Origin of the sequence: Kribbella antiqua, assembly GCF_004345665.1 — a bacterium.
In the GTDB taxonomy this organism is placed as follows: domain Bacteria; phylum Actinomycetota; class Actinomycetes; order Propionibacteriales; family Kribbellaceae; genus Kribbella; species Kribbella antiqua.
In genome coordinates this window covers 332,418-387,633 of record NZ_SLWR01000004.1, presented here as the reverse complement: position 1 = coordinate 387,633, position 55,216 = coordinate 332,418, and the positions used below count along the sequence as shown (strand labels likewise).

Annotated in this window: 60 protein-coding genes (2 of these 60 only partly in view); 40 read left to right on the top strand and 20 right to left on the bottom strand. The window is 68.3% G+C overall.

Annotated features, from left to right (window positions below; all coding sequences use genetic code 11):
* Positions 1 to 181: the beginning of a hotdog family protein gene (locus EV646_RS14465; RefSeq protein WP_132148572.1), read on the bottom strand. 548 nt of this gene lie to the left of the window's left edge; 181 of the gene's 729 nt are visible here — the first part of the coding sequence; the start codon lies at positions 179 to 181; the stop codon falls past the left edge of the window.
* A gap of 282 nt (positions 182 to 463) precedes the next feature.
* On the opposite strand from EV646_RS14465, the gene EV646_RS14460 reads away from it, so the two are divergent.
* The 6 genes from EV646_RS14460 (at position 464) to EV646_RS14435 (ending at position 6,315) form a co-directional block, all read left to right on the top strand.
* Positions 464 to 1,087, top strand: coding sequence for a TetR family transcriptional regulator (locus EV646_RS14460; RefSeq protein WP_132148570.1), 624 nt, complete (start codon positions 464 to 466; stop codon positions 1,085 to 1,087).
* Between the two features lie 144 nt (positions 1,088 to 1,231).
* Positions 1,232 to 2,185, top strand: a complete 954-nt coding sequence (locus EV646_RS14455; protein WP_241995947.1) for an ROK family protein — start codon at positions 1,232 to 1,234, stop codon at positions 2,183 to 2,185.
* Positions 2,182 to 3,312, top strand: a complete 1,131-nt coding sequence (nagA, locus tag EV646_RS14450) for an N-acetylglucosamine-6-phosphate deacetylase (protein WP_132148568.1) — start codon at positions 2,182 to 2,184, stop codon at positions 3,310 to 3,312. The genes EV646_RS14455 and nagA overlap by 4 nt, the downstream gene beginning before the upstream one ends.
* Positions 3,300 to 4,214, top strand: a complete 915-nt coding sequence (locus EV646_RS14445) for a 1-phosphofructokinase family hexose kinase (protein WP_132148566.1) — start codon at positions 3,300 to 3,302, stop codon at positions 4,212 to 4,214. The genes nagA and EV646_RS14445 overlap by 13 nt, the downstream gene beginning before the upstream one ends.
* A gap of 11 nt (positions 4,215 to 4,225) precedes the next feature.
* Positions 4,226 to 5,062: a class II fructose-bisphosphate aldolase gene (locus EV646_RS14440; protein WP_132148564.1), complete on the top strand. Its 837-nt coding sequence runs from the start codon at positions 4,226 to 4,228 to the stop codon at positions 5,060 to 5,062.
* A complete protein-coding gene (locus EV646_RS14435) occupies positions 5,062 to 6,315 on the top strand; it encodes an APC family permease (protein WP_132148562.1) in 1,254 nt (417 codons plus the stop codon). Before EV646_RS14440 ends, EV646_RS14435 begins: the two co-directional genes overlap by 1 nt.
* Here the strand turns inward: EV646_RS14435 and EV646_RS14430 are convergent.
* Genes EV646_RS14430 through EV646_RS39310 form a run of 5 tightly spaced genes read right to left on the bottom strand, consistent with a single transcriptional unit; the run spans position 6,281 to position 9,299 of the window.
* Complete coding sequence (locus EV646_RS14430) at positions 6,281 to 7,339, bottom strand: ABC transporter permease (RefSeq protein ID WP_132148560.1); 1,059 nt, start codon at positions 7,337 to 7,339, stop codon at positions 6,281 to 6,283. The genes EV646_RS14435 and EV646_RS14430 overlap by 35 nt on opposite strands.
* The gene (locus EV646_RS14425) at positions 7,336 to 8,214 is read right to left on the bottom strand and encodes an ABC transporter ATP-binding protein (RefSeq protein WP_132148558.1); all 879 of its coding nucleotides are present in this window, start codon (positions 8,212 to 8,214) and stop codon (positions 7,336 to 7,338) included. The genes EV646_RS14430 and EV646_RS14425 overlap by 4 nt, the downstream gene beginning before the upstream one ends.
* On the bottom strand, positions 8,211 to 8,618 hold the full coding sequence (locus EV646_RS14420; protein ID WP_132148556.1) for a GntR family transcriptional regulator: 408 nt from the start codon (positions 8,616 to 8,618) through the stop codon (positions 8,211 to 8,213). Before EV646_RS14420 ends, EV646_RS14425 begins: the two co-directional genes overlap by 4 nt.
* 44 nt (positions 8,619 to 8,662) lie before the next feature.
* Entirely contained in the window at positions 8,663 to 8,788 is a 126-nt protein-coding gene (locus EV646_RS40955) for a hypothetical protein (protein ID WP_422386714.1), read from the bottom strand.
* Positions 8,789 to 8,831: 43 nt separating this feature from the next.
* A complete protein-coding gene (locus tag EV646_RS39310) occupies positions 8,832 to 9,299 on the bottom strand; it encodes an FAD-binding domain-containing protein (protein ID WP_199236974.1) in 468 nt (155 codons plus the stop codon).
* A 69-nt stretch (positions 9,300 to 9,368) separates the two neighbouring features.
* On the opposite strand from EV646_RS39310, the gene EV646_RS14410 reads away from it, so the two are divergent.
* The 10 genes from EV646_RS14410 to EV646_RS14365 all read left to right on the top strand — a co-directional run bounded on the left by EV646_RS14410 (position 9,369) and on the right by EV646_RS14365 (position 17,221).
* Positions 9,369 to 10,082 carry an iron-dependent transcriptional repressor DtxR gene (locus EV646_RS14410; protein WP_132148554.1) on the top strand — a complete coding sequence of 238 codons (714 nt, stop codon included), beginning with the start codon at positions 9,369 to 9,371 and terminating at the stop codon, positions 10,080 to 10,082.
* A gap of 83 nt (positions 10,083 to 10,165) precedes the next feature.
* Positions 10,166 to 10,945: a class I SAM-dependent methyltransferase gene (locus EV646_RS14405; RefSeq protein WP_132148552.1), complete on the top strand. Its 780-nt coding sequence runs from the start codon at positions 10,166 to 10,168 to the stop codon at positions 10,943 to 10,945.
* Positions 10,946 to 10,966: 21 nt separating this feature from the next.
* A complete protein-coding gene (gene pabB / locus EV646_RS14400) occupies positions 10,967 to 12,334 on the top strand; it encodes an aminodeoxychorismate synthase component I (protein WP_132148550.1) in 1,368 nt (455 codons plus the stop codon).
* A 30-nt stretch (positions 12,335 to 12,364) separates the two neighbouring features.
* Positions 12,365 to 13,057 (top strand): aminotransferase class IV, encoded by a 693-nt coding sequence (locus EV646_RS14395; RefSeq protein ID WP_132148548.1) that lies wholly within the window; start codon positions 12,365 to 12,367, stop codon positions 13,055 to 13,057.
* Between the two features lie 187 nt (positions 13,058 to 13,244).
* Entirely contained in the window at positions 13,245 to 14,153 is a 909-nt protein-coding gene (locus EV646_RS14390) for an SPFH domain-containing protein (protein ID WP_132148546.1), read from the top strand.
* Positions 14,154 to 14,162: 9 nt separating this feature from the next.
* Positions 14,163 to 14,372, top strand: a complete 210-nt coding sequence (locus EV646_RS14385; protein WP_132148544.1) for a type II toxin-antitoxin system antitoxin — start codon at positions 14,163 to 14,165, stop codon at positions 14,370 to 14,372.
* Positions 14,365 to 15,072, top strand: coding sequence for a GOLPH3/VPS74 family protein (locus tag EV646_RS14380; RefSeq protein ID WP_158290959.1), 708 nt, complete (start codon positions 14,365 to 14,367; stop codon positions 15,070 to 15,072). The genes EV646_RS14385 and EV646_RS14380 overlap by 8 nt, the downstream gene beginning before the upstream one ends.
* Positions 15,073 to 15,124: 52 nt before the next feature.
* Positions 15,125 to 15,487, top strand: coding sequence for a GntR family transcriptional regulator (locus tag EV646_RS14375; RefSeq protein WP_241995943.1), 363 nt, complete (start codon positions 15,125 to 15,127; stop codon positions 15,485 to 15,487).
* Complete coding sequence (locus EV646_RS14370) at positions 15,487 to 16,392, top strand: ATP-binding cassette domain-containing protein (RefSeq protein ID WP_132148540.1); 906 nt, start codon at positions 15,487 to 15,489, stop codon at positions 16,390 to 16,392. The genes EV646_RS14375 and EV646_RS14370 overlap by 1 nt, the downstream gene beginning before the upstream one ends.
* A gap of 76 nt (positions 16,393 to 16,468) precedes the next feature.
* The gene (locus EV646_RS14365; protein WP_132148538.1) at positions 16,469 to 17,221 is read left to right on the top strand and encodes a hypothetical protein; all 753 of its coding nucleotides are present in this window, start codon (positions 16,469 to 16,471) and stop codon (positions 17,219 to 17,221) included.
* Between the two features lie 454 nt (positions 17,222 to 17,675).
* Here EV646_RS14365 and EV646_RS14360 read toward each other — a convergent pair whose 3' ends face one another.
* The 4 genes from EV646_RS14360 to EV646_RS14345 form a co-directional block, all read right to left on the bottom strand.
* The gene (locus tag EV646_RS14360; protein ID WP_132148536.1) at positions 17,676 to 20,312 is read right to left on the bottom strand and encodes a glucosidase family protein; all 2,637 of its coding nucleotides are present in this window, start codon (positions 20,310 to 20,312) and stop codon (positions 17,676 to 17,678) included.
* A 38-nt stretch (positions 20,313 to 20,350) separates the two neighbouring features.
* On the bottom strand, positions 20,351 to 21,355 hold the full coding sequence (locus EV646_RS14355; RefSeq protein ID WP_132148534.1) for a LacI family DNA-binding transcriptional regulator: 1,005 nt from the start codon (positions 21,353 to 21,355) through the stop codon (positions 20,351 to 20,353).
* An 85-nt stretch (positions 21,356 to 21,440) separates the two neighbouring features.
* Positions 21,441 to 22,235: an LLM class flavin-dependent oxidoreductase gene (locus tag EV646_RS14350; protein ID WP_132148532.1), complete on the bottom strand. Its 795-nt coding sequence runs from the start codon at positions 22,233 to 22,235 to the stop codon at positions 21,441 to 21,443.
* Positions 22,236 to 22,268: 33 nt separating this feature from the next.
* On the bottom strand, positions 22,269 to 23,009 hold the full coding sequence (locus tag EV646_RS14345) for an SDR family oxidoreductase (protein WP_132148530.1): 741 nt from the start codon (positions 23,007 to 23,009) through the stop codon (positions 22,269 to 22,271).
* Positions 23,010 to 23,122: 113 nt separating this feature from the next.
* On the opposite strand from EV646_RS14345, the gene EV646_RS14340 reads away from it, so the two are divergent.
* Genes EV646_RS14340 through EV646_RS14325 form a run of 4 tightly spaced genes read left to right on the top strand, consistent with a single transcriptional unit; the run spans position 23,123 to position 26,269 of the window.
* On the top strand, positions 23,123 to 24,619 hold the full coding sequence (locus EV646_RS14340) for an AlkA N-terminal domain-containing protein (RefSeq protein ID WP_277875112.1): 1,497 nt from the start codon (positions 23,123 to 23,125) through the stop codon (positions 24,617 to 24,619).
* A gap of 2 nt (positions 24,620 to 24,621) precedes the next feature.
* Positions 24,622 to 25,176, top strand: a complete 555-nt coding sequence (locus EV646_RS14335; protein ID WP_132148529.1) for a GNAT family N-acetyltransferase — start codon at positions 24,622 to 24,624, stop codon at positions 25,174 to 25,176.
* The gene (locus tag EV646_RS14330; RefSeq protein WP_277875111.1) at positions 25,173 to 25,655 is read left to right on the top strand and encodes a methylated-DNA--[protein]-cysteine S-methyltransferase; all 483 of its coding nucleotides are present in this window, start codon (positions 25,173 to 25,175) and stop codon (positions 25,653 to 25,655) included. Before EV646_RS14335 ends, EV646_RS14330 begins: the two co-directional genes overlap by 4 nt.
* A gap of 47 nt (positions 25,656 to 25,702) precedes the next feature.
* A complete protein-coding gene (locus tag EV646_RS14325; RefSeq protein WP_132148527.1) occupies positions 25,703 to 26,269 on the top strand; it encodes a YdeI/OmpD-associated family protein in 567 nt (188 codons plus the stop codon).
* A gap of 31 nt (positions 26,270 to 26,300) precedes the next feature.
* Here EV646_RS14325 and EV646_RS14320 read toward each other — a convergent pair whose 3' ends face one another.
* Positions 26,301 to 27,560 carry a cation:proton antiporter gene (locus EV646_RS14320; RefSeq protein ID WP_132148525.1) on the bottom strand — a complete coding sequence of 420 codons (1,260 nt, stop codon included), beginning with the start codon at positions 27,558 to 27,560 and terminating at the stop codon, positions 26,301 to 26,303.
* 1 nt (position 27,561) lies between these two features.
* Positions 27,562 to 28,047: a cation:proton antiporter regulatory subunit gene (locus tag EV646_RS14315; protein WP_132148523.1), complete on the bottom strand. Its 486-nt coding sequence runs from the start codon at positions 28,045 to 28,047 to the stop codon at positions 27,562 to 27,564.
* 132 nt (positions 28,048 to 28,179) lie between these two features.
* Between EV646_RS14315 and EV646_RS14310 the strand changes: the two genes are divergently transcribed.
* The 3 genes from EV646_RS14310 to EV646_RS14300 all read left to right on the top strand — a co-directional run bounded on the left by EV646_RS14310 (position 28,180) and on the right by EV646_RS14300 (position 31,295).
* A complete protein-coding gene (locus EV646_RS14310) occupies positions 28,180 to 28,722 on the top strand; it encodes a PadR family transcriptional regulator (RefSeq protein WP_132148521.1) in 543 nt (180 codons plus the stop codon).
* Positions 28,719 to 30,740 carry an NADPH-dependent 2,4-dienoyl-CoA reductase gene (locus tag EV646_RS14305; RefSeq protein WP_132148519.1) on the top strand — a complete coding sequence of 674 codons (2,022 nt, stop codon included), beginning with the start codon at positions 28,719 to 28,721 and terminating at the stop codon, positions 30,738 to 30,740. The genes EV646_RS14310 and EV646_RS14305 overlap by 4 nt, the downstream gene beginning before the upstream one ends.
* Positions 30,741 to 30,815: 75 nt before the next feature.
* A complete protein-coding gene (locus tag EV646_RS14300; RefSeq protein ID WP_132148517.1) occupies positions 30,816 to 31,295 on the top strand; it encodes a VOC family protein in 480 nt (159 codons plus the stop codon).
* Positions 31,296 to 31,333: 38 nt separating this feature from the next.
* On the opposite strand, the gene EV646_RS14295 is transcribed toward EV646_RS14300, so the two are convergent.
* Complete coding sequence (locus EV646_RS14295; protein ID WP_132148515.1) at positions 31,334 to 31,918, bottom strand: HhH-GPD-type base excision DNA repair protein; 585 nt, start codon at positions 31,916 to 31,918, stop codon at positions 31,334 to 31,336.
* A 170-nt stretch (positions 31,919 to 32,088) separates the two neighbouring features.
* Here EV646_RS14295 and EV646_RS14290 point away from each other — a divergent pair, with 170 nt between their 5' ends.
* Entirely contained in the window at positions 32,089 to 32,679 is a 591-nt protein-coding gene (locus EV646_RS14290) for a TIGR03086 family metal-binding protein (protein ID WP_132148513.1), read from the top strand.
* Here EV646_RS14290 and EV646_RS14285 read toward each other — a convergent pair.
* Positions 32,629 to 33,864: an FAD-dependent monooxygenase gene (locus EV646_RS14285; protein WP_132148511.1), complete on the bottom strand. Its 1,236-nt coding sequence runs from the start codon at positions 33,862 to 33,864 to the stop codon at positions 32,629 to 32,631. The genes EV646_RS14290 and EV646_RS14285 overlap by 51 nt on opposite strands.
* Before the next feature lie 111 nt (positions 33,865 to 33,975).
* Between EV646_RS14285 and EV646_RS14280 the strand changes: the two genes are divergently transcribed.
* Entirely contained in the window at positions 33,976 to 34,890 is a 915-nt protein-coding gene (locus EV646_RS14280) for a GntR family transcriptional regulator (protein WP_132148509.1), read from the top strand.
* A gap of 34 nt (positions 34,891 to 34,924) precedes the next feature.
* Positions 34,925 to 35,800, top strand: coding sequence for a hypothetical protein (locus EV646_RS14275; RefSeq protein ID WP_241995983.1), 876 nt, complete (start codon positions 34,925 to 34,927; stop codon positions 35,798 to 35,800).
* Here EV646_RS14275 and EV646_RS14270 read toward each other — a convergent pair.
* Positions 35,783 to 36,730 (bottom strand): NAD-dependent epimerase/dehydratase family protein, encoded by a 948-nt coding sequence (locus EV646_RS14270; RefSeq protein WP_132148506.1) that lies wholly within the window; start codon positions 36,728 to 36,730, stop codon positions 35,783 to 35,785. The genes EV646_RS14275 and EV646_RS14270 overlap by 18 nt on opposite strands.
* 57 nt (positions 36,731 to 36,787) lie before the next feature.
* Here EV646_RS14270 and EV646_RS14265 point away from each other — a divergent pair, with 57 nt between their 5' ends.
* The 6 genes from EV646_RS14265 to EV646_RS14240 all read left to right on the top strand — a co-directional run bounded on the left by EV646_RS14265 (position 36,788) and on the right by EV646_RS14240 (position 42,652).
* Entirely contained in the window at positions 36,788 to 37,462 is a 675-nt protein-coding gene (locus tag EV646_RS14265) for an SDR family NAD(P)-dependent oxidoreductase (protein ID WP_132148504.1), read from the top strand.
* Between the two features lie 87 nt (positions 37,463 to 37,549).
* Complete coding sequence (locus EV646_RS14260; protein ID WP_132148502.1) at positions 37,550 to 39,085, top strand: LCP family protein; 1,536 nt, start codon at positions 37,550 to 37,552, stop codon at positions 39,083 to 39,085.
* Between the two features lie 101 nt (positions 39,086 to 39,186).
* A complete protein-coding gene (locus EV646_RS14255) occupies positions 39,187 to 39,567 on the top strand; it encodes a YciI family protein (protein ID WP_241995941.1) in 381 nt (126 codons plus the stop codon).
* A gap of 171 nt (positions 39,568 to 39,738) precedes the next feature.
* Entirely contained in the window at positions 39,739 to 40,995 is a 1,257-nt protein-coding gene (locus EV646_RS14250) for an RNA polymerase sigma factor (RefSeq protein ID WP_132148500.1), read from the top strand.
* Positions 40,996 to 41,087: 92 nt separating this feature from the next.
* Positions 41,088 to 41,861, top strand: coding sequence for an alpha/beta fold hydrolase (locus EV646_RS14245; protein ID WP_132148498.1), 774 nt, complete (start codon positions 41,088 to 41,090; stop codon positions 41,859 to 41,861).
* Positions 41,858 to 42,652 carry an alpha/beta fold hydrolase gene (locus EV646_RS14240; protein ID WP_132148496.1) on the top strand — a complete coding sequence of 265 codons (795 nt, stop codon included), beginning with the start codon at positions 41,858 to 41,860 and terminating at the stop codon, positions 42,650 to 42,652. Before EV646_RS14245 ends, EV646_RS14240 begins: the two co-directional genes overlap by 4 nt.
* Before the next feature lie 106 nt (positions 42,653 to 42,758).
* Here the strand turns inward: EV646_RS14240 and EV646_RS14235 are convergent, their stop codons facing one another.
* The 4 genes from EV646_RS14235 to EV646_RS14220 form a co-directional block, all read right to left on the bottom strand.
* The gene (locus EV646_RS14235; protein WP_199236973.1) at positions 42,759 to 43,385 is read right to left on the bottom strand and encodes a superoxide dismutase; all 627 of its coding nucleotides are present in this window, start codon (positions 43,383 to 43,385) and stop codon (positions 42,759 to 42,761) included.
* Positions 43,386 to 43,604: 219 nt separating this feature from the next.
* Positions 43,605 to 44,417, bottom strand: coding sequence for an alpha/beta fold hydrolase (locus tag EV646_RS14230; protein ID WP_132148492.1), 813 nt, complete (start codon positions 44,415 to 44,417; stop codon positions 43,605 to 43,607).
* Between the two features lie 51 nt (positions 44,418 to 44,468).
* Positions 44,469 to 45,440: a methyltransferase gene (locus tag EV646_RS14225; protein ID WP_132148490.1), complete on the bottom strand. Its 972-nt coding sequence runs from the start codon at positions 45,438 to 45,440 to the stop codon at positions 44,469 to 44,471.
* 117 nt (positions 45,441 to 45,557) lie between these two features.
* Positions 45,558 to 46,460 (bottom strand): TIGR03564 family F420-dependent LLM class oxidoreductase, encoded by a 903-nt coding sequence (locus tag EV646_RS14220; RefSeq protein ID WP_132148488.1) that lies wholly within the window; start codon positions 46,458 to 46,460, stop codon positions 45,558 to 45,560.
* A gap of 88 nt (positions 46,461 to 46,548) precedes the next feature.
* Here EV646_RS14220 and EV646_RS14215 point away from each other — a divergent pair, with 88 nt between their 5' ends.
* Together EV646_RS14215 and EV646_RS14210 are read left to right on the top strand one after the other, a co-directional pair.
* A complete protein-coding gene (locus EV646_RS14215) occupies positions 46,549 to 47,085 on the top strand; it encodes a TetR/AcrR family transcriptional regulator (protein ID WP_132148486.1) in 537 nt (178 codons plus the stop codon).
* Between the two features lie 53 nt (positions 47,086 to 47,138).
* The gene (locus EV646_RS14210; protein WP_199236985.1) at positions 47,139 to 50,126 is read left to right on the top strand and encodes a glycine--tRNA ligase; all 2,988 of its coding nucleotides are present in this window, start codon (positions 47,139 to 47,141) and stop codon (positions 50,124 to 50,126) included.
* Positions 50,127 to 50,473: 347 nt separating this feature from the next.
* Here EV646_RS14210 and EV646_RS14200 read toward each other — a convergent pair whose 3' ends face one another.
* Complete coding sequence (locus EV646_RS14200) at positions 50,474 to 51,463, bottom strand: GDSL-type esterase/lipase family protein (RefSeq protein ID WP_241995939.1); 990 nt, start codon at positions 51,461 to 51,463, stop codon at positions 50,474 to 50,476.
* Between the two features lie 63 nt (positions 51,464 to 51,526).
* On the opposite strand from EV646_RS14200, the gene EV646_RS14195 reads away from it, so the two are divergent.
* The 6 genes from EV646_RS14195 to EV646_RS40640 form a co-directional block, all read left to right on the top strand.
* The gene (locus EV646_RS14195) at positions 51,527 to 52,102 is read left to right on the top strand and encodes a Chromate resistance protein ChrB (protein ID WP_132148482.1); all 576 of its coding nucleotides are present in this window, start codon (positions 51,527 to 51,529) and stop codon (positions 52,100 to 52,102) included.
* A complete protein-coding gene (locus tag EV646_RS14190; RefSeq protein ID WP_132148480.1) occupies positions 52,099 to 53,067 on the top strand; it encodes a pyridoxal-phosphate dependent enzyme in 969 nt (322 codons plus the stop codon). The genes EV646_RS14195 and EV646_RS14190 overlap by 4 nt, the downstream gene beginning before the upstream one ends.
* 540 nt (positions 53,068 to 53,607) lie before the next feature.
* Positions 53,608 to 53,994 carry a hypothetical protein gene (locus tag EV646_RS40070; RefSeq protein WP_241995937.1) on the top strand — a complete coding sequence of 129 codons (387 nt, stop codon included), beginning with the start codon at positions 53,608 to 53,610 and terminating at the stop codon, positions 53,992 to 53,994.
* Positions 53,991 to 54,206, top strand: coding sequence for a hypothetical protein (locus EV646_RS14180; RefSeq protein WP_132148478.1), 216 nt, complete (start codon positions 53,991 to 53,993; stop codon positions 54,204 to 54,206). The genes EV646_RS40070 and EV646_RS14180 overlap by 4 nt, the downstream gene beginning before the upstream one ends.
* Positions 54,207 to 54,220: 14 nt before the next feature.
* A complete protein-coding gene (locus EV646_RS14175; protein ID WP_132148476.1) occupies positions 54,221 to 55,144 on the top strand; it encodes a ribonuclease Z in 924 nt (307 codons plus the stop codon).
* 27 nt (positions 55,145 to 55,171) lie between these two features.
* On the top strand, positions 55,172 to 55,216 hold the 5' portion of the coding sequence (locus tag EV646_RS40640; protein WP_277875110.1) for a Dyp-type peroxidase domain-containing protein. The gene runs 189 nt beyond the window's last position; the window shows 45 of its 234 coding nt (coding positions 1-45); its start codon is at positions 55,172 to 55,174; its stop codon lies off the right edge, out of view.

Sequence of the window (55,216 nt, the reverse complement as noted above, 5' to 3'; positions counted from 1 at the left end):
CGGCGGCAAGAGCCAAGTCCCGCTCGAGCGGCGGCGGCATCCGCAAGGTCACCTGCGCCACCATGCCGTCACCGAGCTGCTCGGCAAGCACAGTTCCCACGCGGCCGGCGACATAGCCGCCGTTCCCGGACTGCGCCGGTCCCTGAAACCGCCGGCCGACCCGAACCACCTGCTCACTCATGGCCCCCGACCTTAACGCCATCACGTACACCGCCCATTCGGCCACGAAGAGTAATCACAAGCTCGAGGCCCAGGACGTGGGTAGATGGGGCGGCTGTGGGGAAGTGTGAGTACTGAGAAGGCTGGGGAAGAAGGAGATCCAGAGAAATCTGAGGAATTCTCGGAGATTACTGAGCTGAGCACTCCTGTTCAAACGACCGCTTGAACTATGCTGACTTAAGGCTACGGCGAGTGAGCAGGTGGGGTGCCTGAGCAAGCAGTGGCCGGGGGGAAGGAGAACTCTGTGGAGACACCGGTCGAAACGACCAGGGAGAGACTGCTCAACGTCGCCGAGCAGCGGTTCGGCGAAGGGGGTTACGAGGGGACCTCACTCCGCGCCATCACGGTTGCGGCAGCCGCGAACATCGCGGCGGTGAACTATCACTTCGGCTCGAAGGAAGCGCTGCTGCGCGCGGCGGTGGCGCGCGCGATGGCGCCGGTCAACACCGAACGGCGGCGCCGGCTGGACCAACTGGAGGCCGGCTCGCCGACGCCGGAGCAACTGATCCGTGCGTTCATCGAGCCCGGTCTGGATCTCGTCCTGCGCCGCGGTGAGCGCGGGGCGGTGGTCGCCCGCTTCATCGGCCGGATCGCCTTCGATCCGAGCCAGCGGATCCGCGACCTGTACGCCGCGGAATCCGATCCGATCGAGTCGCGGTACCTGTCCGCACTCCAGGCTGCCTTGCCGCAGGCGGCGCCCGAGTCTGTCGCGTTCGGCTACGTGAACATGCTCGGTCTGCTCGCACTGCACCAGTCCCAGGCGCTGTCGCGCACGCCTGGTGTGGCGGAGGACGAGGACCCGAGCAAGCTGGCCGAGAATCTGATCGCCTTCTTGGTGGCGGCGTTCGACAAGGGCCTGCGCTCCTGATCCGGTTGCGTCCGTAAACCCGCGGTTCCTGCCCGCGGGCCTTCGGACGCAACTGAACCAGCATCGTCAGAGGTCTGGTCGGAGTTGTCCAATAATTGCTCACGGATGTTCGGAGGGCAGGTTAACGCTGCATAATGGCGCTCCGTGGACCCCTGTGAAGTCGTGGTCGCCGTCGATCTCGGTGGAACCCGGATGAAGTGCGGCCTGGTCGCCGCCGACGGTGCCGTGCTGCATCGCGAAACCAGGCCGACGCCCCGGGAAGCCGGCGGCCGGCCAATCCTCGACGCCCTGCTGGAAACCGTCGTCGAGCTCGGCCAGAAGGCGACCGCCGATGGCCATCGGGTCCGCGCTGTCGGTGTGGTCGTGCCCGGCATCATCGACGCGGCGACCGGCACGGTCAGCGCCGAGAACCTGGCCTGGGTCAGTACGCCGGTGCTCGCCGAACTGAAGGCCGCGATCGGCGAGGACCGGCCGATCGTGCTGGCCCACGACGTCCGCGCCGGTGGGTACGCCGAGCTCCGCCAGGGCGCGCTCACCGGGACCACGAACTCGCTCTTCCTTCCGCTCGGCACCGGGATCGCCGCCGCGATGGTGATCGACGGCTCGCTGGTCAGCGGCGACGGCTACGCCGGAGAACTCGGCCACACCCGCTTCATCCACGGCGACGCCGCAGAGCAGTGCGCCTGCGGCCAGTGGGGCTGTCTGGAGACAGTCGCCTCCGCAGCCGCGCTGGCCCGCCGGTACGGCGCTCGCACCGGCCGGACTGTGGACGGCGCCCGAGAGGTGCTGGAGCTGCTCGCAGCCGGCGATCCGGACGCGGCACAGGTGTGGGACGACGCACTGACCGTGCTGGTCGACGCACTCGTCCTCTACACCACCCTGGTCGCTCCCACGCGGATCGCGATCGGTGGTGGACTGGTAGGAGCAGGCGAGACGCTGCTGCAGCCACTCCGCGACGGCATCCATGCCCGGCTGACGTTCCAGCGCGAGCCGGAGATCGTCGCCGCCGTACTGGGTGAGGAGGCCGGTTGCCTCGGCGCCGCGCAAATGGCCTGGGACCGGGTGGCCGCCGACGAGAGTGGGGAGCAGACGGTATGACGACGTATCGCGTGGGCCGGCTCGTCACGCCGGACGACGTGCTGGAGAACGCGTGGATCCAGGTGGTCGACGAGGACATCCTCGCCTTCGGCCGCCGGTCCGAGGGGATGCCGGCCGACGGCAAGCGGCCGGAGGAGCTGGGCGACGTGACGGTTGTCCCGGGGTTCGTCGACATCCACACTCACGGTGGTGGCGGGTCGACGTACTCGACGACCGATCCGGAGGAGGCGCGCAAGGTCGCGGCCTTCCACGCCAGGCACGGTACGACGACCACGCTCGCCAGCCTGGTCACGTCGCCGCTGGATGACCTGGTCTCGCAGACCGCGTGCCTCGCGGACCTCGTCGCCGATGGGGTGATCGCCGGGGTGCATCTGGAAGGGCCGTTCCTGTCCGAGGCTCGGTGTGGTGCGCACGAGCCGTCGCTGCTGCGTGATCCAGTCGCGGACGATGTGGCCAAGGTGCTGAGCGGCGCGGTGAAGATGGTGACCATCGCGCCGGAGCTGGAGCACGGGCTGGACGCGATCCGGCAGGTGGTCGACGCCGGGGCGGTGGCTGCACTGGGCCACACCGACGCGACGTACGAGCAGATGATCGCGGGTGCCGACGCTGGCGCAACGGTGGCGACGCACTTGTTCAACGGGATGCGGCCGTTCCATCACCGCGACCCAGGGCCGGTTGGTGCCGCGATCAACGACGAGCGGCTGCTGCTCGAGGTGATCAACGACGGCATGCACCTGGATCCGCAGGTGGTCCGGGTCGCCCTGGCCGCCGCGGGGGTGGGCCGGATCGCGTTGATCACGGACGCGATGGAGGCGACCGGGATGCCGGACGGCCGGTACACGCTCGGGACCCTCGAGGTGGACGTCAAGGAAGGTCTGGTGACGCTTGCCCACGGCAAGCATTCGATTGCCGGCAGCACCTTGACGATGGACGTTGCCTACGCCAACGCGGTGAAGTCGGGTGTCTCGCTGGTGGACGCTTCCCGGATGGCGTCGACGACGCCGGCGCAGACGTTCGGCTGGTACGACGTCGGCGCCATCGAGACGGGTAAGCGGGCGGACCTGGTGATCCTGGACGACGAGTACGCCGTCCAGAAGGTGATGCGGGCCGGCTCGTGGCTGGACTGATAGGAACCGTTACCCTCAACCTCGCGCTGGACGTCACCTACGAGGTCGACGAACTCGTCGTCGGCGGCAGCCACCGCGTCGGCGCGATCCGGCAGCGGGCCGGCGGCAAGGGAGTCAACGTTGCCCGGGTCGCATCGACGCTCGGGCATCAGGTGCTTGTCCTCGGGTTCGTCGGCGGCGTCACTGGTGAAGTCGTCGCGGAGGAACTCTTCGATTCCGGGCTGACCGCGCTGCTCACCCCGATCGCCGGGGAGACACGTCGTACTGTTGCCATAGTCAACGGTGCCGACGGGGACGCGACGATCTTCAACGAGGCCGGGCCAGCGGTGAGCGTCGACGAGTGGCGCGCGTTCACCGACCGGATGCCGTGGGCGCGGCTGGGTGTGCTGGCCTGCTCGGGCAGTCTTCCGCCCGGTCTGCCGGCGGATGCGTACGCCGAACTCGCCGTCCGCGCACGTCATCACGACGTACTCACGGTCATCGATGCCGGCGGCGATGCGCTCACCGCGGCCGCGAAGGCCGGCGCTGTGGTGCGATCGAATGCTGCGGAGTTGCGCGAGGCGCTTGGCGACGTTCCCGTCGAAGAAGGAGCTCGGGAACTGGTTGCCCGAGGCGCCGCCGCGGCTGTGATCACCGACGGATCGCGGGGAATGGTTGCTGCCAGCCACAAAGGTGTCTGGCGCGCGCTCCCGGTAGAAAAGGTTTTCGGGAACCCGACCGGCGCGGGCGATGCGTGTACGGCGGTCGTCGCGGCGGCTGTCGGGGAGTCGCCGGAGCCCGACTGGTCCGTCGTACTGAAGTCTGCTGTCGCCGCATCCGCTGCCGCTGTGCTCACGCCGGTTGCCGGGGACATCGATCTGGCCGCGTACCGGCGCTGGCAACCTCAGGTTGCCGTCAACTAGAAGGAGTTCTCATGCCGTTGGTATCCGGGGCCGAGGTCGTGCTGGCCGCTGCCAAGGCCGGCCGTGGGGTCGGGGCGTTCAACGTCATCCAGTTGGAGCACGCGACCGCTTTGATCGCCGGCGCCGAGCAGGCCGGTGCGCCGGTCATCCTGCAGATCAGCGAGAACGCGGTGAAGTACCACGGCTCGCTCAAGCCCATCGGCGTCGCCACCCTCGCCGCCGCGGCCGCCGCGTCCGTCCCGGTCGTCGTACACCTCGACCACGCGATGGACCGCGACCTGGTCACCGAGGCCGTCGCCCTCGGGTTCACATCGGTCATGTACGACGCGTCGAAGCTCGAGTACGACGAGAATGTCGCCGCCACCAGCGAGGTCACGTCGTACTGTCATGATCACGGCGTCTTCGTCGAGGCCGAGATCGGCGAGGTCGGCGGCAAGGACGGCGTACATGCGCCCGGCGCTCGCACCCGGCCCGACGAGGCGGTCGCCTTCGCCGAGGCGACCGGTGTCGACGCACTCGCCGTCGCAGTTGGCTCCTCCCACGCGATGACCGAACGCACCGCAACCCTCGACTTCGACCTCATCGCCGAACTGCACGCCGCGGTGCCCGTCCCCCTCGTCCTGCACGGCTCGTCCGGTGTCGCCGACCCCGACCTCACCCGCGCCGTCGAAGCGGGCATGACCAAGGTCAACATCGCCACCCACCTCAACAACGTCTTCACCGCGTCAGTCCGGCAAACCCTCGCCGACAACCCGGCGCTGGTCGACACTCGCAAATACCTAGGCCCAGCCCGAGACGCCATCGCCGCCGAGGTAGCTCGTCTGCTGGCGATCCTCAAGGCGAGCTGATGCCCAGCGGCCAGCCGCCTCTGGCGCGGAGGCTGGGAGTCTTCGATGCGGTGGTGATCGGCCTCGGGTCGATGGTTGGGGCGGGGGTATTTGCGGTGTGGGCACCGGCGGCGCAGGCCGCTGGGTCTGGGCTCTTGATCGGGCTGGTGATCGCAGCGATCGTTGCCTACTGCAACGCGGCGTCGTCGGCGCAGTTGGCTGCGGTCTACCCGGTCTCCGGTGGTACTTACGTCTACGGGCGTGAGCGCCTGGGGGAGTGGTGGGGCTTCGCCGCCGGATGGTGTTTCGTGGCGGGCAAGACCGCCTCATGTGCCGCGATGGCGCTCACCTTCGCCACCTACGCCGTACCTGGTGGTGGCTGGCTGCGGCGGCTCGCAGCGTTGGCCGCCGTGCTCGGTCTGGCAACTGTCAACTATCGCGGCGTCACCCGGACCGCGCGTCTCACCAGGATCCTGGTCACCTGCACGTTGATCGTTCTCGCACTCGTCCTGGTGATCCTGTTCGGCAACTCGCCACAGCACGAGCTGCCCTCGGTCGGTGACGCTTCGCCGTACGGCGTACTGCAGGCAGCCGGCCTGTTGTTCTTCGCCTTCGCCGGCTATGCCCGGATCGCGACCATGGGCGAGGAGGTCCGCGAGCCACAGACAACGATCCCCCGGGCGATCACGGCAGCGCTGATCATTGCCATCGGCATCTACTTGCTCGTTGCCCTGGCGCTGCTTTTCACGCTCGGTGGTGATTTCAAGTCGGCACCCTTGGCCCAAGCCGTCGACGCGGCCGGCTCGGCCTGGGCCGTTCCAGTCGTCAGAGTCGGTGCGGTTTTGGCCAGCCTCGGCGCACTCCTCGCGCTGATCGCCGGCATCGGCCGCACCACCCTCGCCATGGCCCGCAACGGCGACCTGCCGAGCTGGCTGGCCGCCGTACATCCGCGCTTCCAGGTGCCGCACCACGCCGAGCTCGCGCTGGCCGCGGTCGTCGGAATCCTCGTGCTCACCACCGACCTGCGGGGTGTGATCGGCTTCTCGTCGTTCGGCGTCCTGCTGTACTACGCGATCGCCAACGCCTCGGCGTTCACCCAACCGGCCGATCAACGTCGCTGGCCTCGCGCCCTCAACGTGATCGGCCTGGTCGGCTGCGTCGTACTCGCAGTCACCCTCCCGTGGACGTCGGCAGTCGTCGCCGCGGCCCTCCTCGCCGGCGCCCTGCTGGTACGACGACTCAGGACAAGTCGCGCCGGATCCGCCAGAAACTGAACCCGGCCAGAGCACAGGCCAGCAGCAGGAAGAACCCGAACTCCCGCCACTGCACTTGCCAGAACTTGTCGGCGGTGAAGTACTTGAGGTGCTGGCGGTAGCCTTCGTCGGCCAGCCGCTGGTAGCAGGCAGCGGCCTTGGCCGACACGGCGCCGTTGGACGACACCACGCCGTTCGCCGAATCCGGGGGCGCGGGCGGCGCGCAGTCGATCACCCAATCCGGCAGCGTGCCCACCGTCTTGCCGGCCTTGTCGACGGTCTTGTCGGACAGCTTCCATGCGCCGACAGCCCCGGATGCCACCTCTATCTCCTCCACCCTGCCATTCGGACCGGACATCATGAAGCCACGGATGTTGTCCTGGGTCACGGTGAGGTACGACTCCGTCGGCGCGAGCAGATGCGGCCGGATGAATGTCGGCGCGAGAACCTGCACCAGGATCACCGCGGCCAACGTCACCGCGAGGGCGACGACAGTACGACGTACGACGAGTCCGACGGCCACGCCGAGGGCGAAGGCGAAGGCGGCGTACCCGACCGGGACCAGCCCGCGAGCACCGAAGACTGGCGGGAACATCCGCGGCAGGTAGGTGTTCGAGTCCTGCCCTGCGTTGATCGCGTCGTCGATCGGATCGGCCCACCAGGTCACGGCAAGGCTGAGCAGTCCGGTGATCGCGACCGCGGTGAGGCCGGTGAAGGCCATCTTGCTGACGAGCCATCGACCGCGACTGATGCTCTGGCTCCACACCAGCCGGTGAGTGCCGGTTTCCAGTTCGCGCGAGATCAGCGGTGCGCCCCAGAACGCCCCGATCACCGGCGGTACGGCGTACAGCAGCACCTGCCCGATCACGTACAGCGCGGGGTTGAGACGCTGGAACCCGAGACTGCGGATGAACGTCGTCGTGAGCCGCTGATAGTCGTCCGCGAGACCCGGACCGGTGACGGCCAAGAAGATCGCCGCGGCCAGGACCACCGAGCCGACTACCAGGAGCTGAACGCGGAACTGCCGCCAGGTCAGCCAGATCATCGCTGTACCTCCAAGACAGGTCGCTCGGTCGGGGCGGTGCGGCCCATGTACGCCAGCACGAGATCCTCGAGCGTGAGTTGAGAAACGGTCCAGGCCGGGTCGAGAATCGGCTGATCGGTCCGGATCAGGAACGTCGACTGCCGATCGGTGTGGCTCTCGCTCACCACGTGCTGATCACGTGGCAGGTTCTTCGCATCACGGCGCGGCCCGACCAGTCGGTAGTGCGTCGCCAGCAGGGTGTCGATCTCGCCGCTCACCTGCACCCGCGAGCCGACCAGCACGATCAAGTAGTCACACGCTCGCTCCACATCGGACACCAGATGCGAGGACAGTACGACGCTCAACTCCTGCTCGGCCACGGCCTCCATCAAGTCCTGGAGAAACTCGCGCCGGGCCAGTGGATCAAGGGCAGCGACGGGCTCGTCGAGGATCAGCAACTCGGGTCGCTTGGCCAGTCCGAGCGTCAGAGCGAGCTGGGCGCGCTGACCGCCGGAGAGCTTGCCGGCGCGTTGCTTCGGGTCGAGCTGGAGGTGCTGAATCCGTTGCTGGGCAAGGGAATCGTCCCATTCCGGGTTGAGCCGGGCGCCCAGCTTCAGGTGGTCGGCCACGCTCAGCCTGCTGTAGGTGGGTGTGTCCTGAGCGACGTACCCAACCTTGGCCTGCTGCGCACCGGCCGGCCCGCCGAGCACCTCAACCGAGCCGGCAGTCGGCGTCAACATCCCCACCGACAGGTTGAGCAACGTGCTCTTACCCGCCCCATTCGGCCCGACGAGGCCAACCACATGCCCAGCCGGAACCTCAAGATCGCAATCGGTCAACGCCCACCGGCGCCCGTATTTTTTGCCCAACGCCTGGGCCTGCAGAACCGCGGTCATGCTATGTCCTCCTGCTGAGCGGCGGTCCGAAAGGTTGTGAGGAAGAGGGCCTCGATGCTTTCGTCGTCGAGGCCGGCTTTGCGGGCCTTGGTCAGCCAGCGGCGGAGGTCCTGCCGGAGTGGGCCGTGGGCGGCGAGGGTGTTGTCGGTCAGCGTGCGGGTCACAAACGTGCCGCGGCCTGGACGGGCCTGCACCAGCCCTTCGTGCTCGAGCTCGCGATACGCCTTCAGCACCGTGTTCGGGTTGATCGCCAGGGCGGCCACCACGTCCTTCACGGTCGGCAACTGATCCCCCTCCCGCAGCAGGCCGAGCCGCAACGCGTTCCGGACCTGTTGAACGATCTGCTGGTACGGCGAAACCCCCGACCGGCCGTCCAGATGGAACTCGATCATCTCCAACCCCATTCATCTAGGTAACTATCACTATAGGGGTATCCCCTAAGTCGAGGTCAAGCTCCGCGGATGGCGTCGTACCTCCGCAGGGCTTGCTGGCGGGCCTCGGTGTGGTCGACGATCGGCCGCGGACCGCCGTACTTCCACGGTTCGTGGGCGGTCTTGCCGTCGAGGTGGTGCAGTTCGGGGACCCAGCGGCGGACGTAGTCGCCGTCGGGTCGAACTTCAGGCCCTGGGTGACCGGGTTGAAGATGCGGAAGTACGCATCCCCGCGTCGACGAACGGGAACCCGGTCTTTCCTTCGCGCCAGGCGTCGAAGGCGTCGCCGGGTTCGTCGTACTCCATCCGCTCGAACTCCGGCCTGGAGCGGCTTCCAGGAGGCCTGCGGGTTCCGGGCCAGTAGGTCCGCGCAGAAGTCGCGCCAGGCGAGTTCACGTCGGTAGCGTCGGTGAGCTGTTTGCGGGCGAGCATCGTGCGCGGGTGGATTTCGCCGTACTTGAGCGGGATCGACATCCGTGACGTGCTCTCCAGGTCCGGTCGGTCGCGCTCGTCGTCGTACCGGCTGAGGTCGTACTCGCGCCAGCGTTCGAGCGCGGCCGCTTCACCGAGTCTGTACAGGAGGACAGGAGGTATCCCTGGGTAACCGGCGCCCCGCCGCGTGAGCCCGCGCCGAACGCTGTCCCACCCCGACACCTCCTGTCCTTCTGCACCCGGCAGAGCGACGGTGGGCAGATTGGGTAAGGGTTGCCTTGATAGGTGAGAATGGTTGTCGTGAGCGAGCTGATCGATACCACCGAGATGTATCTGCGGACCGTCTACGAGCTGGAAGAAGAGGGCATCCTGCCGCTGCGCGCGCGGATTGCCGAGCGGCTGCACCAGTCCGGTCCGACGGTCAGCCAGACGGTGGCGCGGATGGAGCGCGACGGCCTGATCAAGGTCGAGGGCGACCGCCACCTCGAGCTCACCGACGTCGGCCGCAAGCAAGCTGTCCGGGTGATGCGCAAGCACCGCCTGGCCGAGCGCCTGCTGGTGGACGTGATCGGGCTGGAGTGGGAGGACGTCCACGCCGAGGCCTGCCGCTGGGAGCACGTGATGAGCGACGCGGTCGAGCTTCGGTTGCTGAAGATCCTCGACAACCCGACCGAGTCGCCGTACGGCAACCCGATCCCGGGCCTGGAGGAGCTGCAGAAGGACGGCCAGGCGAGCGGCATCGAGGAGTTCCGGATCGGCGTCGAGCCGCTGGACAAGGTGCTCGACCAGGCGACCGGTGAGAGTGTCCGGGTGCTGGTCCGGCGGATCGCCGAGCCGGTCCAGACCGACGACGATGCCATGTCGGTGCTGCGCCGTGCGGGCGCGCTGCCGGGCCGCGAGGTCGATTCCACCCTCGACGCCGAGGGTGTGTTGGTCGGCAGCCGGGAAGCGGGCGGCGTCATCAGCGATGAAACGGCCGGCCACATCTTCGTCAGCCGGGTCTGAACACTTCAAAGATGTATTAAGACCGCGCACGCTGAGCGCTCGATGCTGTACGGCGTGTGCACACCAGGTACCCTCTGACCGCAATGTCTGAGAACGAGATCGACTGGCCGGTTTACCTGCGGGAGTTCCACACCGCGGCTCCCGGCAGCACCGAAGCCCTGCTGTCCCGCGCGGTGGCCGGCGACCACACGCCGTACCGCTGGCTCGTCCGCGCCGTGTCCGGCGAGGCCCGCCGGGTCCTCGATCTCGCCTGTGGGAACGGCCCGGTCGCCCGTGAGCTGTACGGGCGCTGGGTCGTCGGCGTCGACAACAACCCGGCTCAGCTCGCCGGTGCGCCCGGTCCGAAGGTCCAGGCGGATGCGGTGCACCTTCCGTTCGCCAACGAGGTGTTCGACGTCGTCACCTGCTCGATGGGCCTGATGGTGCTCCAGCCGCTCCCCGCCGTACTGGCTGAGGCGGCTCGGGTTCTGCGTCGTGGCGGTGTTCTGGCCGCGATCGTGCCCGCTGTACGCCCGCTGCGCCGCGGCGACATCCGCACCCTGAGCGGACTCACCACGCGCCTCCGGTCCACCCCGCAGTTCCCGGCGGGCGGTGAGATCACCGAGCTCAAGGACCAGCTGCACCACGCCGGCTTCGACGTGATGGAGAGCCAGCGCGAGCGGTACGTCTACACGATCTACACCCGCGAGGATGCCCAGCGGCTCGTCAACGCGCTCTACCTCCCCGGTACGCCGGATGTTCGCCGCGACACCGCCGCCGGCTGGCTCGCGGACCGCGCCGAGTCGAAGGACGGCCTCGAGGTCGCCATCCCGATCCGCCGCGTCACCGCGATGCGGACCAAGCTCGCCCTCACCGGTTCCTGATGACATCGTTACCGTGTGCCTGTGAGTGCGCTGAGCTGGTCCGTTCGGGTGGTCGACCGGGCGCTCGACGGTGAGACGGTCTACCGCGAGCTGCTGGCCGGGGAACCGGTCGCGTTCTGGCTCGACGGCAGTCTGACGGATCGAGCCGTACGGCGGGTTTCGGTGCTCGGTACGACGCTCGGCCCCGGCGCGGAGGTCGTCGTACGGGATGTTGCCTCCGGCGACGTGTTCGCGGAGTTGCAGGACCTGATCGAGGACAAGGCAGCCCGGCTGTCCGGCGTACCGGATGAGCTGGCCGGGCTGTTCAACGGCGGCTATGTGGGGTACTTCGGCTACGAGCTCAAGGCGCTGACCGGGGGAGCCGCCAAGCACGAGTCGCCGACGCCCGACGCGCTGTGGATCTGGGCGAACCGTTTCGTCGTGATCGACCACGACCGCGACGTCAGCTACCTCGTCGCGGTGGACGGCGTCGATGACGGCTGGCTCGACCGAGCCTCGCGAAGTACCGCGCACTGGTCGATGGCCGGCGTCGATGCGCCCGCGATCGCCAAGCTCGACCTCGAGGCGCATCTGGAGCAGGACCGCGCGACGTACCTGGCCGGGATCGACGCGTGCATGGCCGCGCTCGAGGCGGGCCAGACGTACGAGGTCTGCCTGACGAACCGCGTCCGCCTTCCGGCCGTGCCCGACCCGTTCGAGTTCTTCCTCTGGCAGCGGGCGAACAACCCAGCGCCGTACGCCGCCTTCCTCCGGTACGGCGATCTGGCCATCGCGAGCTCGTCGCCGGAGCGGTTCCTGACGGTGGATGCCGACGGCTGGGCCGAGTGCCGGCCGATCAAGGGGACGGCGCCGCGGGAGGCGGATCCGACGCAGGACGAGTTGGCCGCGAAGGCGCTCGCCGAGGACGAGAAGACCCGGGCCGAGAATCTGATGATCGTCGACTTGATCCGCAACGACCTCGGCCGGGTGAGCGAAGCGGGGACGGTGCATGTGCCGCAGCTGATGGAGGTCGAGAGCTACCGGACCGTGCATCAGCTCGTCACCACGGTCCGCGGCCGGTTGCGGTCCGGGGTGTCGGCGCTGGACGCTGTCCGGGCGTGCTTCCCGCCGGGGTCGATGACGGGGGCGCCGAAGATCCGGACGATGGAGCTGCTGGACGAGCTCGAGTGGAGTGCGCGCGGGGTGTACTCCGGGGCGCTCGGGTATCTGACCGTGGACGGCCGAGCGGATCTCAGCGTGGTGATCCGTACCGCCGTACTGACGCCGTCCGAGACGGTGATCGGTGCGGGTGGCGCGATCGTGCTCGACTCCGAGCCGGTCGCGGAGTACGACGAGATGTTGCTCAAGGCAATCGCGACGGTGGGCGGAGCGTCCGCCGGGCGGCCGTGACGAAAGGGGAGTGACGAAAGGGTGGGGGAGATGAGTGAACTGCAGGTGGCCGATTCGTTCCTTGTTGCCAATGGCAAGGTTCGGGGGATCGAGCTGCACCGGGAGCGGTTCGTCGGGTCGTGCGCGGCCGCCGGCGTCGATGCGGGGAGGTTCTGGGCCGAGCAGATCGGGCGGTTGCCGGGGTTCGGGCGGTGGTTCCCGCGGTTCGAGCTGCGGGTGTCGGGTGAGCTCGCGGTTCAGTTGCGGCCTGCACCGCCGGTCGGTGGGCGCGTGCGCGTCGCCGTACACGAAGGTCGCGATCCTCGGGTTTCGCCGCGGGTGAAGGGGCCGGATCTGGAGCTGCTCGGGAAGCTGAAGGATGCCGCGCCCGATCGAGCCGACGAGATCCTGTTGCTGGACGAGGACGGCACTGTGCTCGAGGCCGCGTACTCAGCCGTCGCCTGGTGGGAGGACGAGACGCTCTGCTTCCCGCCGTCGGACCGTCCACTGCTTCCGTCCGTCACCGCGCAACTCCTCCGCCAGATCGCCGTCGGGCAAGGCGTCGAGGTCGCCGAACACGCCCGCACCCCCGCCGACCTCCAGTCCTCCGAAGCCTGGCTCCTCAACGCCCTGCACGGCATCCGCCCCATCCACGCCTGGCGCGACTCCGCCATAGACCCCCTCCCCAACTCCCAATCCGCCCTCTGGCAAAACCACCTCACCGCCCTAGCCAAGCCCCTCTAACCCCCCACCGCCGTCCCGGCGGGATCAGGTGAGCCGGCGCTCAGTCGTGGATATCTGTTCCGCGCGGGAGCAGATATCCACGACTCGGCGGCAGTTCGAGATCCCGGCGCCAGACAGTTGCAGCTCATGCTGCTTGCTAAAAGTGATATCAAGTTGATAGCTTGGGGATATAGGGAGAGGAGTGGGGATGGCTGAGGTGGATGTGGTGGAGATGCCGGTGCCGAAGGTGGCCGAGCGGGGTGCGTGGAACGTCAACGGGTGGCCGGTGGCGTTCGCGGCGTTGGTGGTGCTGGTGGCGGGGGTGGTGCAGTTCTCCGTCGGCACCGCGAACGGGCAGGGTGCGATGGTCGTGCTCGGGATCGTGCTGTTCGTCGCCGCGCTGATCGTGGCCGCCGGGCTCACCCCGGTGTCGCCGGGGCGGGCGCGCGTACTGCAGATCCTCGGCCGGTACGCCGGCACGATCCGGACCGACGGGCTGCGCTGGGTGAACCCGATCGCGACCCGCAAGGAAGTGTCCACCCGGATTCGCAACCACGAGACGGCCGTTGCCAAGGTCAACGATGCCGACGGCAACCCGACCGAGATCGCCGCGGTCGTGGTCTGGCAGGTCGAGGACACCGCGCAGGCGATGTTCGAGGTGGACGACTTCGTCGAGTTCGTCGCGATCCAGACCGAGACCGCGGTCCGGCACATCGCCAACAGCTACCCGTACGACGTCCACACCGAGGACGGCGGCCTGTCGTTGCGGGACAGCACCGACGAGATCACCGAGACGCTGTCGGCCGAGATCGCCGCCCGGGTCCAGGCGGCCGGGGTGCGGGTGATCGAGTCGCGCATCACCCACCTCGCCTACGCGCCGGAGATCGCCCAGGCGATGCTGCGCCGCCAGCAGGCGGGGGCGATCGTCGCGGCCCGGCAGCGAATTGTCGAAGGTGCGGTCGGCATGGTCGAGCTCGCGCTGGAGCGGCTGTCCGAGCACGAGGTGGTCGAGCTGGACGAGGAGCGCAAGGCGGCGATGGTCAGCAACCTGATGGTGGTGCTGTGCGGCGATCGCGACGCCCAACCGGTGGTCAACACCGGCTCGCTCTACCAGTGAGCGCGGACCGTGGCCGTCGAACGGAAGAAGATCCTGCTCCGGCTGGATCCCGTGGTGCATGACGCGCTGGCCCGGTGGGCGGCCGACGACCTGCGCAGCACCAACGCACAGATCGAGTTCCTGCTCCGCCGGGCGCTCGCCGATGCCGGCCGCCTGCCGGGCAACGTGGGCAAGATGCGCCGCCCCGGCCGCCCCGCCAAGGAGGCAGACGATGACTAGAGCAACGGTCACGCCGATACGGCGTGCCGGACGGGGAGCGGTACGGCGAGACACCAGTCGCCGCGTTGTTGCACTGGGCAAGCTAAAGGCCCCGGATGCCTTGGCTGCAAGGCTTTTCCTGCTCGCCTACGATCCGCAGACCGGCAAGCTCGCGGCGCGGTCGAGGCTCGGGAAGATCCTTCGCGCCGCCGCGCTCGTCGATCTCCAGCTGAGCGGGAACCTTGCCGATGACAACGGCCGGGCCCGGCTGACCAAGGCGGCCGATCCGGCCGATGCGGTGCTCGCCGCAGTGCTCGGCGACATCCGCCGGGTCGGACCGCGCAAGTGGCGGACCTGGGTGGACAGGCATCCGCGCACGATCGTCCGTGACGTCCGCAGCGACCTCGAACGCGCCCGCCTGATCAAGGTCGAGCCGTACCGCGTTCTCGGCGTCTTCCCCGCTCATCGCATCACCATGCGGCAGCCACTGATCCGTCGTCAGCTGCTGCAGAGAGCGACGGACACGCTCCGGCCGGCCCGGCTCGTCACCCGGGTCGACCTCCGCGACGCGGCGATCGTCGTACTGGCGTCGACCGGTGATGTTCGCACCGTCCTCAGCAAGGACCAGGGCAAGCGCCACAAGGAACGCCTGGCGCAGCTCGCCGTCCGCGTGGGACCGGTCGTACCGGCGCTGAAAAAGGCCCTGCAGCAGTCGTCGTGACCCGGTGAGGTCGTATGGTTCGTTACTCACGTAACGAACCAGGGAGGGGGCCGTGGTGTTCGACGACCGGAGCCCGATCTATCTGCAGATCGCGGACCAGATCAAGAGCGACATCGTCACCGGTGCCCTCGCCGAGGACGAGCAGGTGATGTCGACGAACCAGTACGCCGCGTCCTACCGGATCAACCCCGCCACCGCGGCGAAGGGCTTCGCCCAGTTGGTCGACGAAGGCGTCCTGTACAAGAAGCGCGGCATCGGCATGTTCGTCGCCCCGAACGCCCGCGACCTGCTCCGCACCAGCCGCCGCGATTCGTTCTTCGCCGAGGTGGTCGACCCGATGATCCGGGAGGCCAAGGCGATCGGCGTACCCCTGAAGGACGTCGTCCAGCACATCCGCCACTACGGAGACGCCTGATGAACCAAACGCTCGCCGTACGGACGGAGAACCTGTCCGTCAGCTTCGCCGGCGTGCCCGCGCTTGACCGGCTCGACCTGCGACTCGCGCCAGGCAAGATCCACGGGCTCCTCGGCCGCAACGGCTCCGGCAAGAGCACGCTCGCGGCCACGCTGGCAGGCTTCCGGCAGCCCGACGAAGGCCGCGTCCTGATCGAAGGCAGTGATCTCGGTACGGCGCTCGAGCCTTACGAGAACGCGGTCGTGACCAGCCGGATCTGCCTGATCCGCGAGTCGGGCGATCTCGTCGACGCCGCGGCCGTGAAGCATGTGATTGCTCTGGCTGCAAGCCTGCGCCCGTACTGGGACAACGAGTTGGCCGGCGAGCTGCTCGACCGGTTCGAAGTGCCGACGAACAAGCGGGTGCAGAAGCTGTCCCGCGGCAAGAAGTCCGCACTCGGCGTCGTACTCGGACTCGCCAGCCGCGCGCCGCTGACCATCTTCGACGAGAGCTACCTGGGCATGGACGTGCCGTCCCGCAACCTCTTCTACGACGCTCTGCTCGCCGACTACGCCGAAGTGCCGCGCACAGTCGTACTGTCGACGCATCTCGTCAGCGAGGTCAGCACGATGCTCGAGGAAGTCGTCATCCTCGACAACGGCCGCCTGGTCACGCAGTCGCCAGTCGACGCCCTCCGCGGCCGTGGCGCGTCGATCGTCGGCCCGGTCGCGGCAGTGGACGAGTTCACCGCAGGTTTCACCGTACTCGCGGAAGAGAGGCTCGGCGGGACGAAGTCGACGACGGTGCTGGGCGACCTCGATCCGGTCCTGCTGGCCGAAGCCGCTGCGGCCGGTCTCGAGGTCGGCCCGGTCGGCCTGCAGGACCTCTTCGTCCACCTCACCGCTCCAACGGGAGCCAGTCGATGAACGAGCGCAGCGAGTTCATCAGACAGCACAGCGCGTCTCGTGTCTCATCCGCGCCCGGAGCGAAGCGAGGACGTGGATGAGCGCCACAACACTTCCGAACGGCGTGACCACGGTGAGCCGGCTGGGCCACGTTCTCCGCGCGATGGTGATCGGTCTGCGGCAAATGCTGGGTGGCTACTGGCTCATCATGCTGGTCAGCTTCCTGGCGGTCGGGGTCGGCTTCAAGGTCGCCATCGGCGGGATCGACCACAGCATGTGGGACTACGGAACCCAGTCGCCGAAGTACTTCTCGATGGCGCTCGGCATCACCGTCACACCCGCGTACCTGTCTCTGCTGGTTGCCCAAGGCGTCACCCGGCGGATGGTTTCCGTTGCCATCGGCATCTTTCTTGCCGGGGCCGCGGCCGCTACGGCGTTGCTCTGGGTTCTGGTCTACCAGGCCGAGCGCGCGCTCTACAGCTGGCAGGGCTGGTCGCAGACGATGGAGAGCCCGCACCTGTTCACCGACACCTCACAAGCCGGGTTGATCTTCACCGAGTTCTTCCTGCTGGTCGTGTCGCACGAGGCCGCCGGCTGGCTGATAGGCATCACCTTCTACCGCTTCGGCTGGTGGCGCGGAGTGCTGCTCCTGCCACTCTCACTCATCCCGGCCGCGGCGACCGAGTTTCTGCTGATCGCGCAGTGGCTGGCCGATGCCCTCGGCAGCATCGGCTACGATCGACCACCACTCGCAGTCGCCGTACCGACCGTCCTCGTGGTCACCGCGATCAGTCTGTACGCCGGTTACCTGCTGCTTCGGCCGATGGCGCTGAAGCCGGCCAAGGGCTGATGTTATGCACAGGGGGTGTGTATAAGTCGGGCAGTTTCTGTGGATGGCTGCCGGGTGACTGTGGATGACACGCGGTAGGTGGCGAGTTGGCCAAAACTGTTGGCTGGAAAGGCTTGTGCCGCCCTGCTCCACGGCGGTAGAACTGTCGACACGCCGCTCCTCATCTGGGCGGTGGGTCGAACGGAAACCGAGAGCCCTCGCGGTGGGGATCCCCACCGAGGTAGACCGGTGACGGGGTCTGCCGGCTCCACGGATCCGTTTGGGAGGCTGGAGACGTCACTTTCCTTCAGCTAATTGTGGGGCCCCTCCGACTCATACTCGGAGGGGCCTCGCTTCGTCTCCGAGCTCCGACTATCGACACCTGCAGGTACCGATAAGAAACCGCCGGCTGATGCACGGAACGGTTGTGCACCAGCCGGCGGTTCAGCCGCAGCGGCCTCGAGCCGCGGCGGTGTCAGGCAAGCGTGATCCGCAGCGCCGAGCCCGACGACGTCGCTGCCACCCGCACCTCCACTCCACGAGTCGTGGTCACCAGTTCGTACGGCGTCGTTAGACCGTTGAGCGTCGCACTCTTGACCGACGCACCACTCGGCAGCACCGCGCCGACCGTGACCGAAGCATCGAGGTCCTTGACCTTCGCAATGGTCCGCAATTCCTTACCTGCAAGGGATGCCGTCACATCGACCGATCCGGCGCCGAGCCGGATGTTGCTCCCGGCCACCTTCTGCTGGCCCTCCGGCAGCTGCGGAATCACGGCGAGCTTGCCGTGCCCGAGATCCGGGTCCACGCCGAGCTGCTGATGCACGACCGGCCACAAGATGCCGTACGCGCCCCACGCCTGGAGTGCCATCGAGCGGTCGTAGAACGGCCGGCCGATGTTCGCCGGTGAGTCGGGCGACGGCGCGATCTCCGGCATCGCACCCGGCGTCTCCCACACCGTCGGATCGAGCTGGATCCGGGCGTTGCCGGTGGTGTAGTACTGCTGCTGCTCCGTCCCCAGCCGACCATAGTTGCCCTCAGCAACTGCCATGATCGACGTGTTCAGGCCGAACATCGCGCGCTCGCTCTGGACCTGGGAGACGATCGGGTCACAGGTAGCTCCCTTGTTCCCGCCCTCGGCCGAGGTCGGGCCGGTGCCGGTGTGGAACAGGCCGAATTCGCCTGTGTAGCAAGGCCTTTCGCGCTGAGCGAGTGCGGCCGCACCGTGCTCGGCCGATGCCAGCGGCGAGGTCGGCTGACCGGGCCGGACCAGGACCGCCTCCATCGGCGTGACACCGATCCAGTGCCGCTGGAAGATCGGCGTGTTGTCGTTCGCGGGGTTGGCCGGGTCGTCGACCGAATCGGCGTACCCGATGCCTGCCGGCACCCACCACTGCTCCTCGAAGCGGGACTCGAGGTCGTTCGCCCGGGTGGTCGCCCACTGCTGGACCTGCGTGTCGTTCTTCGACGCCGCGAGGTCGGCGAGGTCGCGCAGACCGCGGGCGAGGTAGACCGTGCTGTCGAGTTTCTCGACCCCCATACCGGCGCGTTCGACGTTCGCCAGCCCCTCGGGCCAGCCGTCGCCGTCCTTGTCCAGTTCGCGGTAGACATACTGCAGGTTGCGAACGCTGAAGTCGTACATCTCGTCACGGAAGTTGTTGTCGCCGGTCCACCGCCACAGCAGTGCGACCGCGCTCGGGAACTTCACCGTCTCGTCGGTGTTGCCCGCGCTTTGGTTGGAGCCGAAGTACACGTCGCCGGTCGGGACGACTTCGTGTGCGACCTTGCCGCTGCGGTTGTTGAGCAGATCGCTGACGTCTCGCAGCGCGCGCAGGTGTGTCTTCACCGTGCCGAACTGACCGGCCGCGACCGCGGCGAACGCCATGTACTCACCGTCCGTCGCGAACAGCCACGGGTAGTCCGGGAAGCCCGCGCCGAACCAGCGCGCGGTCGGGACCGTGCCGACCGGCGCCGGGTAGTCCTTGCCCTCGTTGACGTCCCGGATCCGCAGGTTGCGTGCCTCCTGCACCGAGTCCGCGAGGTTCTGCTTGCTCCACTCGACGCTCTGCTGCAGTAGCCGGTCACCAGGCAGGTCCACCACAGACATGCTGTCGATCTCTTGCCGATCCCGGGTCTTTGCCTGCAGCAATCCATCCGGACTGCTCAGAGCACGGCGGTACTCGCGTTGTGCCGCAGAAACACCGTTGTCGGACCCGGCCACCGCGAACCAGATGGTCTTCGACTGACCGGCTGCGAGGCTGACGTCGTACGTGAGGCGACCGCCGGTGCCCTTGCCGACGAGTGAGTCGTCGCACCGCGCAGGCGTCGTACCGTCGGCGGGACAAATGACTGCTGGGTCCTGTGGGCCGCGGTTGTTCGGGCCGAGTGCATGTGTCGTCGGACGCAGGGACGATCCGACGAACGCGGCGAAGTCGTGGGTGGTGGCGTTCGCGAACGGCGGGGTGCCCTGTTCACGGAAGCGGAGCGAGCCGTCGGCGTAGGAGCCGGTGTCCGGCAGGTTGGCAGTGGCGGCGCTCGGTGTCGTCCAGCCCCACGGGTACGACTGCATAAGCTCGGAGTGCGCGTCCACGTCGAGCTTGACCGTCTTCGCCGTACTGGAGGTGAGCGTCAAGCCGACGAGGGTCGCGCGGATGCCGTCGGGGACGAAGTCGGTACGGCGTACGTCGACCGCGCCGGAGTAGTCGATCCGGCTGTAGCCGTGGCCGCTGGTGTACTTCGCGGCCGCCACGTCCTTGCCGAGCCAGGCGCCGTCGAGACCGAACCACAGACCGTCGAGGAGCTTGATCGGCTGCGTCCAGAAGCCGCCCATCTCGCCGCGGATGTGCCAGCCGGCGGCGGGGTAGAGGCCGGTCTCGTCGCCCATCGCGTAGGCGCGATCACCGACGACCAGCGACCGGCGATCGGCGAGTCTGGTCGTTTCGGAAAGCTCTGACGGTTGGGCCTGTACGGCGTTGGTGCGCGGGGACGAGCCGGCGGTCGCGGAGGCGGTGCCGGCCAGGATGGTTACTGCGGCGAGCAGCGTGACGCCGGCCGTCCGGCGGGCCCGGCGCGGTGGAGCGGTACTGCGTCTGACGGATGGGCGGGGAGTCATTGGCGGTTCCTCCTTCTCGCGGCGGGGGTTCGCCGCAATCAGCCAGGGGCTGAGCTGCCCCTGATCACCAGTTCGGGTTGCAGCAGGCGTTCGGCCGGTACGCCGGTCGACGTACCGGTCAGGATGTTGATCAGTTCGGACGCGATCCGGTCCATTGGTTGCCGGAGGCTCGTAAGGCCGGGGGAGACGACCTCGGCGAGCGGCGAGTCGTCGAAGCCGGTGACGCCGACGTCGACGCCGGGAGTGAGGCCGCGGCGGCCGAGTTCGCGGAGTGCGCCGAGCGCGAGAATGTCGCTGAGGGCAACGATTCCGTCGGGTGGTTGCGCGCTGTCGAGCAAGGCCGCGGTCGCGCGCACACCTTCCTCGATGGTGTCCTCACCGCAGTGGACGGACAGGCCGCTGGTCGGCAAGCCGAGGTCGTTGCACTTGCTGCGCCACCCGGCCAGCCGGTCCTCGGCCAGACCGGATGACTTCGGCCAACTGAGGAACGCGATCCGCCGCCGGCCGACGTCGTACAAGTGCTGAACCGCCAGCGCGGAGCCGGCCGCGCCGTCGACGTCGACCCACGGGCCCGGCTGGGTTGTCTCCTTCCAGACCCGGCCGAACGAGACGAACGGGATCTGCTTCTCCTTCAGCCAGCCGTGGCGCGGGTCGTGTGTCTCGGTCTGGGACAGGACGAATCCGTCGACCAGCCGGCGCGCGTGCAGGTCGTCGTACACCGGCATGCCCTCGACTGCGGGGGGTGCGGTGAAGAGCAGGATGTGCCGGCCGCTCGTCTCGGCGGCGGCGCAGAGCGCGTGCAGGAACTGGTCCATCACCAGATGGGTCTGGTTCGGCCAGTCGGGGACGCAGTAGCCGATCAGTTCGACGGCGCTGGTGCGCAGGCTGCGGGCGTTACGATTGGGCCGGTAGTTGAGCAGTTCGATCGACCGGTTGACCCGCTCCAGCGTGTCCGGCCGCAGCCGATGCGGTGCGTTCAGCGCATTCGACACCGTCTGGACCGACACCTCCGCGTGGGCCGCAACTTGCTTCAACGTAGCCACGCCGACCTCCCCCAGGGCTTTTGAACGTTAAAACACCCGCAGTCTCCCTCCCACCCTCACCCCTGTCAACGCCTCGCGCCAGTAGTCAGATGTGGGGCGGGCCCTTGCGGATGACGGCGAGGGTGTCTTCCGTGGAGGCCGGTGGGATCCAGCGGCCCCACCAGGTGGCGCCGGCGGCGGCGAATTCGGCTGGGTCACCACCGCTGACCTTCACGTCGAAAGGTCCCGCGCGTTCGGCCAGCAACGCTCGTACGTCGGCTGGAGTGATCTGCTGGGGTGCGTCGGTGGAGCCTTTGTAGGCGCAACTGCCATCCCATCGAGCGATGCGCCGTCGTACGGCGGGCACCAGCAGGTTCCCGCCCACCCAGATCGGGATCCGCGGTTGCTGCACCGGTCGCGCGGCCAACCGCACGCCATCGAGTTGATAATGCTTCCCGGCAAAGCTGACGGGCGAGCCGGTCCACAGCCGATCGATCACCTCGAGGGCCTCGTCCAGCATCTCCGCCAGTACGCGCGGCTCGGTCGGCTCACCCGCCCGACCCATGAACGGATCGTTCGGATCCCCGATCCCGACCCCCAGGATGAACCGCCCACCCGACAGCTGATCCAGTGCCACGGCTTCCGCCGCGAGCTTCCACGGTCGCCGCCGCGGCACCGGAGTCACCGTCGTACCGATCCTGATCCGCGACGTCGTCATCGCCATCGCGGCCAGGCACACCCACGGGTCCCAGGTCGGTTCGGACTCGTCGCCCTGATAGACGAGATAGTCCTCCAGGAACAGCGCGTCCCAGCCGGACTCCTCGGCGACCCGCGCGAGCTCGGCGAGACCGCGCGGGTCGCGTCCTGGTCCGACTGCACCGACCGTCACGGAGAAACGCATGCCGACGACGCTAGTCGCCGGCACCGACAATCCTCAGGCGGCGTGACCGCCGTCGATGCTCAGTTCGGTGCCGGTGATGTAGGCGGCGTGCGGCCCGGCCAGATACGTGATGGCAGCGGCTACCTCGGCAGGTGCTCCGAAGCGGGCGAGTGCCAGGTTGGTCAGCTGCGGCGACGCGAACGGTCCGTCCGCCGGGTTCATATCGGTGTCGATCGGGCCGGGCTGTACGACGTTCGAGGTGATGCCGCGGGCACCCAGTTCGCGAGCCAGACCCTTGCTCAGGCCGGTGATCGCGGACTTGCTCATCCCGTACAGCGTCATCCCCGGCCCGGGGACCCGCTCTGCCACACAGCTCCCGAGATGGATCATCCGGCCGCCGTCGGACAGACGTCGTACGGCGGCCTGCGCGGCGGCGTACGCACCACGGATGTTGACCGCGAGCACCCGATCCACGTCGTCCACGGTGAAGTCGGTGATCGGGCCGATCGCGCCGACACCCGCGTTGTTGACCAGAATGTCGAGGCCGCCGAGCAGGTCCGCCGCCTGCGCGACACCGTTCGCCACTGCGGTGGCGTCGGCCGCGTCGGCTTCGAGTGCGTACGCCGTACGTCCGAGCGCCTCGATCTCCTTCACCACCTTCGCCGCGGCGTCCGGGGAACTGTTGTAGGTCAGCGCGACATCCGCTCCGCGCTCCGCCAGCGCGATCGCCGTCGCCGCGCCGATCCCGCGGCTGCCGCCGGTCACCAAAGCCTTCTTGCCAAGTAGTTCGTTCATGCTTTCAAGTTCATCGGTAGGAACCCGGCGGTTCTGGCGGAAATCCGCCCCCAGTTCCTGGCGTCGCAAAACCGCTCACACCTCCATGTCGCAAAACCGCTAGAGAACTGTCGGTGGCGGCAGGGATGCTGGTGGACGTGTACGAATGCGTGGAGCGGTGTGTACGGGCGGTCCAGTCGAAGGACGCCCGGTTCGACGGGTGGTTCTTCACCGCCGTGCTGACGACGAAGATCTACTGCCGGCCGAGCTGCCCGGTGGCGCCGCCGAAGGTCGAGAACATGCGCTTCTACCCGAGTGCGGCCGCCGCCCAGCAGGCCGGCTTCCGCGCCTGCAAGCGTTGCCGCCCGGACGCGAGCCCGGGGTCGCCGGAGTGGAACCATCGCGCCGACCTCGTCGCCCGCGCGATGCGCCTGATCGCGGACGGCGTCGTCGACCGAGACGGCGTACCAGGCCTGGCCGGCCAGCTCGGCTACAGCGTTCGCCAGGTTCAGCGCCAACTCCAGGCTGAGCTCGGCGCCGGGCCGCTCGCGCTCGCTCGTGCACAACGCGCCCAGACGGCCCGTCTGCTGATCGAGACCAGCGAACTGCAGATGGCCGACGTTGCCTTCGCGGCCGGGTTTTCCAGCGTGCGTACGTTCAACGAGACCGTGCAGGAGGTCTTCGCCCTCTCGCCGACCGAGCTCCGTCAGCGCGCCAAGCGTGGTACGGCGTCGAGCGCACCCGGCACGATCTCGCTGCGACTGCCGTTCCGTGCGCCGCTGAATCCGGACAACCTCTTCGGTCATCTGATCGCGACCGGCGTGCCCGGCGTCGAGGAGTGGCGCGACGGTCACTACCGCCGGACCCTCCGGCTCCCGCACGGCCACGGCGTGGTCGCGCTGAAGCCGATGCCCGATCACATCGCCTGTCAGCTCTCCTTGGCCGACCAGCGCGACCTCGCGATCGCGATCAGCCGCTGCCGCCGGATGCTCGACCTCGACGCCGATCCGGTCGCGGTCGACGACCTGCTCGGCACCGATCCGGTGCTCGCGCCACTGATCGAGAAGGCGCCCGGCCGTCGGGTCCCGCATACGGTCGACGGCGCCGAGTTCGCCGTACGGGCTGTGCTGGGGCAGCAGGTGTCGACGGCTGCCGCGCGGACGCACGCGCATCGGCTGGTGCTGCAGCACGGTGAGGCGATCGAGGATCCGGCCGGCGGGCTGACGCATTTGTTCCCGACGATGCAGTCGCTGGCCGAGCTCGATCCGGAATCGCTCGCGTTTCCGAAGACTCGTCGTACGACGCTCACCACGCTCATCGCGACGCTCGCCGCGGGGGAGATCGACCTCGGCGCGGGCAGTGACTGGGACAAGGCACGCGAGCAGTTGTCGGCGTTGCCGGGGATCGGGCCGTGGACGGTGGAGTCGATCGCGATGCGGGCGCTGGGTGACCCGGACGCCTTCGTGGCCAGTGATTTGGGTATCCGGTACGCGGCGCGTGATCTAGGCTTGCCCGAAGCCCCTAAACCCTTGATCGCCCACGCGCGTGCGTGGCGGCCTTGGCGTGCGTACGCGGTGCAGTACCTGTGGGCTACCGGTGACCACGCGATCAACAAGATTCCTGCGGAGTGAGCATGACCGAGCTGACCACCGACCGTCTGCTGATGCGCCAGTGGCGCGAGTCCGACCGTGAGCCGTTCGCCGCGCTGAACGCCGATCCGGCGGTGATGGAGCACTTCCCGTCGCTCCAGTCCCGGGAAGTGAGCGACGCCCTGATCGATCGGAACATCGCCGCGATCGACGAACGCGGCTGGGGTCTGTGGGCTCTCGAAGTGCGCGAGACCGGCCGGTTCATCGGCTTCACCGGACTGTCGGTGCCGAGTTTCGAGGCGCACTTCATGCCCGCGGTCGAGATCGGCTGGCGGCTGGCGAAAGAGGCCTGGGGCAACGGTTATGCGAGCGAGGCGGCGCGGGCCGCGCTGGCGCACGGCTTCGGCCCGGCCGGGCTGGACGAGATCGTCTCCTTCACCGCTGTGCCGAACGTGCCGTCCCAGCGGGTGATGCAGCGGATCGGCATGACGCACGACGAGCCCGGCGACTTCGACCACCCGCGCCTGGAAGACGGCCATCGTCTGCAGCGTCACGTCCTCTACCGGATCAACCGCGCCCAGTGGGAGGCAACGTTGTGACGTACGCCGTGATGGACAGCCCGATCGGCCCGCTGACACTGGTTGCTGCTGGCAATGAGCTCGCCGGGGTCTACATGGAGCAGCACCGGCACCGTCCGCCGATGGAGACCTTCGGCTCGCGCGACGATTCCGTGCTGCCCGCGGTGGCCGATCAGCTGACCGAATACTTCGAGCACGGCCGGACCACTTTCGACGTACCGATCCACTTCGCCGGCACGCCATTCCAGCAGCGCGTCTGGACGGCTCTGCGGGACATCCCGTACGGCGACACGACGACGTACGGCGAACTCGCCCAGACGCTCGGCCTCGTCCCGGGCGCATCGCGGGCAGTCGGGCTCGCCAACGGGAAGAACCCGATCAGCATCATCGTCCCGTGCCACCGGGTGGTCGGCTCCACCGGCAGCTTGACCGGGTACGGCGGCGGCCTCGAACGAAAGCAGGCGCTCCTGGATCACGAGCGGGGGAACGTACTGTTCTGACAAAAGTGCTCATTCGGTGAGCACTTATCGGGCGCATGCTCTTCGGTATGAGCACATTGACGGATGACGACGCGCTGGCCTGTTCGACCGTGGACGAGTGGCGCGCATGGCTGGCGGCGAATGGGCGCACGGAGCGGTCGGTCTGGCTGATCGTTCATCGCGACGATGCGGGTCTGGTGCTCGCGAGCGCGGTCGAGCACGCGTTGTGCTTCGGGTGGATCGACAGCAAGACGGTCAAGCGCGACGACCGGACGACGTACCAGTGCTTCACCCCGCGGAACCCGCGCAGCACCTGGAGCAAGGTCAACCGCGAACGCGTCGAGCACCTGACCGCCGCGGGCCTGATGACCGCGGCCGGTCAGGAGCTCATCGACCACGCCAAGCGCACCGGCACCTGGGACCTCCTCGCCGACGCCCAGAACCTGATCGTCCCCGCCGATCTCCGGGCCGCCCTCGCCGCGAATCCCCCAGCAGACAAACACTTTCAGACCTTCCCGCCATCCGCCCGCCGCACCATCCTCGAATGGATCACCCTCGCCAAACGCCCAGAAACCCGAGCCCGCCGCATCGACCAAACGGTCAGCCAAGCGGCCACCAACGTCCGCGTCCGCTGACGCCGAATGCTGACGGCGCCCGCCGAGGTCTTCAGGTGGGGGAGGTCGCGGGGTCGTCGACGCGGTCGGTGGCGGATCGCGTGTCGGCCGGCTGGTCGGGTGCTTCGGCCGGGTGGGCCGGTGCGGTGGGCGGCTTCCCGCGGGTGGTGAGGCGGCGAGCGACGGGTTCTGTGTAGCGGGCGGCGATGGGGCCGAGGATGACGAGGATCAGGACGTAGGCCGTGGCGAGAGGGCCGAGTTTTGGTTCGACGCCGACGGCGAGGCCGGCGATGACGATGGAGAACTCGCCGCGGGCGACCAGCGTCCCGCCGGCCCGCCAGCGACCGGCCGAGTGCACGCCGGCCCGGCGAGCGGCGTACCAGCCGGTGGCGATCTTCGTCAGCGAGGTCAGCACCGCGAGCCCGAGCGCGATCGCCAGTACCGGCGGGATCTTCGCCGGATCGGTGCTCAGCCCGAAGAACACGAAGAACACCGCGGCGAACAGATCCCGCAACGGGCTGAGCAAGTTCCGCGCACCATGCGCGACCTCACCCGACAACGCGATCCCCACCAGGAACGCCCCGACCGCCGCCGACACCTGCAACTGCGCGGCCAGACCTGCGACCAGCAGCGTCAGCCCGAGTACGACGAGCAGCAACATCTCCGGGTTGTCCGACGACACCGCCCGGCTGATCACCCTTCCGTAGCGCAGGGCAACGAACAGTACGACGCTCACCGTGCCGAGCGAGATCAGCAAAGTAACGCTTCCACCCGCGAGCCCGACACCCGCCAGCAGCGCGGTCAGGATCGGCAGGTAGACCGCCATCGACAGGTCCTCGAGCACGAGAATGCCCAGCACCACAGGCGTTTCCCGATTACCCAGCCGACCGAGATCGCCGACCACCTTTGCGATCACTCCGGACGACGAGATCCAGGTGACACCGCCCAACGCGACCGCGGCGACCGGCCCCCAGCCGAGCAGCAAGGCGACCGCCGCACCAGGCAATGCGTTCAGCAGAAAGTCGACCGCACCCGACACGTACTGCGTCTTCAACGTGCCGACAAGATCCGACGCGGTGTACTCCAACCCGAGCAGCAAGAGCAGCAGGATCACACCGATCTCGGCGCCGGTGGCAACGAACTCCTCACTCGCTGCCAACGGCAACAACCCGCCGTGCCCGAACGCGAGCCCGGCCAGCAGATACAACGGAATCGGCGAGAACCCGAACCGGCTGGCGATCCGCCCAAGGATGCCGAGGGCAAGGATGACCGAGCCCAGTTCGATCAACAGGGCGGTGGTGTGCTCGTCCATGTCACCCGCCTGCGATCAGGTCGTAGACGGCGTCGACGCCCTCGCGGGTCCCGACGACGACGAGCGTGTCGCCGGTCGCGAACCGGAAGTCCGGGGCCGGCGACGGCGTCGCACCCGTCCGCCGGAGGACGGCGACGATCGACGCGCCGGTCCGGCTGCGCGCCTGGGTGTCACCCAACGTCCGGCCCGAGTACGGCGATCGCGCGGTGACCGGGATGTGTTCGGTCACCAGGTCGATCTCGATCTCACCCCGCACGGGATCGATCGGGGCAGGAATCAGCAACTGCGCCAGGGCGGCGGCTTCGGCGGGATCCAGCGGGACCGTGTCCCGGCAGCTGTCGTCGTCCTCCGGATCGTGAAAGCCCAGGAACCGCCGGCCGTCGTTGTGCACCACCACCGAGACGTGCTTACCGCCCTCGGTGATCAGGTCGTACCGGGTACCGATCCCGGGCAACGTCGTCTTGGTCGGGTGGGCCTGCTGGTCCATGATGCTCCGATCGCAATAGCTGGCGTCTGCAACCATTCTCCCAAACCCATAGTGCACCTTGTCCGGACAAGGACTGTGATCTCGACTGCAATCGGGTGCAGTGCAACGAGTTGCATAGGTAGCCTGCCGGGTATGGCTCTCGAGCACGCGATTCTGGTGTCGCTGACCGAGCGGGCCGGGTCCGGTTACGAGCTGGCCCGCCGGTTCGACCGGTCGATCGGATACTTCTGGCCGGCCACGCATCAGCAGATCTACCGGGTACTGCGCCGGATGGACGAGGCCGGCTGGGTCAAGCACACCGACGTCGCGCAGGAGGGCCGTCCGGACAAGAAGGTGTACCGGGTGTCCGCGGCCGGCCGGGCGGAGCTGTCCCGGTGGCTGGCCGAACCGGAGGATCCCGCCGTACTGCGGGATGGTCTCGGGGTGAAGCTGCGTGGTGCGTCGCTCGGTGATCCCTCCGTTGTCCTGAAAGAGGTTGAGCGGCATCGGGCCGAGCACGCGACCCGGCTCGAGGTGTATCGCGGGATCCAGCAGCGGGACTTCCCGAAACCGGCCAAGCTCAATGGTCGGGACCTGCATCAGTACCTCGTCCTGCGCGGTGGAATCCGCGCGGAGGAATCGTTCGTGGACTGGTGCGACGAAGTGATCGAGGCGCTCCGAAAGGACAACGGATGACCGGGTATCCAAACCTCCTTGAGCCCCTGGACCTCGGACACGTCGTGTTGCCGAACCGAGTGATCATGGGGTCGATGCACACCGGTCTCGAGGATCGCGCGAAGGACTTGCCGAAGCTGGCGGCGTACTTCGCCGAGCGGGCCCGTGGCGGCGTCGGCCTGATGGTGACCGGTGGCTACGCGCCGAACCGGACTGGCTGGCTGACGCCCTTCGGCTCCAAGCTCACCAGCGGCCGCCAAGCGGCCAGACACCGGATCGTCACCGACGCCGTGCACGCCGAGGGCGGCCGAATCGCCCTGCAGATCCTGCACGCCGGCCGCTACTCGTATCACCCGTTCAGCGTCTCGGCTTCTGCTCTGAAGGCACCCATCAACCCATTCAGGCCACGTGCCCTCTCCGATCGCGGCGTGCGCCGGCAGATCACGGCGTACGTCGACTGCGCGGCGCTCGCGCGGGAGGCCGGGTACGACGGCGTCGAGATCATGGGGTCCGAGGGCTACTTCATCAACCAGTTCCTGGCCGAACGAACCAACAAACGCACCGACCGCTGGGGCGGCAGCCCGGAGAACCGCCGCCGCCTGGCGGTCGAGATCGTCCGGCGGACCCGCGAACGCGTAGGCAACGATTTCCTGATCATCTACCGGCTGTCGATGGCGGACCTGGTCGAGGGCGGCCAGAGCTGGGACGAAGTCGTTGCACTGGGCAAGGAGATCGAGGCGGCCGGAGCATCGATCATCAACACCGGGATCGGCTGGCATGAAGCCCGCGTTCCGACCATCGTCACGTCGGTACCGCGCGCGGCCTTCACGTCGGTGACCGCAGCCTTCAAGCCGCACGTCGGCATCCCGGTGGTGACCTCGAACCGGATCAACCTCCCGCAGGTCGCCGAGGAAGTGCTGGCCCGCGGCGACGCCGACCTGGTCAGCATGGCCCGCCCGTTCCTGGCCGATCCCGAGTGGGTGCTGAAGGCAACCACGGACCGGGCCGACGAGATCAACGTCTGCATCGCCTGCAACCAGGCGTGCCTGGATCATGTGTTCGCCAAGCGGAAGGCGAGCTGCATGGTCAACCCGAGGGCGGCCCGCGAGACGGAGCTCCAGTTGCTGCCGACTCGTCGTACCAAGAACATCGCGGTCGTCGGCGCGGGACCGGCCGGCTTGGCGGCAGCCGTGACGGCGGCGGAGCGCGGGCATCGGGTGGAGCTGTTCGAGGCCGACAGTGAGATCGGCGGGCAGTTCGGGATCGCGCGGCGGATCCCCGGCAAGGAGGAGTTCGCCGAGACGATCCGGTACTACCGGCGCCGCCTCGACCTCACCGGCGTCAAGCTCCACCTCGGCCGCCGCGCCACGGTCGACGACCTGGCCGGCTTCGACGAGATCATCCTCGCCACCGGCGTCGTCCCCCGCGTCCCGGCCATCCCCGGCATCGACCATCCGAAGGTCCTCTCGTACGTCGACGTCGTACGGAACGGGAGGCCCGTGGGGGCCACTGTCGCTGTCATCGGAGCGGGTGGGATCGGCGTCGATGTCAGCGAGTTCCTGACTACCGAGTCGTCGCCGGCGCTGGACCTCGAGGCGTGGAAGGCCGAGTGGGGAGTTGCCGACCCGACGGTCGCGCCGGGCGCTCTCGGCGTACCGCGGCCCGAGGCGTCACCCCGGCAGGTCTACCTGCTGCAGCGCAAGGCCGGGAAGATCGGTGCCGGACTCGGCAAGACGACCGGATGGGTGCATCGCGCTGCACTGAAGAACAAGCAGGTGGAGCAACTTCGTGGCGTCAACTATGAGCGGATCGACGACGAGGGTCTCCACTTGACGTTCGGGCCGAAGCGGGAGCGCCCTCGGGTGCTTGCCGTCGACAACGTCGTCGTCTGTGCCGGTCAGGAACCGGTCCGCGACCTCGCCGAGGACCTCCGCGCGACGAACCGTCCGGTCCACCTGATCGGCGGCGCCGACGTGGCCGCCGAGCTCGACGCCAAACGAGCCATCGACCAGGCCACCCGCCTCGCCCTCACCATCTGACCTCCACAACGGGGTTGGCACCGCGGGCCAGTGGCCGTCATCCTCGGGGGAGGCCGACTTCGAGGGGGAATCGCGATGGACCTGGGCTTCGAGCGGATCTTGCAGGTGAAGATCCCGGTGACCGATCTCCAGCGCAGCGTCAACTGGTACCGCCGGGTGTTCGGGCTGCGGCTGGCCTGGGAGTTCGCCGATCCCAGCGGCGTCACCGGCGCGGTCCTCACCGATGACGCCGAGCGGTTTCTGATCGGCTTGCGACGGCTCGACACCGTGTCCGGCGAACCGTCGCTGGCCGGCTTCGACGTCGTCAGCCTCGGCGTACCGTCGGTCGACGTACTGAAGGAGCTGGTCGAGCGCTTCGATGAGCTCGGTGTGGAGCATGACCCGTTGTTCGACCGCGGGCCGGGCGGGGGTGTGCAACTCGACGTACCCGATCCCGACGGCACGGTGATCCGGATCCTGTCGCCGTTCGGTGAGCATGCGCCGTTCAGCGGGGTCGAGTTCGGCCCCGACAGAGCGCCGACCTTCTACTCGACTCCGCGCCTGCAGCTGGACTGAAGCGGGAGCTCGGATCGGCTGATTACTCTGGCGAGGAGTCAGATTGGCTGATCTTGTTTGTTGCGCTTGGCGGCCTTCTGGGCCTTCTTCCACTCGCGCACCTTGGCGAGTGACTCCGGGTCGCTGATGTCGGCGACCGAGCGCGGTACGTCGTCGCCGAACTTGCCGGCCGCCTCGCGCCAGCCCTCCGGCGCGACGCCTTGGGTCTTGGCCAGGATGGCGACGAAGATGTGCGACTTCTCCTCGCCGTACCCGGGAAGTGCGTGCAGCCGCCGGTAGAGCTCGGCGCCGGTGGCGAGGTCCTTCCAGATGTTCGACGCCTTACCGCCGTACTCGTCGGTGAGGACTGTGCAGAGCTGGTGGATCCGCTTGCCCATCGAGCCGGGGAACCGGTGGATCGACGGCTTCTCCGCGCACACCGCAACGAAGTCCGCCTCGTCCATCGCCGCGATCTTGCGCGCGTCGACGTGCCCGAGGCGCTCTTTCAGCTTGGCCGGCCCGCTGAAGGCCCACTCCATCGGCACCTGCTGATCCAGCAGCATGCCGATCAGCAACGCGGTCCCGTCCTTGTTCAGCAGACCGTCCGCGGCCTTGTCACCGGTGATGTAGAGCGTCCCAGCCATGCCGCTCAGGCTACCTGGCCGCTGCGCGAGTTGTCCCTTGTGCTCAGCGCAGGTCTCTGCCGAAACCGGTCTACCGGGCCTATGCTCGGCGAGGGTGGCCAAGGTCTCCCGCCGAGGATTGCTCGCGGCTGCCAATCACGGGGCGCGAGGCCACAACGGGAGGAGCGCGGATGGATATCCGGGATCTGGATCGGCGGGCCGGCGCGGTGCTGGGAGAGGTTGTGATGCAGGTGCGGCCCGAGCACCTGTGGTTCCCGACCCCCTGCCCGGACTGGACAGTTCGTGGGCTGCTCCGCCACATCGTCGGCGCGAACGAGGGGTTCGCGCAGGCCGCGCTCAACGGCTCGGCGCCGGGCCGGGCCTGGAACAGCGGCCGGCTCGGGGACAATCCGGCCGGCGCCTACCGGCGGTCCAACGTGCAGGTTGCGGACGCGTTCGCCGACGGCGGCGCGCTGGACCGGCTGGTGGAGATCCGCGAGTTCGGCTCGTACCCGCGCCGCATCGCGCTGACCTTCCACCAGCTCTTCTGCGTTGTGCACGCGTGGGACGTCGCCCGGGCGATCGACGTACCTTTCGACCCGCCGCAGGACATGGTCGAGAGGGCGCTCGACCTGGCCCGCCGGATCCCGGACACCGACTCCATCCGGGGCCCCGGCGCCGCGTTCGAACGCAGCGTCAAGGTCCCCGGCGACGCCTCCAAGTTCGACCAGCTACTCGGCCTCCTCGGCCGCAACCCCGACTGGGTCTCCCCGCTTGACTGAGTAGTCCTTCAGCTCGATCTTGTCCGGCTGCCCGACCGCCAGCTTCGCGAGGAGACCGGCGAACGGACGCGACGTCATCAGCCGGGTCGAGGTGTCGCGCAGCCGGATGCCGAGCGATGTCATCGGCATCGCCATCTTGATCCCGCCCGGCGGCAGTTCCATCCGCTGCTCGACGTACGCCTGCATGATCTTCTGGTACGACGGGAACGCGCGAACGTGATCACCTTCGGCGGCAGCCAGCTCACCGGCGAGGACGTACGCACCGACCAGTGAGAGCGCCGTCCCGTGCCCAGCCAGCGGCGAACCGCAGTACCCGGCATCGCCGACGAGCACGACTCGGCCGCGGGACCACTCCGGGACCACGACGCGGCTGATGGTGTCGAAGTAGAAATCGTTCGCGGCGCGCATGCCGGCAAGGATGTGGTCGGTGTGCCAGCCGAGGCCGGTGAACCGCTCGGTCAGCAAGGCCTTCTGCGCCTCGACGTCACGGCGGTCGTAGCTGAGCAGGGGAGCGCGGAAGCTGAGCAGCGCCTTGGCGTACCGCGGGTCGTGGTCCGGCCGCAGCCCGACCCAACGCCCACCGCGCGCCGAGTGGATCCGCATCCAGTGATCGAGCGGCTCCGGCGTCTCGACCGTGAAGTACGACGTGTAGCCGCCGAGGTGCTGCACGAACTGCTCCTCCGGGCCAAAAGCAAGCCGGCGAGTCTTGGAGTGCACCCCGTCGGCCCCGACCACCAGGTCGAACCGTCGCTGCAGTCCGCTGGTGAAGGTGACGAGCACGCCCTGTGCGTCTTGGTCCAGCGCAGAGATCGAGTCGCCGTACAGGTATGCGACGCCGGTGGTCGCCTGCTGGAGGATGCTGGCGAGGTCGCCGCGGAGGATCTCGATCTCGGCGACCGCGCCGGCGCCGTCCAAGAGTTCGACCGGCATCGCGGCGGCACGGCGGCCGTTGGCGCGGACGTACTCGAGGCCGCGCTCGTGCAGCTGCGCCTCCTTGATCGCCGGCATCAGACCCATCCGCTCGACCACCACCTTCGAGATGCCGCGGATGTCGATGGTCTGCCCACCGGGCCGGGGCGCCGGCGCGATCTCGACGATCGTCGGCGTGAACCCGTGCCGCCGCAGCCAGTAGGCCAGCGCCGGTCCCGCGATCCCGCCGCCCGAGATGAGAACAGTCTTCGTCATGGTGTCTTCCTCTCCCTGAGGTAGTACACGTACGCTGTACACGTACACCGTCCAGTGCACTGGGTTACGTGTCTAGGCGGAGGCCTGAAGCGCACTAGTACAGGAGGATCGATGGGTGAAGCGCCGTACCGGCTGATCGCGGGCGAGCTCCGGCGGCGGATCGAAGCGGGCGAACTGGCTCCGGGCGACCGGGTGCCGTCCACCCGGGCGCTCGTGCGGGAGTTCGGAGTCGCGATGGCGACGGCCACGAAAGCGCTTCAGGTGCTTCAGCAACTGGACCTGGTCGAGGCGCGGCCCGGAGTCGGCACGGTCGTTGGAGCGCCTCGCGCGTCCGCCCGGCCGTCCAGGGTCGCGCCGCCGGAACTCAGCCGGGATGAGGTGGTGCGGAGAGCGATCGACATCGCCGATGCCGAAGGACTGCAGGCCTTGTCCATGCGGCGGATTGCGGGCGAGCTCGGCGTGGCGACCATGGCGCTCTATCGGCATGTGGGTGGCAAGGACGCGCTGGTGTTGAAGATGGTTGATACGGCGATCGGGGAGTTTGCGCCGCCGGCGACGCAACCGGCGAACTGGCGGGATGCGATCGAAGCGGTGGCTCGGCGGCAGTGGGTGGCGTACCGGCGGCATCTGTGGCTGGCGAGTGCGATCAGCCTCAGCCGGCCACAGCTGCTGCCGAACCTGCTCCCACACACCGACGCCGTGCTCCGCGCTCTAGCCCCCTTCAAGCTCGACAAGAGCGCCTTGATGTACACCGCGATCAGCCTCTTCGCCAACATCCGCGGTCTCGCGCTGGCGATGGAGTCCGAGGTGCAGGCCGAGCAGGACACCGGCCTGACTGCCGACGAATGGGCCGACCAGTACAACAACCAGCTCACCACGATGATCAGCCTGGAGAACCTGACCGGTTTCCGCGCGCTGTTCGAGCAGGACGGCTTCGAGTTCGACTACGACCTGGACCAACTGTTCGAGTTCGGTCTCGAACTCGTCCTCGACGGTCTGGAAATGAAACTGTCCCGGCTACGCTGAGTGCCGACAGGTTCGACATGCTGCGGAGGTGCCGATGGAGCCGGTGTTCGCGCCTGACGTGCCCGACGGCGTACGGCGGTTGTACGAGCGCCGGCCCGAGTTGTTCGTACCGGCGGGGCAGCCGCGGCCGAAGCGGCAGACGTCCTGGTCGGTCGCGCCCGGGAACACCTTCGGCACGCTGCTGGTCTGGCTCGCGGTCTGCGTCGGCGGCTGGATCCTCGCGCTGATCATCATGGCGGCGACCCTCCCGGCCGAGGTCGCGGGCTGGACCGCCGTCGCCCTGGCCGGCGTCGCGTTCGTCGCCACCGGCGGCGTACTGGTGAAGTCCGTGGTCGAGGACCGCGGCCACAAGGCGGTCCGGCTGGAGCACGGGAAGTACCTGCTCCCGGAGGATTTCGACGACGAGGCCGGACGGTTGCTGGGCCGGGCCCAGCGCGCGGTGAAAACGGTGCTTGAGGCAACAGTCACCCAGCGTGGCCTGCTCGACGAGGTGAAGAACGACCTGGTCCTGCCCGAACAGCTCTGGGACATCGGCCAGGTGCTGCACGAGCAGTCCGTACTGCGAGCTCGTCAGCGCGAGGTGGCGAAGGGCATGAAGACCGCCGAGTTGGAAGCGGTCCTCGGCCCGCAGCGTCGCGCCCTCGCCCTCTCGGTCCAGGCCATCAAGCGCAAGGTCGACCTCCTCGACCAGTACGCCGACCGCGTCCGCTCGGCCGATGCCGCCCTCCGCGCCGAAGCAGCCCTCGAGGACGGCGACCGCTACATCGAGCTCCTCGCCCGGACCGAACCAGCCGGCGACACAACCGTCGTACAAGGCTTCGCTGAAGAAGCGACCGCCCTCCGCGACACCCTGACCCGCAGCATCAACGCCGCCCGCGACGCCGGCCGAACCCTAGCCTTGCCCGAGTAGCGCCGCTTCCTCTTCCGCCGACAGGCCGACTCCGAGTGCCGGCTCGCCGCGGTCGCGGTCCCACGCGAGTACGTCGGCGATCGTCTTGCGCACCGGCGTCACCGGCATCCCCGCCGAGCGCGCCTTCGACGGATCACGCCGCCGGGAGTTCCATTCGGTCTCCGGCTCCATCAAGGGGAACCGCGCCGGTGCCGAGTCTGCCGGGACCTGCACCAACTCGACAGTGGTGCCAGCCAGCTCGGCCGCGAGCTGGATGAACTCGCCGATCGTGGTGAAGGGACCGACCGCGTTGAACGCACCCGCGCGCTCGTCCTCGATCAGCTGTACGACGAGTCGCCCCAGATCCCGGCTGTCGATGAACTGCAACGGCTGCTCGGGTGTCGTCGGCAACGCCACCCGGCCGCCGCGCGCACCTCGCCGTACCCAATAGACAACGGTTGCTGACGAGTCGCCCGGACCGGTCACCTTCCCCGGGCGCACGATCGTCGCGCGATCGCCGTACCGCTCCAGCACGTCGTCTTCGCAGGCGACCTTGCAGGGACCGTAGGTTTCGTTTGTCAGCACGTCGGCCGCGCGCATCGGCGCACGGCGTGGAGCGGTTTCGTCGGTCCCCGGCGGCAGCTCGCGCGCGTAGACCGCGTGGCTCGAGATGAACACGTACCGGCCGATCCGATCACCAAGGACGTCCATCGCCTGATCGACCTGACGAGTCTGGAACGCGCTCAGGTCGACGACTGTGTCCCACTCGCCGGTCCGCAGCGCGTCGTAGTTACCGTTTTCCCGATCACCGACCAATTGCGTCACCGCCTCGGGAAGACCGGGACCGCTCTTGCCGCGGCTGAACGAGGTCACCTCATGCCCATGCTCCAGCGCGTCCGCCACGATCGCTTGCCCGACGAAACCGTTTCCACCCAGCATCAGAATCCGCACAACCGCCGACGCTAACCCGGGGCATGGTCCACGGTCGACCGGATTAGGGTGCCGGGTATGACTGAGACGGTTGTGGTTGCCGGGGGCACCGGTGTGCTGGGGGCGGCGGTGACGGCGGAGTTCCTGCAGGCCGGGTGGCGGGTCGTCGTACCGGGACGGACCGAGGAGTCGCTGGGCCGCCTCGGCTCGCATCCGGCGCTCAACCCGGTGATCGCCGATCCCTATGACCCGGCCGGTACGGCGGACGTCGTCGCACTCGCGGCTGCGGACGAGAACGCACCACTGACCGCCCTGGTCAACCTTGTCGGCGGGTTCGCCTCAGGGTCTCGCGTCCACGAGACGCCGATCGAGGATTTCGAGAGCCAGCTCCGGTTGAACCTCCGACCGACGTACCTGATCACTCAAGGCGTGCTCCCGCATCTGCTCGCGGCGGGTCGTGGAGCAATCGTTTGTACGTCGAGCGGCGCCGCGGTTCGGCCGTTCTCCGGAGCCGCCGGGTACATCACCGCGAAGGCGGGCGTGATCGCGTTCGCGGACGCCCTGCACGCGGAGTACGCGCGGGACGGCATCCGGGTGAACACCATCGTGCCCGGCACCATCGACACCCCGGCCAACCGCGCCGCGATGCCGAACGCCGACACCAGCAAGTGGACTCCGCCGGCCCGGATCGCGACCGTCGTCCGCACCCTGGTCGAAACCCCCGGCTTCGCGGGCGGTCATCTGCCCGTGTGACAACCGATCGACCCTGTAACACGTCTGAGGAGGTACAGGTGCGGGTACTTGACGCACACTGGTTCTGGGGCCGGCGACAGGGGAGCCATGGGGACACGCTCGAGCGACACGGGGAAGTCAGACGCGCCCTCCAATAGACGGCGAACAGTCCCCGCACTGCTCGGGCTGACGCTTCTCGGCGTCCTGCTCCCGGGCACCGGATTCATCGCCGGCGGCCGCCGCAAGCTCGGCACGTTCATCCTGGCCGTCACCCTCGGTCTGGTCGGGCTCGGTCTGTACGTCGGTCTGACCCGGCGCGACGAGGTACTCGCGGCAACCGTCGTACCCAGCCGGTTGCTGGCGACCTCCGTGCTGATCGGCGTGGTCGCGTTGATGTGGATCCTGGTGATCATCGCCTCGCACCGCTCGTTGCGTCCGGCAACGGCCGGTCCGGGCGGCCGGGCGGTCGGTGCACTGCTGGTCGGCCTGCTGTGCTTCGCGATCGCGGCTCCGGCGACTATCGGCGTACAGAATGTGCTGGCGCAGCGCGACCTAGTGCAGGACGTGTTCGCGGCGCAGGGCGAGAGCAAGAGCGCGACCCGGCCGTCGGTCGTCAACGAGAAGGATCCGTGGGAGGACAAGCCGCGGCTGAACCTGCTGCTCCTCGGCGGTGACGACGAACCAGGTCGCCCGGGGGTTCGCACCGACACGGTGATCGTGGCGAGTATCGACACCAAGACCGGCAACACCGCGTTGATCTCGATGCCGCGGCAGCTGACGTTCATGCCGTTCCCGAAAGACTCGCCGCTGCACAAGTTCTATCCCAACGGCTTCGGCAAGGAAGGGCTCAGCCTGGAGGGCCGGCTGGAGTGGATGCTGACCGCGATGTACCAGAACATCCCGGATAAGCACCCCGGCATTCTCGGCCCGTCCGACAACGAGGGCGCCGACGTACTCAAGCAGTCGGTCGGCGAGGCAACCGGGCTGAAGCTCGACTACTACCTGCAGGTCAACCTGAAGGGCTTCGCCGAACTGGTCGACGCGCTCGGCGGGATCACCGTCAACGTCAACGAGCGGGTCGCGATGGGCGGCGTCAGCAGTGCCAACATCCCGCCGCCGGCCTGGATCGAGCCGGGCCCGAACCAGCACCTCAGTGGCCCGAAAGCGCTCTGGTTCGCCCGTGGCCGGTACGGCGCCAACGACGACCAGCGGCAGATCCGGCAGCGCTGCGCGATCAAGGCGATCGTCGATGCCGCCGATCCGCGCACGCTGGTGACGAAGTACCAGGCGATCGCCAAGGCCGGACAGAAAACGCTTCGCACCGACATCCCGCAGGAACTGCTGCCGGCGCTGGTCCAGCTGGCTTTGAAGGTCAAGTCGGGCACGGTGTCCAACGTCAACCTGGACGTCTCCAAGCTCCGGCTGAAATACCTCCACCCGGATTACGAAGGCCTCCGCGAGACCGTCCAGAAGGCCCTGGCCGAGCCGGCTCCGGTCGCGAGTACGCCGTCCAAGTCCGCGAGTACGCCGTCCAAGTCCCCGAGCCCGACCCGCAAGCCGACGGCGACGAAGACCCCATCCGCCCCCACCCAGAACCTCGCCGACACCTGCGCCTACCACCCCGAGGGCGACCAGCCCAACTGATTCAGGGGCCCGCGAAGTTGATCTGACGGCGTGTGTCGATCTGGTGGTGGACCGCTCGACGTGAGAGTAAGTGATCGACCGACACGACGAGGAGACCAGCTGTGACGCGATACATGATCATCAACAAGGCGGACGCGGACAGTGAGGCCGGGAAGTTCCCTGCGCCGGAGGTGGCCGAAGCGGTCGGGCAGGTGGTCGAGGACCTGTCGAAGGCCGGCGTCCTGCTGTTCGCCGAGGGGGTGCACCGCAGCTCGCTCGGCGCCCGGGTGAAGGTCGTGGACGGGAAGCGCACGGTCACCGACGGCCCGTTCGCCGAGACCAAGGAACTGATCGGCGGCGTGATCGTCATCGACGTCCGCACTCGCGACGAGGCCGTCGAATGGACCGCCCGTCTGGCCGAGGCCCTTGGCAACGAGGTGGAAGTACGCCGAGTGGTCGAGGAAGCCGACTTCGACCCGAGCTCGGACCTCTACACCAACTGACCCCTCCGATGGGTTGCCCCCTCAACCGGAGGGTTGCCCCCTGAGTTTCCGAGCAGGCAACCCTCCAGCTCCGGGGGCATCCCCTGAGCTGGAGGGTTGCCGCTTGAAGTTGGGGGGTGTGGGTTCGGGTGGTGGGTTGCCGTTGGGCTGGGGTTGTTGTTCTATCGGCGGGTGACGGTTACTGACGCGGGCGGGGCGGTCGACGCGGTTTGGCGGATCGAGTCGGCGCGGATCATCGCGGGCGTCGCCCGGATCGTGCGGGATGTCGGGCTGGCCGAGGAACTGGCGCAGGACGCGCTGGTGGCGGCGCTGGAGCAGTGGCCGGAGTCCGGCGTACCGAACAATCCCGGCGCCTGGCTGATGGCGATCGCCAAGCGTCGCGCGATCGACCTGATCCGGCGCAAGGAGACGTACCAGCGCAAGCTCGCCGAGATGGGCCACGAGCTGGAGATCGACGGCGACAGCGTCGAGGACGACGTGGAAGCGATTCTCGAGGACCACATCGAGGACGACCTGCTCCGGCTGGTCTTCACCGCGTGTCACCCGGTGCTGACCACCGACGCGCGGGTCAGCCTCACGCTCCGCCTGCTCGGCGGCCTGAAGACCGACGAGATCGCCCGTGCGTTCCTGGCCCCGGAGGCGACGATCGCGCAGCGGATCGTCAGGGCCAAGCGCAACCTGGCCAAGGCCGGCGTCGAGTTCGAGGTGCCGTCCGGCGACGAGTTGTTCGCGCGGCTGTCGTCCGTACTCGAAGTCGTCTACCTGATCTACAACGAGGGCTACTCCGCGACCGCCGGCGACGACTGGATGCGCCCGGCGCTGTGCAACGAGGCGATGCGCCTTGGGCGTCTGCTGGCCGAACTCATGCCCAGCGAGCCCGAAGTCCACGGTCTGCTCGCGCTCATGGAGCTGCAGTCGTCCCGAGCGAACGCCCGGATCGGTCCCGAAGGCGAGCCCGTCCTGTTGCTCGACCAGGACCGACGCCGCTGGGACCGCCTGCTGATCCGCCGCGGTCTCGAAGGCCTCGACCGCGCCTTCGCCCTCGACAAGCCGCCCGGCCCGTATCTCCTCCAGGCCGCCATCGCCGCCTGCCACGCCCGCGCCGCCGACCCTGCGGACACTGACTGGGCCCGCATCGCCGGCCTGTACGCCGTACTCGCGCAGGTGACGCCGTCACCGGTGGTCGAGCTCAATCAGGCGGTCGCGATCTCGATGGCGTTCGGCCCCGAGCGTGGGCTGGCAGCCGTGGACGCGCTCGCCGATGAACCGTCGCTGAAGGACTACCACCTGTTGCCGAGCGTCCGTGGCGATCTGCTGTTCAAGCTCGGCCGGTTCGACGAGGCGCGGGCCGAGTTCGAGCGGGCCGCGGGCCTCACCCGCAACGAGCGCGAACGCGCCTTGCTGCTCGAGCGCGCCGCCGCCTGCTGAACTTTTCCGGTACGACGTGTCGATCCGCGGCACCCACGTTCGACGCAGGTGATGAGGCCAGCTGAGTGGCCCACTGACCCAGGAGGAACACCATGGAAAAGGTCACCTCGGCGGACGGCACCGCCATCGCGTACGACCGGATGGGCAGCGGACCCGCGGTGGTCCTCGTGTGCGGCGGCTCGGTGGACCGGATGTCGAACGCCCCGCTGGCAACGCTGCTGGCGCAGAACTACACCGTCTACAACTACGACCGCCGCGGTCGCGGCGACTCCGGCGACGCCGCGGAGTACGCGATCGAGCGCGAGTTCGAGGACCTGGACGCGATCTTCGCGGCCGCAGGCGGCCCCGCCTGCCTGTATGGTACGTCGTCCGGCGCCGCACTGGCCCTGCTTGCGACCGCCGCGGGCCGGCCGGTGACGAAGCTGGCTCTCTGGGAGCCGCCGTACATCCTCGAAGGCACCCGGGAGCGCCCGCCGGCGGACACCGCGTCGATCTACCGGGCCTTCGTCGCGGAAGGCCGCCGGGACAAGGCGGCGGAGTACTTCATGGCCGAAGTGGTCGGGATGCCGGCCGAGTTCGTCGCGATGGCGAAGGAGTCGCCGTGGTGGCCGGCCCAGGAGGCGATTGCCCACACCCTCGCGTACGACGCGACGATCATGGGCGACTACTCGATCCCGGCCGAGGCGGCGGCGGTCACGGCGCCGACCCGGGTGTTCACCGGCGGCGCGTCCGAGGACTGGATGAAGGCCGGCAACGAGGCCGTCCTGGCCGCACTGCCGAACGCGACCCACCGGGTGATCCCCGACCAGCAGCACAATGTCGACCCGGCGGCGCTTGCGCCCGCGCTCAAGGAGTTCTTCGGATGAGCACTGTCACCTCCAAGGACGGTACGACGATCACGTACGACCGTCGCGGCGACGGACCGGCACTGGTTCTCGTGGACGGGGCGTTGTGCAGTCGCGCCCAGGGGCCGCTGCCCGAGCTCGCCGAGATCCTTGCCGCGGGCTTCACGGTCTACAACTACGACCGCCGCGGCCGCGGGGACAGCGGCGACGCGGGGGAGTACGACGTGGAGCGGGAGATCGAGGACCTGGCGGCGGTGATCGAGGCGGCCGGAGGTTCGGCGTACGTCTACGGCACATCATCGGGGGCCGCGCTGGCGCTCCGGGCGGTTGCCGCCGGGCTGCCGATCACGAAGCTGGTCGCGTTCGAGCCGCCGTACGTCGTGGACTCCAGTCGCAAGCCGATCCCGCGGACCTGGATCGCGGATATGCAGGCGTTGATCGACGCGGGGAAGCCGGGGGATGCGATCAAGTACTTCATGACGAAGGGCATCGGGCTGCCCGGCTTCGTGGTCGGGATGATGAAGCTGATGCCGGGCTGGAAGGGGATGAAGGCGGTCGCGCACACGCTGCCGTACGACGCCAAGGTCGTCGGCGGGAACTGCTTCGGGGAACCGCTGGACGCGGCTCAGTGGGCAACCGTCGAGGTGCCGGTGCTGACGGTGAACGGCGGCAAGAGCCCTGGCTGGATGAAGACGTCCGTACGGGCATTGGCGAAAGCGGTGCCGGGCGCCGGGCACCAGGAAGTGCCGGGGCAGAACCACATGATCAAGGCGTCCGCGATCGCTCCGGTGATCAACGCTTTCCTGCACTGACATCGCGAGGGGCGTCCAGACCAGGTCTGGACGCCCCTCGGGCCGTACGACAGCGGCCGGCGGCTACCTGACCGCCGGTGCTGGTATCACCGACTCAGTCGAGTGCTCAGCCGAGGGTGATGAGACCGCCGGCGTTGGCGCGGGCCGCGTCGAAGCGGGCCTGCGCGTCGGCCCAGTTCACCACGTTCCACCAGGCCTTGACGTAGTCCGGCTTCACGTTCTTGTACTGCAGGTAGAACGCGTGCTCCCACATGTCCAGCATCACGATCGGGATCTGCCCGGCCGGCAGGTTGCCCTGCTGGTCGTACAGCTGGTGGACGAGCAGCTTGCCGGCCAGCGCGTCCCAGCCCAGAATCGCCCAGCCGGACCCCTGGATCGTGGTCGCCGCCGCGGTGAAGTGGGCCTGGAAGCCGTCGAACGAGCCGAAGAACTCGTCCACCGCGGCACCCAGCTCGCCGTCCGGCTTGTCGCCACCCTCCGGCGACAGGTTCTTCCAGAAGATCGAGTGGTTGACGTGCCCGCCGAGGTTGAAGGCGAGCGACTTCTCCAGCCCGACGATGGCGCCGAAGTCTGCCTTCTCGCGGGCCGCGGCCAGCTTCTCCAGGGTGTCGTTCAGGCCGTTGACGTAGGTCTGGTGGTGCTTGGAGTGGTGCAGCTCCATGATCTCACCGGCGATGGACGGCGCCAGTGCACCGTAGTCGTAGGGGAGGTCGGGAAGCGTGTACGTGGTCAACTCTGCTCCTTCGTCGGGGCCCGCGGGGGCCGATATCTCCATGTCCTGGTTTCAACTGCACCAGCTTGAAACTTCAACCACGGTTGAGGTCAAGGCGCCACGCGGGGCGGCCGGTCGGCACCTTCGACCAGTGCCCGATGCGGTCCCGCTCACACGCGCCCACACCGGACCCTCCCAGCTTCACATACTCGCCCGCCCGAGCCACGCCCGCATCTCACCTCACATCGCCCCGACGGCGGTGAGAGTCGCCCGCAGGCTTGCGGCGAAGGTCTCCGGCTGCTCGACGAAGCCGATGTGACCGCCCGGAAACCGCGGCGGCACGACGCCGATCCCGGCAGCCAGCGCGATCGAAGTCCGCTCACACAGCTGCCCGCCCGACTCCTCGCCGATCCCGACCACGACGCGGGTCGGCCCAGTGCGCAGTACGTCGAGATCCGGCTGCCAGCGGATGCTCGCGCGCATCTCGTGCTCGAACCAGAACCGCTCGTCGGCGACCGCCTGTGGATCCCGCTCGCCGCCGAACATCGCCTCGACCGCTCCGTCCGGCAGCCAGATGTTCGCCAGCGTGAAGAACTGCTTCCAGGCGCCGATCACGTCGCCGGCCAGGTAGTCGGCCATCATCTGCTCGGAGTCGTCCAGCAGCTTCTCGGCATCCTCGACCAGCCGGTCCAGCGGCGGCTCGTGGGCGATCGCCGTGTGCACCAGCTCCGGATGCGCCTGCGCGAGCGCCAGCACGCTGACCGCTCCACCACTCGACCCGAATAGGGTCGCCGGCCCGAGGCTCAGATGCTCGATCAGCCGCGCGAGGTCGTCCGCGCGCTGCTCGGGCGTGGAGGTGCCGCCGCTACGGAGCCGGCTGCGTTTCACCCCACGCGGATCCGTGGTCAGCACCGTGTGGTCGCCCGCCAGCAGCTCGGCCAGCGGTGCGAACGAGTCCGCATCCATCGGCGCACCCACCAGCACCACCAACGGTCCGGCGCCGCGGACCTCGTAGTACAACTCTGCGTCAGGAACCACCAACGTGCCGCTCATACTCTTCTCCTTCGCCAATATCCATGTCACTGCTACGAACGGCCGAGGCCGTCATGGACACAGCCGCCACAGACTCGTCACTTCTTCGTCCCGCGCCCGCCGATGCCGGGGTACGGCGCTGAACCGGCCGACCACCCGCAACCCGGCGTACTGGAACCCGGTCAGCAAGTCCGAGCGCGACCGGAGGCCGAGATGTTCGGCGAGGTCGGAGAGGATCACCCAGACCTCGCCACTCGGGTTCAGGTGCTCGCGGACCCCGTTGAGGAATCCGTGCAGCATCCGGCTGTCCTCGTCGTACACGGCGTGATCGAGGAGGGATATCGGCCGGGCCGGGATCCAGGGTGGATTGCAGACGATCAGATCGGCCCGGCCGGGTGGAAACAGATCCGTCTCGACCACCTCGACGTCCAGGCCCAGGCGCCGTACGTTGTCCGAGGCGCAGGCCACCGCTCGCTCGCTGTTGTCCGTGGCGACGACCTTCGGAACGCCGCGCTGGGCGAGCACTGCGGCGAGTACGCCGGTCCCGGTGCCGATGTCGAAGGCAACAGTCGCCGTCGGCAACGGGTGATCGGCGACCAGGTCGACGTACTCCGATCTCGTCGGGGCGAAGACGCCGTAGTGCGGATGGATTCGTGCGTTGAGAGCCTCGACGTGGATTCCCTCGTGGCGTAGCTGATGCGCGCCGATCACCCCGAGCAGTTCGCGCAACGGGATCAGCCGTTCGCCGTCAGGCCGGCCGTAGGCCTCCAGGCAGGCCTGCCGGACGTCAGGTGCTCGGCGCAACGAGATCGTGTGGTCGGAAGTTGCTATTAGCAATGAATTGAGTACCCGTGCCCGGAGCGCCTGGTGCCGTCGATGGTCGCGAAAGCCGCCGCCGCGGGCGGCCGGCAACCGCCGGCGCAGAGCGGTCAGCAACTGTTTCGCGTTCTGGAAATCACCCTCCCAGAGAAGTGTGGATCCGCGGTCGATCAGGCGCAGCGCCCGGTCCGCGGAGATGGTGTCGTCCACCGTGATGAGGTGCATGAGTCGTCCCTGCCGTGGGAGTGGAAAGTGGGCAGCACGGCTCACCCGGAGGCCGGTACGGCGCCCGGGGAGCGGGACGACTGGATCAGCGAACGACAGCCGCGTGTAAAGGCGAAGTCACCGCACCACTGTAGACAGGAACCCAGTGGTGCGCTGTTGCTCGGCCGCATCCCCGATCGGCGCCAGTATGAGGTCGGTGATACCCGTGTCCCGCAGCTGTTCGATGCTCTTCGCCACGGTGCCCTCGTCGCCGACGATCAGTACGTCGGCCGGCCCGGCGACGCCTTCGCGATCGAGCATCGCCCGGTACTCGGCGACCTGCCCGGCAAGCGCGAACTCGGTGGCAAAGCGCGACCGTACGACGTCCTCCTCGGCCGTCACGCACACCGCGAGCCCGGCGACGATGCGTGGAGCGGGCCGGCCGGCGGCCGCCTTGGTGATCGACGGCACGACATGCTCGGCCAGTGTCTTCGGCCCCGTCATCCAGGTGATCGTCCCGTCCGCGAGCTCGCCGGCGACCCGCAGCATGGCCGGCCCGAGCGCGGCGATCAGCACCGGCGGAGCCTCTGCGCCGGGCAGGCCGATCGCGCCGGCTGCGGTGAGCGTCTCGCCGCGATGGTCGACCGGCTCCCCGCGGAGCAGCGGCCGGAGGACCTGCAAGTACTCGCGCAGCCGACGGGCCGGACGATCGGTCGGCAGACCGTACATCGACTCGACCATCCGCGAGATCCCCGCGCCGATCCCGAGAGTCAAACGATTGCCGGTCGCCGCCTGCACGGTGAGCGCCTGACTGGCCAGCACCAGCGGGTGCCGCTGCGGAAATGGCACCACCGCGGTGCCCAACTCGATCCCGGGGGCCGTCGCGCCCAGCGCGGTCAGCGTGGTGAGGGCGTCCCAGCCCAGACCCTGCGAGACCCAGGCGCTCGCGAAACCGGCGTCGGCGGCCGCCCGCAACTGACCGGCGATCACCGGCAAGGGGCTGCTCCCGCGCACATCCCCGAACATCATTCCGATCCGCATCAACTGTCTCCTGAAGTAAGTGGGGTGGTCCCCCGGTTAACCGTTGCTACGATATGGGGGACCACCCCAGTTAGCAAGGCAGGTACGGATGCGAGCGGATGCCCGGCGGAACTACGACCGGTTGGTCGCCGTCGCGGCCGACGTGGTCGCCGAGCAGGGTGCGGACGCGTCGCTCGAGGAGATCTCGCGGCGGGCCGGCGTCGGATCGGCCACGCTGCATCGCCACTTCGGCGGCCGGCCGGCCCTCTTGGAAGCCGTTTTCCAGAACAGTATCGACACCGTCTGCACGCAGGCCGACGAGCTTGAGGACCATCCAGAACCCCTGCAGGCGTTGAAGATCTGGCTCCACAGCATGGTTGACCACAGCACCGGCATACGTGGCCTGGGGTCTACGCTGAAGCTGAGTGCCGAGCGTGGCTCGCAGTGTCATGCCCGGATCGTCGACGCTGGCCGTAGCCTGCTCGTCCGCGCTCAGCAGGATGGCGCCGTACCGGACGAGGTGGCGATCGAAGACCTACTCAAACTCGTCAACGGCATCTCGCTCGCCAGTGATCGGGACTCCGCGCTGGCTGGCCGGCTGCTCGACCTGACACTGCGTGGCGTCGCGCCTGGCCGGGACGAATAGACTTCGTCTGCTGAAACCCCTCTGAAGATCGCTTGAGGTTTGTTGTGCTCACCATGCAGGACGCGCTGCTCGCGCTGACGAAGTACTGGACCGACCGCGGGTGCATGGTCGTGCAGCCGTTCAACACCGAGGTCGGGGCCGGAACGCTGAACCCGGCGACCATCCTGCGGGTGCTCGGTCCGGAGCCGTGGCGGGTCGCGTACGTCGAGCCGAGCGTGCGGCCCGACGACAGCCGCTACGGTGAGAACCCGAACCGGCTGCAGACGCACACCCAGTTCCAGGTGGTGCTCAAGCCGGACCCGGGCAACCCGCAGGAGCTGTTCCTGGACAGCCTGACCGCGCTCGGCATCGACATCCACGCGCACGACGTCCGGTTCGTCGAGGACAACTGGGCCAACCCGGCGACCGGGTCCTGGGGGCTCGGCTGGGAGGTCTGGCTGGACGGCCTGGAGATCACCCAGTTCACCTACTTCCAGCAGGCCGGCGGGATGACGCTCGACCCGGTGTCGGTCGAGATCACCTACGGCATCGAGCGGATCATGATGGCGCTGCAGGGCGTCTCGCACTTCAAGGACATCGCCTACGCGCCCGGTATCTCGTACGGCGAGGCGTTCGGCCAGGCCGAGTACGAGATGAGCCGGTACTACCTGGACGACGCCGACGTCGAGTCGCAGAAGCGCCTGTTCGAGGAGTACGCGAACGAGGCCCGCCGGATGCTCGACGCCCGCCTGCCGGTCCCCGCGCACGTCTACGTGCTGCGCTGCTCGCACACCTTCAACGTGCTCGACGCCCGCGGTGCCGTGAGTACGACGGAACGCGCCAAGGCGTTCGGTCGGATGCGGTCGCTGGCTCGGGAGGTGGCTCAGCTGTGGGCTGAGCGCCGTACTGAGCTCGAGCACCCGTTGGGAATCGCCGAGCTGCCCGCGGCGGCGCCCGAGCCGACTGAGTACCCGGCCATCACCGGCACCCGGCAGCTGACCTTCGAGATCGGCACCGAGGAGATGCCGCCGTCGGAGGTCACCAAGACCGCTGAAGCTGTCCGGGCGGCACTGACCGAGAAGCTGGCCGCGACCCGCCTCGGCCATGGCGACATCACGACGTACGCCACGCCGCGCCGGGTGGTCGCGTTCGTCGCCGGTGTCCAGGCGGTCGAGCCGGACGCCGAGCGGGTGGTGCGTGGCCCGCGCAAGTCGGCCGCGTATGACGCCGACGGGAACGTCACCAAGGCCGCCGCCGGGTTCGCCCGCGGTCAAGGGGTGGACACCGCGGAGCTGCATGACCTCGATGTCGACGGCGTCGAGTACGTCGCGGTGACCAAGCCCGACCCGGGTCGTGGTGCTGCTGAGGTGCTGAGCGGCGTGCTGAGTGAGATCGTCAGTGGGCTGCGGTCCGACAAGAACATGCGGTGGAACGACGCCAAGTTGTCGTTCACCCGGCCGGTGCGCTGGCTGGTCGCGCTGCTCGGCGACCAGGTGGTCCCGGTGTCGGTGTCGACGCTGGCCGCCGGCCGTACGACGCGAGTGCACCGGACCGCCGCGCAGCCGCAGGTGGAGATCGCGGCGGCCGAGGGGTACCTGGACCTGCTGCGGATCCACGGCATCGAAGCCGACCCGGCGAAGCGGCGGGCGCAGATCGTCGAGGCGGCACAGCTGCTCGCGGGGTCGGTGGACGGCACCATCGACTTCGACGGTGAGGCCGCGCTGGTCGACCAGATCGTCAACCTGGTCGAGGAGCCGACCGCGATCCTCGGCGGATTCTCCGCCGACTACCTGACGCTGCCGGGCGAGATCCTGACCACGGTGATGCGCAAGCACCAGCGGTACCTGCCGGTGCGCGATGCCGACGGCAACCTTCTTCCGCATTTTGTTGCCGTTGCCAACGGTTCGGTCGATGCGGAGGTCGTGCGCGGCGGCAACGAAGCCGTGCTGCGGGCTCGCTATGAGGATGCCGCGTTCTTCTGGCGGGCCGATCTGGAGACGTCGCTCGAGAAGATGAAGAGCGAGCTGGACAAGCTGGCGTTCGAGGAGCGGCTCGGCTCGATGGCGGACCGGGCGGGCCGGATCGGCCGGATCGCGCTCAGCCTCGCGAATGTTGTCGAGCTGGACGGGGATGACCTGACTACACTGCGGCGAGCGGCCGAGCTGGCGAAGTTCGATCTCGGCTCGCAGATGGTGGTCGAACTGACCAGCCTCGCCGGGACGATGGCCCGCGAGTACGCGCGTCGCGCCGGTGAGACCGATGCCGTTGCGCAGGCGCTGTTCGACATGGAGCTGCCGCGGTCCGCGGGCGACCCGGTGCCGTCGACGACGCCGGGCGCGCTGCTCGCGCTGGCGGATCGGTTCGACCTGCTTGCCGGGCTGTTCGGGATCGGCGCGAAGCCGACCGGTAGCTCCGACCCGTTCGCGCTGCGCCGGGCCGCGGCCGGTGTGGTCGCGATCCTGCGCGAGCACCCGTCGCTCCAAGCGATCACTCTCGACAAGGGTCTGCAGGCCGCCGCCGCAGAGATCGGTGCCCAGGGCATCGAGGTGCCGCCGGCCTCGCTGGAAGAAGTTGCCGAGTTCACCGTACGGCGGTACGAGCAGCAGTTGCTCGATCGCGGCGACGACCACCACCAGGTCGCGGCGGTATTGCCGTTGGCAACGGCTCCGGCGGTCGCGGACGAGACCCTCGCGTCGTTGCAGGAGCTGGTCGGCAGCAACGACTTCGCGGACTTGGTCGCCGTACTGCAGCGCGTCCGGCGGATCGTGCCGGAGGGGACTGAGGCGTCGTACGACTCGAGCAAGCTGACGGAGCCGGCTGAGGTCGTTCTGCACGAGGCTGTTCAGAAGGTCGGCCAGGCTCCGACCGCTCTGGGCGAGTTCGTGACCGCCGCTTCGGTTTTGGTCGAGCCCGTGACGACATTCTTCGACGAGATCCTGGTGATGGCCGAGGATCCAGCCATCCGCGCCGCTCGCCTGGGTCTGTTGGCAGCCATCAGCGCCCTCGCCGCCCCGGTCCTCGACTGGCAGGCACTCGGCACCAGCCTGACTGCGGCCGAGTAACCACCTCAAGTACGGCGACGTGCCCGAACTTCCGGGCACGTCGCCGTACTTGGTGGGTACCGGCTCCGACCGTGTGCCGCGTCGACCTGCTGGACTACCGGATCATCGTCAGGCACGGCGATCCGGGCACCCGCGCCCCGCCACGCGGAACTCGGCTTCTCCGACGGCTGGGTATCGGTCGCCAAGCAACTCGCCGAGGTCGTCGAGAGATGAAGCAACCACCCAAGCGAACCGGTCGGGCTTCGGCTCGTTCGCCACGAAGCGACAGCGAACGGCCTGCTGATGCTTGAGTATGAGACGACCGGCGTTGCTCCCGTGGCGGAGTACGAGGGCGTCGGCGCCTTTGTCTAAGGGATTCGGAGCAGGGGTGACAACCGTTCGGCGATGAGTCGGTAGCCGTCGGCGGTCGGGTGTACGTCGTCCGCGTAGAAGGCCCGGGCTTCGCCGGACGTGAGGACGGTGCGGCCGTCGATGAGTTGCACCTCGGGATCGGTACGCGCGCCGAGTTCCACGCAGGTGCGGATGTCGTCGAGGGTCAGGCCGAGCGCGTTCGGCTTGCCTTCGATGTTCGGCTTGAGCAGGGGAGTGATGACCACCAGGGGAGTGTGCGGATGCCCCTCGCGCACAGTCGAGACGAAGGCTTCGACCTGGCCGGGCAAGGTGCGGCCGCTGTACGTCTCCCCGCCGTACACATTGATGCCGAGGCACAGCGAGATCAGTCGCGCGGGGACGTCCCGGATCGTCCGGGCCGCGATCGGGTCGAGGTGGCACTCGCCGGCGAAACCAAGCGCGACGAGATCCCACTGATGCTTCCGCGCCACCAATGCCGGCCACGTCTCGGACGGTCCATCGGCTCCTGTGCATTGGGTGATCGAGCTGCCGTACGTGATCCATCGCGGCCCGCTCGGCGCCTGCGGGTCCGCCTCGCCGTCGAACGACAATCGGCGTACGGCGATCATCCCCGACTGCGGCAGCCAGATCTCCACCTCCACTGGCTTTCCGGGCAACTCGACCGCGATCCGCTGGTCGCCTGGCTCGATCTCGCAACGCTGGTGCAACGAGCCGTCGACCAGCACGTCGACCGGGGCGAGTGAGGCGTAGATGCCCGGGTCGGCCCGGAGCTCGAGGCTGACGGTGGAGGCCGTCGTACGCCAGATTCCTCGAACGCCGGCCGGCATCGCGGCGCGATCCCAGAGCCGGTGGCCCGGGCGCTCCGGGTCGCCCGTCCAGTCGATCAGGCGGAAGTCCTGACCGCGCGGATCCAGCCGCCAGAACGTCGTCCACCCGTCCGCGTCGACCTCGCGATGCCGGTAACCGGTCCACAGGGCGTTGTCCACCAGCCCATCATTCACCAATGCGGAATCGTGTGTGGCGGAGGTGGGCCGGATAACCTGTGCGGCATGGCGACGACCCGACGGACGAAGGCTGCTCCCGCTACTGAGGCTTGGCTCCTGCTGATCTACAAGGTGCCGAGCGACTCGTCGCGTGCGCGGGTGGCGGTCTGGCGGGAGCTGAAGCGACTCGGCGGGTTCTACGTGCAGCAGGCGGTGTGTGTGCTGCCCGATCGGGAGAACCTGCGCGCCGGCCTGCAGAAGGTGCGCGACCGGGTCGCCGAGCTCGGCGGTTCGAGTGTGTTCCTGACGCTCACCGACGTCGACGACGACGCCCGCGCGCAGTTCGTCGAGGGCTTCCGGAGCCAGTCGGCCAAGGAGTACGCCGAGATCGTCGAGGAGTGCGACACCAAGTTCGTCAAGGAGATCGAGTTCGAGCGATTCCGGGAGAACTACACGTTCGAGGAGGCCGAGGAGATCCGGCAGGACCTGGAGAAGCTCCGCCGCTGGCTGGCGAAGGTCGAGGGCCGTGACTGGATGGGTGCCGAGGGCAAGGAACTGGCCCGGTCGAAGGTCGCCGACTGCGAACGCCTGCTGGAGGAATTCGAGGCCGACGTGTACGAGCGCACCGAAGGCAAGGTATGACTCCCGCGGAGATCGCCCGACGAGCGGAAGCGGTCGCGCCGAGGCTGCGGGAGCAGCTGCCGATCACGCCGTTCGTTCGGTACGACGCGTTCAGCGACGAGCTCGGCGCGGACGTGCTGGTGAAGTGTGAGCACCAGCAAGTGACCGGTTCGTTCAAGGCGCGCGGGGCAATGGCGAAGGTTCTCACCCTCACGGCTGCCGAGCGCGAGCGCGGGGTCGTGACGGCCTCGACCGGTAATCATGGCCTCGGGGTCGGGAACGCGCTGGCGGCGCTGGGTGGTCACGGCATCGTGTACCTGCCGGAGAACGCGAAGCCGGGCAAGGTCGCGGCACTGCGCCGGCTGGGTCTCGAATTACGGGCCGAGGGCAACGATGCCGGTGCGCAGGAAGTGAAGGCGCGGGCATATGCCGCGGAGCACGACCTGGCCTACGTGCCGCCTTACAACGACCCGGACGTCGTCGCCGGCCAGGGCACGATCGGCGTGGAGATCCTCGAGCAGCTGGGCGGCGGCGGCCTCGATGCAGTCGTCGTCGCGGTCGGCGGTGGCGGGCTGATCAGCGGCGTGGCGTCCGTACTGAAGAAGCACCTGCCGGGCATCCGGGTGTACGGCGCTCAGCCCGCAATCGACGACGCGATGGCGGCGTCGGTCCGGGCGGGGGCGATCGTCGAGATCGACGCGGGCGAGACGTTGTCGGACGGTACGGCGGGCAGCGTCGAACCGGGCAGCATCACCTTCCCGCTGTGTCGCGAACTGGTCGACGACTGGGTGCTGGTCGGCGAAGATGCGATCCGGGACGCGCTGCGGATGGTCATCGACACCGAACACCAGCTGATCGAAGGATCCGCCGCGCTGGCCTTCGCCGCCGCGCGCGAACGCCGTACCGAACTCGAAGGCAAGCGTGTCGCAGTGATCTCCTGCGGCGGCAACATCTCATCGCACACGCTGGTCGCCGCACTGGCCTGACCCCATTTCACCGAAGCGCCCGAGGGACCATCCCGCGGGCGCTTCGTTTCGTTGACATGAGAAGAATTCTGTAACTATCGTTTCGCGCAGCAGATGTTTCATCCACAGCGTGAGGGACGTGGGAGATGGACGCGGCAACCTGGGGGCTCGTCATCGCGACGTTCGTCGCGTGTTTCGTGGAGATGGTCGAAGCCACCACGATCGTGATGGCGATGGGATACACCCGGAGCTGGCGATCCGCGCTGGCCGGCACCTTCGCGGCGCTCGGCGCGCTCGCCGTCGTGACCCTGGCGGCCGGCTACGCGCTTGCGAACTGGCTGCCGGAATCTGCGCTGCAGCTGGTGATCGGCACGTTGCTGCTGATCTTCGGGCTGCAATGGTTGCGCAAGGCAATTCTCAGATCGTCCGGCCGCAAGGCGGTCCACGACGAGGACGCGATCTACCGCGAGGAGGTCGAGGCGGCCAAGGCGGCCGGTGAGACCGCGACGGTGAGGTCACCGAGGTGGCCGGCTGGCCAAAGGCCTGGACCTGTTCGCGTTCATGGTCTCCTTCAAAGGTGTCTTCCTGGAAGGCACGGAGGTCGTCTTCATCGTGCTCACCTTCGGCCTGAACGCGGACAACATCCCGGCCGCCAGCCTCGGCGCGATCGCCGCCGTGGTGATCGTGCTCGGCATCGCCGTGGCGCTGCGCCGGCCGCTGTCGATGATCAACGAGAACCTGCTCAAGTACGGCGTCGGCCTGCTGCTCGCGTCGTTCGGGACGTACTGGGCGATCGAGGGCCTCGGCATCTTCCGCACCGGCCGGGAGAGTCTCGACTGGCCGGGGCACGACCTGATGATCCTGGTGCTGATCGCGGCCTGGTTCCTGCTCAGCCGGATCTTCGTCGCCGCGTTGCGCACGCCAACCTTGGTTGAGGTGAAGAAATGAAGTTCCTCAAGGCTTTCGGCCAGTTCTGGTACGACTTCATCATCGGTGACGACTGGAAGATCGCCGTCGCGGTCGTCCTCGCGCTCGGCGTCACGCTGGCGGCGATGGCTACGGATCTCCTCGGCGACACCGGGCTGACGTTGCTCGGTGGTGCCGCGGTTGTCGTCGCGTTCGCCGTCAGCCTGGCGATCGACGTACGTCCGAAGCGGTAGCTACTGTTGGCGTTGTGCGCGAACTGGTTGTGCTGGGCACCGGAAGTCAGGTGCCGTCCCGGGAGCGCACGCAGAACGGATACTTCCTGCGCTGGGATTCCGAAGGCTTCCTGTTCGATCCAGGCGAGGGCACGCAGCGGCAGATGCTGTACGCCGGCATCGCGGCCGGCGCGATCACCCGTCTTTGCATCACGCACTTCCACGGCGACCATTGCCTCGGCGTGCCGGGGATCGTGCAGCGGCTGTCGCTGGACGACGTACCGCATCCTGTCCGGGCGCATTACCCGGCGTCGGGTCAGACCTACTTCACTCGCCTGCGGTACGCCGCTTCGTTCTACGAGCGGGCCGAGTTACTCGAGGAACCGGTCGAGGAGGACGGTCTACTGTCGGTCGGGTCGTTCGGCCAGCTCTGGGCACGGCGCCTGGAACACCCGATCGAGTCCTTCGGCTACCAGTTGATCGAGCCCGACGGCCGGCGCATGCTCCCGGACAAACTCTCCGCGTACGGCGTGAGTGGCCCGGCGGTCGGCCGATTGCAGCAAGCCGGTTCCATCGTCGTCGACGGGCGGACTGTGACGGTCGAGGACGTGAGCGAGCCGCGGCCTGGTCAGCGGTTCGCGTTCATCATGGACACCCGCTTGTGTGACAACGTCCTGAAGCTTGCCGAAAGCGCCGACTTGCTCGTGATCGAGTCGACGTACTTGTCCTCCGAGGCAACGCTCGCGCGGCGCTTCGGTCATCTCACCGCGCGCCAGGCAGCCCGCGTCGCTGCCGAGTGTGGCGTGCGGAAGCTGGTGCTCACCCACTTCTCCCAGCGTTACCTGGAGCCCGAACGCTTCCAGGAAGAAGCCGCCGCCGAGTTCTCGGGCGAAATCCTGGTCGCCTCGGACCTCAGCCGAACACCGGTCCCAGGGCGTGAGCGCAGCTCCACCCGCTGAGCCGAACCCAGCCAACACGAACACTGCATGCTCGGAATCACCGCCCCGCCGGCTGACTCCGGCGTACTAGGC

Excerpts from the sequence above, each read along its gene's own strand:
- nagA (WP_132148568.1), top strand. The coding sequence starts at position 2,182 with ATGACGACGTATCGCGTGGGCCGGCTCGTCACGCCGGACGACGTGCTG.
- EV646_RS14440 (WP_132148564.1), top strand. The coding sequence starts at position 4,226 with ATGCCGTTGGTATCCGGGGCCGAGGTCGTGCTGGCCGCTGCCAAGGCC.
- EV646_RS14435 (WP_132148562.1), top strand. The coding sequence starts at position 5,062 with ATGCCCAGCGGCCAGCCGCCTCTGGCGCGGAGGCTGGGAGTCTTCGAT.
- EV646_RS14430 (WP_132148560.1), bottom strand. The coding sequence starts at position 7,339 with ATGATCTGGCTGACCTGGCGGCAGTTCCGCGTTCAGCTCCTGGTAGTC.
- EV646_RS14425 (WP_132148558.1), bottom strand. The coding sequence starts at position 8,214 with ATGACCGCGGTTCTGCAGGCCCAGGCGTTGGGCAAAAAATACGGGCGC.
- EV646_RS14420 (WP_132148556.1), bottom strand. The coding sequence starts at position 8,618 with ATGGGGTTGGAGATGATCGAGTTCCATCTGGACGGCCGGTCGGGGGTT.
- EV646_RS14410 (WP_132148554.1), top strand. The coding sequence starts at position 9,369 with ATGGTTGTCGTGAGCGAGCTGATCGATACCACCGAGATGTATCTGCGG.
- EV646_RS14405 (WP_132148552.1), top strand. The coding sequence starts at position 10,166 with ATGTCTGAGAACGAGATCGACTGGCCGGTTTACCTGCGGGAGTTCCAC.
- EV646_RS14395 (WP_132148548.1), top strand. The coding sequence starts at position 12,365 with ATGAGTGAACTGCAGGTGGCCGATTCGTTCCTTGTTGCCAATGGCAAG.
- EV646_RS14390 (WP_132148546.1), top strand. The coding sequence starts at position 13,245 with ATGGCTGAGGTGGATGTGGTGGAGATGCCGGTGCCGAAGGTGGCCGAG.
- EV646_RS14380 (WP_158290959.1), top strand. The coding sequence starts at position 14,365 with ATGACTAGAGCAACGGTCACGCCGATACGGCGTGCCGGACGGGGAGCG.
- EV646_RS14370 (WP_132148540.1), top strand. The coding sequence starts at position 15,487 with ATGAACCAAACGCTCGCCGTACGGACGGAGAACCTGTCCGTCAGCTTC.
- EV646_RS14365 (WP_132148538.1), top strand. The coding sequence starts at position 16,469 with ATGAGCGCCACAACACTTCCGAACGGCGTGACCACGGTGAGCCGGCTG.
- EV646_RS14360 (WP_132148536.1), bottom strand. The coding sequence starts at position 20,312 with ATGACTCCCCGCCCATCCGTCAGACGCAGTACCGCTCCACCGCGCCGG.
- EV646_RS14350 (WP_132148532.1), bottom strand. The coding sequence starts at position 22,235 with ATGCGTTTCTCCGTGACGGTCGGTGCAGTCGGACCAGGACGCGACCCG.
- EV646_RS14345 (WP_132148530.1), bottom strand. The coding sequence starts at position 23,009 with ATGAACGAACTACTTGGCAAGAAGGCTTTGGTGACCGGCGGCAGCCGC.
- EV646_RS14335 (WP_132148529.1), top strand. The coding sequence starts at position 24,622 with ATGACCGAGCTGACCACCGACCGTCTGCTGATGCGCCAGTGGCGCGAG.
- EV646_RS14325 (WP_132148527.1), top strand. The coding sequence starts at position 25,703 with ATGAGCACATTGACGGATGACGACGCGCTGGCCTGTTCGACCGTGGAC.
- EV646_RS14320 (WP_132148525.1), bottom strand. The coding sequence starts at position 27,560 with ATGGACGAGCACACCACCGCCCTGTTGATCGAACTGGGCTCGGTCATC.
- EV646_RS14315 (WP_132148523.1), bottom strand. The coding sequence starts at position 28,047 with ATGGACCAGCAGGCCCACCCGACCAAGACGACGTTGCCCGGGATCGGT.
- EV646_RS14310 (WP_132148521.1), top strand. The coding sequence starts at position 28,180 with ATGGCTCTCGAGCACGCGATTCTGGTGTCGCTGACCGAGCGGGCCGGG.
- EV646_RS14305 (WP_132148519.1), top strand. The coding sequence starts at position 28,719 with ATGACCGGGTATCCAAACCTCCTTGAGCCCCTGGACCTCGGACACGTC.
- EV646_RS14300 (WP_132148517.1), top strand. The coding sequence starts at position 30,816 with ATGGACCTGGGCTTCGAGCGGATCTTGCAGGTGAAGATCCCGGTGACC.
- EV646_RS14295 (WP_132148515.1), bottom strand. The coding sequence starts at position 31,918 with ATGGCTGGGACGCTCTACATCACCGGTGACAAGGCCGCGGACGGTCTG.
- EV646_RS14290 (WP_132148513.1), top strand. The coding sequence starts at position 32,089 with ATGGATATCCGGGATCTGGATCGGCGGGCCGGCGCGGTGCTGGGAGAG.
- EV646_RS14285 (WP_132148511.1), bottom strand. The coding sequence starts at position 33,864 with ATGACGAAGACTGTTCTCATCTCGGGCGGCGGGATCGCGGGACCGGCG.
- EV646_RS14280 (WP_132148509.1), top strand. The coding sequence starts at position 33,976 with ATGGGTGAAGCGCCGTACCGGCTGATCGCGGGCGAGCTCCGGCGGCGG.
- EV646_RS14275 (WP_241995983.1), top strand. The coding sequence starts at position 34,925 with ATGGAGCCGGTGTTCGCGCCTGACGTGCCCGACGGCGTACGGCGGTTG.
- EV646_RS14265 (WP_132148504.1), top strand. The coding sequence starts at position 36,788 with ATGACTGAGACGGTTGTGGTTGCCGGGGGCACCGGTGTGCTGGGGGCG.
- EV646_RS14260 (WP_132148502.1), top strand. The coding sequence starts at position 37,550 with ATGGGGACACGCTCGAGCGACACGGGGAAGTCAGACGCGCCCTCCAAT.
- EV646_RS14245 (WP_132148498.1), top strand. The coding sequence starts at position 41,088 with ATGGAAAAGGTCACCTCGGCGGACGGCACCGCCATCGCGTACGACCGG.
- EV646_RS14240 (WP_132148496.1), top strand. The coding sequence starts at position 41,858 with ATGAGCACTGTCACCTCCAAGGACGGTACGACGATCACGTACGACCGT.
- EV646_RS14230 (WP_132148492.1), bottom strand. The coding sequence starts at position 44,417 with ATGAGCGGCACGTTGGTGGTTCCTGACGCAGAGTTGTACTACGAGGTC.
- EV646_RS14225 (WP_132148490.1), bottom strand. The coding sequence starts at position 45,440 with ATGCACCTCATCACGGTGGACGACACCATCTCCGCGGACCGGGCGCTG.
- EV646_RS14220 (WP_132148488.1), bottom strand. The coding sequence starts at position 46,460 with ATGCGGATCGGAATGATGTTCGGGGATGTGCGCGGGAGCAGCCCCTTG.
- EV646_RS14215 (WP_132148486.1), top strand. The coding sequence starts at position 46,549 with ATGCGAGCGGATGCCCGGCGGAACTACGACCGGTTGGTCGCCGTCGCG.
- EV646_RS14210 (WP_199236985.1), top strand. The coding sequence starts at position 47,139 with ATGCAGGACGCGCTGCTCGCGCTGACGAAGTACTGGACCGACCGCGGG.
- EV646_RS14195 (WP_132148482.1), top strand. The coding sequence starts at position 51,527 with ATGGCGACGACCCGACGGACGAAGGCTGCTCCCGCTACTGAGGCTTGG.
- EV646_RS14190 (WP_132148480.1), top strand. The coding sequence starts at position 52,099 with ATGACTCCCGCGGAGATCGCCCGACGAGCGGAAGCGGTCGCGCCGAGG.
- EV646_RS40070 (WP_241995937.1), top strand. The coding sequence starts at position 53,608 with ATGGTCTCCTTCAAAGGTGTCTTCCTGGAAGGCACGGAGGTCGTCTTC.
- EV646_RS14180 (WP_132148478.1), top strand. The coding sequence starts at position 53,991 with ATGAAGTTCCTCAAGGCTTTCGGCCAGTTCTGGTACGACTTCATCATC.